Genomic DNA, 57,671 nt, shown 5'->3' with positions numbered 1-57,671 from the left:
TTGTAAAAAGAGGACTCGAAGAAGTAGAAGAAGCGAGGTCTTTTTTATTTGATCAAAAAGCCGAATTCCATGATCCATTTCTATTAAAAGGAATGAAAGAAGCAGTAGAGCGCATCAACAAAGCGATCGAAGAGCAGGAATCGATTGTGATCTTCGGAGACTATGATGCGGATGGTGTGACAAGTACGTCTGTGCTTTTACATACATTAAAAGAGTTGTCTGCGAAAGTAGACTTTTATATTCCAGATCGATTTAAAGAAGGCTACGGGCCTAATGAACAGGCTTTTCGATATATCAAAGAGCAAGGCGCATCGCTTGTCATCACGGTCGATACAGGCATTGCAGCTGTAAATGAAGCACGTATTGCAAAAGAAATAGGATTAGATCTGATCATTACAGATCACCATGAACCAAGTGAGGAGCTGCCTGAGGCACTTGCGATTGTCCATCCTAAGCAGCCAGGTTGTGAGTATCCTTTTAAAGAACTTGCCGGTGTAGGTGTGGCGTTTAAAGTGGCGCATGCACTTCTTGGAAAGCTGCCAACTCAGCTGTTAGATCTTGCAGCAATTGGGACAATTGCGGATCTTGTGCCGCTTCATGATGAAAATAGATGGCTTGCTAAAAAAGGGCTTATGCAGCTTCGGCAGTCGAATAGGCTAGGGCTGAAGGCGTTATTGAAAGAAGCGGGCGCTACTCTTGAAGAAGCAAATGAGGAAACGGTTGGCTTTCAAATTGCGCCAAGGCTAAATGCTGTTGGACGAATTGAACAGGCAGATCCAGCTGTCCATCTTCTCATGACAGAAGATAAGGATGAGGCAGAAGAACTCGCTCGTTTTGTACAAGAACTGAATAAAGAACGTCAAAAAATTGTGAGTACGATTACAGAAGAAGCCATTCAAATGGTGAAAGAGACAGGTGATAACCAGTCTGCGATTGTTGTAGCGAAAGCGGGCTGGAATCCGGGTGTTGTCGGAATTGTTGCTTCTAAATTGACGGATACATTTTCTCGTCCTGCGATTGTGCTTGGAATAGATGAGGAGACGCAAATGGCAAAAGGATCAGCGCGGAGTATTCCTGGCTTTGATCTATTTTTCCATTTAAGCAAATGCCGCGACATTCTGCCGCATTTCGGCGGGCACCCGATGGCTGCGGGTATGACACTTCGAGCGGATGATGTACCTTTACTAAGGGAAAGATTAAATCAATATGCGAATGAAACGTTGACAGAGGAAGATTTTATTCCGATTCAGCGGGTCGATGCCGTATGTAAGGTAGACGAATTGACGGTTGAAGCGATTGAAGAAGTGGGGATGCTGTCACCATTTGGCATGCAAAACCCAAAGCCGTTCATTATGATTGAAGATGCGAGACTTGAAGAAATCCGTACAATTGGAGCAAATCAGAATCATATTAAAATGTCTTTGAAAGATGAAGATAAGCTGCTTGACTGTGTCGGTTTTCATCAAGGTCAATTAAAAGAAGAAGTTGTCACAGGTAGCCGCATTTCCGTCATTGGTGAAATGTCCATTAATGAATGGAATAACCGGAAGAAACCTCAGCTCATGCTGAAAGATGCCCGAGTAGATGAATGGCAACTGTTTGATTTGCGCGGCAAAAATGATTGGGAAAAAACCATCTCCACGCTTGACCCAGAAAAATATGTGGTGGTCTGTTTTGACGAAGATACAAAACAGGAAGTCAATATCCCGATTCACCATGTCCATGCAGAAAATGTTTCAACATTCGATGTAGAAGGCAAGTATGTCGTTTTTGCAGATGTACCTGTAGATGAACACTTGCTAAGGCAGCTGTTAGAAAATCAAAAGCCAGCGAGAGTGTATACGGTTTTCCAAAGAAAAGAAGATCATTTCATGTCCTCTTTCCCTAGCCGTGATCAATTCAAATGGTTGTATGGATTCTTGTTGAAACGAGGAAGTTTCCCTCTCAAGGAACAAGGGATGGAGCTTGCGAAACATAGAGGCTGGACAAAAGATACAATGATTTTTATGACAAAGGTGTTTTTTGAACTCGGTTTTGTTAAAATAGAGAATGGTGTGCTGTCAATAATACGTGATGCCCCTAAAAAAGATTTAACGGCATCAGCATCCTATACAGCAAAACAACGATTGATGGAACTCGATCAAACACTAACATATTCCTCAGCCAAAGAGCTGAAGGAATGGCTGAATAGCATGATGAGCGAAGTCTCACCTGTGCTTTGACGTACGAGGAGGAAAAGGAAAAGATGGATTTAAAACAATATGTGACAGTTGTACCTGACTACCCAAAAGAAGGTGTACAATTTAAAGATATTACAACGTTAATGGATAAAGGCGAAGTGTACCGTTATGCAACGGATCAAATCGTTGAATACGCGAAGGAAAGAGACATTGATCTCATCGTTGGACCTGAAGCGCGTGGATTCATTATTGGCTGCCCTGTAGCATACGCACTTGGTGTAGGTTTTGCACCGGTTCGTAAAGAAGGAAAGCTTCCTCGTGAAGTCGTTAAAGTCGAATACGGCTTAGAATATGGGAAAGATGTATTAACGATTCATAAAGATGCGATTCGTCCTGGTCAGCGTGTATTGATCACAGATGACTTACTTGCGACTGGTGGAACAATTGAAGCGTCCATCAAGCTTGTAGAGGAATTGGGCGGCGTTGTGGCAGGGATTGCATTCTTGATTGAGCTGACGTATCTGGACGGCAGAAAGAAGCTTGACGGTTACGACATCTTGACGTTAATGCAATACTAATGGAGTTTTACGCAAAAAGCACTCGGTAAGAAGGGTGCTTTTTTCCTATCAAAAATCTTTTAGCGGACTTCTTCTCTTTACATCTATCGAATTTTTCTTGATAATAAACTACAATACAGTTTTCATTTAAAAAGGTGATTCCATGGCGAACGAACAAGTTTTAACGGCGCAGCAGGTCATTGACAAGGCAAGAGAATACCTGTCCGCTGAACATATTCAATTTATAGAGCGAGCATATGAATATGCTGAAAATGCACATAAGGAGCAATACCGGAAGTCTGGTGAGCCTTATATTATCCATCCAATTCAAGTAGCGGGGATTCTTGTTGACCTTGAAATGGACCCATCGACCATTGCAGGCGGTTTCCTGCACGATGTTGTCGAGGATACAGATGTGACATTACAGGATTTAAAAGAGCATTTTAACGAAGAAGTTGCGATGCTTGTTGATGGTGTAACAAAGCTCGGGAAGATTAAATATAAATCACAAGAAGAACAGCAGGCCGAAAACCATCGAAAAATGTTTGTAGCAATGGCGCAGGATATACGCGTCATCTTGATTAAACTGGCAGATCGTTTGCACAATATGAGAACGCTCAAACACCTTCCTCAGGAAAAGCAGCGTAGAATTTCAAATGAAACCCTTGAAATTTTTGCACCGCTTGCGCACAGATTAGGGATTTCAAAGATTAAGTGGGAGCTTGAAGATACAGCACTCCGTTACTTAAATCCGCAGCAATATTACCGGATTGTGAATCTCATGAAGCGCAAACGAGCGGAACGAGAGGAATACTTGGACGAGGTTGTCAATGAAGTAAAAGATCGTGTGTCAGAGGTAAACATCAAGGCTGAATTTTCCGGAAGACCAAAGCATATTTATAGTATTTATCGCAAAATGGTCTTGCAAAATAAGCAGTTTAATGAAATTTATGATCTGCTGGCGGTTCGTATTTTGGTTGACAGCATTAAAGACTGCTATGCCGTGCTTGGGATTATCCATACATGCTGGAAGCCGATGCCTGGCAGGTTTAAGGATTATATTGCCATGCCAAAGCCGAATATGTACCAATCGCTTCATACAACAGTGATTGGGCCAAAAGGAGACCCGCTTGAAGTTCAGATCCGTACAGTGGAAATGCATGAAATTGCAGAGTACGGAATTGCTGCGCACTGGGCATACAAAGAAGGAAAAGAGTCAGCAGAATCAACGGAGGAAGCGGTCTTCCAGAAGAAGCTCTCTTGGTTTAGAGAAATCCTTGAATTCCAAAATGAATCTACAGATGCAGAAGAATTTATGGAATCGTTAAAAATCGATCTCTTCTCTGATATGGTGTTTGTCTTTACACCAAAAGGAGACGTCATTGAACTGCCATCAGGTTCCGTTCCGATTGACTTTTCTTACCGCATTCACTCGGAAATTGGGAATAAAACGATCGGTGCGAAGGTCAACGGAAAGATGGTCACGCTCGATCATAAATTGAAGACAGGTGACATTATTGAAATTCTGACATCAAAGCACAGCTATGGGCCAAGTCAGGATTGGGTCAAACTTGCCCAAACCTCCCAAGCGAAGCACAAGATCAGACAGTTTTTCAAAAAACAGCGCCGTGAAGAAAATGTCGAAAAAGGCCGAGAGCTCGTGGAGAAAGAAATCAAAAACCTTGAGTTTGATGTCAAAGACATTCTGACAGCTGAAAACCTGCAAAAAGTGGCTGACAAATTTAATTTTTCAAACGAAGAGGACATGTATGCAGCGGTTGGTTATAACGGAATTACTGCACTCCAAGTCGCCAATCGTTTAACTGAAAAAGAAAGAAAACAAAGAGATCAAGAAGAACAAGAAAAAACGGTTCAAGAAGTGACTGTAGAGCCAAAGACATATCACGGGAAGAAACGAGAAGCAGGCGTAAGAGTCAAAGGGATAGATAACCTGCTTGTCCGCTTATCTAAGTGCTGTAACCCTGTTCCTGGTGATAGCATTGTTGGTTTTATTACGAAAGGCCGAGGCGTATCTGTTCACCGTGATGATTGTCCGAACGTGAAAACAGGAGAAGCGCAGGAACGGTTAATCCCGGTAGAGTGGGAGCATGAACAGCCTGCTCGAAACCGTAAAGAATACAATGTGGAAATTGAAATACTAGGATATGACAGACGCGGCTTACTCAATGAGGTGCTTCAAGCAGTCAACGAAACGAAAACGAACATCTCGTCAGTTTCTGGTAAGTCTGATCGTAACAAAGTGGCGACGATCCATATGGCGATCTTTATCCAAAACATTAACCATTTGCACAAAGTGGTAGAACGCATTAAACAAATCAAAGACATTTACTCTGTTCGCCGATTCATGAATTAGAAAGGAAGTATATCGTCTATGAGACTTGTTGTGCAGCGAGTGACAAGTGCATCTGTGAAGGTAGAAGAAGAGATCACAGGTGCCATCAATGAAGGATATATGGTACTCGTTGGTGTCACACACGAAGATACAGAAGAAGATGTGCATTACTTAGCTGATAAGCTTGCACATTTACGTATTTTTGAGGATGAAAACGGGAAAATGAATTATTCGTTATTGGATGTAAAAGGAAGCGTTTTGTCTGTATCCCAGTTTACCCTTTATGGTGATACGAGAAAGGGCAGAAGGCCGAATTTTATGAAAGCAGCCAAGCCAGATGCTGCGAACGCCCTTTACGAATGTTTCAATAAAGCCCTTAGAGAAAAAGGCATACATGTAGAAACTGGCCGCTTTGGCGCAATGATGGATGTGTCATTGACCAATTCAGGACCCGTCACCATCTGGATGGATAGCAAAGAATAGATTCACTTTAGACTGTAGATAAACTCCTGTAGGAGTTTATCTACAGTCTTTTTCTTTTGCGACAAAATAAAAAAGAGGCACAGTGGCCTCTTTCTTTTAGCGGAAATATTGTTTTAATCCTTCTGTCATTCCTTCTGTGACTCGTTCTTGGTAAGAGGCGCTATAAATGATGGCTTCCTCCTGAGGATTGCTTAAATAGCCGAGTTCATATAAAAGAGAAGGACGTTTGTTTTCTCTTAACACAAAATAATCTCCGAATTTGATACCCTTATCAGGGATTTGAGAGCGTTTAGCAACTTCTGTATGAACGTTTGTTGCTAATTGCTGATCTTTTGATGCTTGATAATAATACGCCGTACTACCTCTGACACTTGGGTCCATAAAACTATCATAATGAAGACTAATAAATGCATCTGCATTTCTGTAATGAGATGTCGCAACCCTCGATTGAAGGCTGATAAAAGTATCTTCACTTCTAGTTAAATAAACATTTGCTCCAGAAGCCCTTAATTTGCCTGCCAGTAAATTGGCTGTTTTGATGGTAATGTTTTTCTCAAAGGCACCATCTGCGCCAATTGTGCCGCTGTCTTTTCCGCCATGACCTGGATCAAGAACAATCGTTTTTCCTTTTAAAGAACCAGTTCCTGACGATGAATCCTGCTGTGGTCTTGGTGCCTCGCTGCTATTTTTATTCGTTTGAACGACCCAGCTTGCTACATAACCAGTTCCGCCGTTTGATAACGTCACCTCGTACCAGTCACCTTGCGTGCGAACAATTTGGTAGGCAGCGCCTTTTGTGGCTCTTTCTGCAATTTGAGCAGAAGTAGAAGCGCTTTTTCGAATGTTGGTGCCATCGTAGACAATGTATGCTTTCTTTTGGGAAGTCGAAGAAGATGAGTTCTTTTCACCCGCTGAACTCGCTCCATTGCTTGTGACGATGTAATAGCTTGCTGCCCAGCCTTTCACGCCTTTTGCCTCAATTTCATACCAGCCGTTCTGCTCGCGCAAAATAGTAACCTGTGTATTGCGGGCAAGTGAAGCGACGACTTGTGCATTTGGTGCTGCCGATTGCCTTACATTCAAGCTCGATACGCCAACTGTGCCTGTCTGTTTAGAGCGAGAGGACTCGCCAGAGCTTGATTGAGAGGCCTTTTGGCCGCCTGACACATAATCAGAGTGGACCCAGCCTACTGCTTGTTTATACGAAATTTTTGTCCATTCGCCGCTTGTCTGCAGCTTTTTAGCGGAAGCGCCTTGCGGGAAAGTTCCGACGACTTGATAGGAAGTCCCAGGGCCTGTCCGTATGCGAAGATCAGTGGCTGTCGATGTAATAGAACTGCTGCCAGATGAGCTTTGATTTTGCGTCTTTGACTTAGCAGCCTTTTGGCTGCCAGCTGATGTTGTAATCAGCCATGAGACGACCCAGCCTTTTTGACCATTCGATAGCCCGATCTGTACCCATTCTCCTTGTTTCGTGAGAATAGGATGGCTTTCTCCGCGCTTCACAACAGCTGCGATTCCATAGCTTAAGCCAGGACCTGTTCTCACATTGATTTCATCTGTAGCGACCACAGCTTGATCTGTTTGTGCTGTAGCATGTGCCATCGGCAAAGTACTTGCGATGAGAACAAAACAGGTAAGAAGCATCATGATTTGATTGTGTTTTTTAAAATTCAAAACGGTGTTTTCCCCTCCCTTGTAAAACCGATGAATGTAATTTCGTTATGTAATGGATGAATTCCTTGCAGTTTCCCTAATAAAAATGAATCAATCTGTTTATACTAAATAAAAACGTGATAAAAGGATGTACAAACATGAGATTAAGCAGAAAATTAGGACGAGTGCAATATAATGGACATCGTGATATCGATCGCTGGCAGCACGACGAAATGGATCAACCAGGCTTCCTTGAAGAAACCGCATCTGAATACGGATGTACGTCAAAAGAAGAGCTGGAAAAGAAAAAGAGGCACGGCAAGGGTTGACAGAGTGGCAGCACCGACCTTATTATAATATAAATCAACACACTTGAAAATTTAAAATGTGGAACTGATGATAGAGAATAGTAGGGTAAATTGCGTGAGCAGAGAGGAATCGCCTTAGGCTGTAAGCGAATCCGCATGGCATTTATCACGAAAGAACACTCTGTAGGTTTCCTGCTGAACGCTCTAAAAATGAGTCAATAGGCGGAGAACGTGAATCTGCGTTAAGGATTTGAGCGGGAACATGGCTAGATCATGTTCCAACTAGGGTGGCACCACGGGTATAACTCTCGTCCCTACTATACACATAGTAGAGGCGGGGGTTTTTTATATGTCCACATAAAAAATGAATGATGGTCGTAGGAGGACGAAAAATGAGTTTTAATATTCCAAGAGGCACACAGGATATTTTACCTGGAGAGTCAGAACGCTGGCAGTATGTTGAACAAATTGCAAGAGATACATGTGCAGCTTTTCAATACAAAGAAATCCGCACACCGATTTTTGAGCATACAGAGCTATTTGCACGGGGAGTAGGCGAATCAACCGATATCGTTCAAAAAGAGATGTATACATTTGAAGATAAAAAGGGACGCAGCATCACCCTTCGTCCAGAGGGAACAGCCTCAACTGTACGTTCTTATGTTGAAAATAAATTATTTGCACAGCCAGCGCAGCCAACAAAGCTGTATTACATCGGGCCAATGTTCCGCTATGAACGTCCGCAAACGGGAAGATATCGTCAATTTTATCAGTTTGGGATTGAAGCGATCGGTTCAAAGGATCCAGCCATTGATGCAGAAGTGATTTCCCTTGCGATGAGTGTTTATGAGAAAGCAGGTCTTTCTAACTTAAAGCTCGTCATTAACAGCCTTGGTGACAAAGAGAGCCGTGCAGACTACCGCGAGGCACTTGTTAAGCACTTTGAGCCAAGAATCGATGAATTCTGTCATGACTGTCAAACTCGTTTACATCAAAATCCGTTGCGAATTCTTGATTGTAAAAAGGATCGTGACCACGAATTGATGGCAACGGCTCCATCCATTCAAGATTACTTAAACGATGAATCACGGACTTATTTTGAAAAGGTCAAACAATACTTAACAGATATAGGCGTTGAATATGTCGTCGATCCGAACTTAGTGCGTGGTCTTGATTACTACAATCACACAGCATTTGAGATCATGAGCAATGCTGAAGGCTTTGGTGCGATTACCACATTAGCCGGCGGAGGCCGATATGATGGACTTGTTGAAGGAATTGGCGGTCCTGAATCACCAGGAATCGGCTTTGCTATGAGTATTGAGCGTTTCCTATCAGCAATCGATGCTGAAGGGATTGATCTTCCACTGCAAGATGGCATTGATCTATACATTGCTGCACTAGGTGATGATGCGAAAGATTACGCTGTTTCATTATTAAATCGTCTGAGAAAAGAAGGCATTTCAAGTGAAATGGACTATACAGGGAAGAAGTTAAAAGGACAATTTAAAGCGGCTGATCGATTAAAAGCCAAGTTTATTGCAGTCCTTGGTGAAGATGAGCTCGCGCAGCACATTGTGAATGTAAAAGATACGACAACGGGTGAACAAATTGAAGTGAAGCTTGATGAGCTGATTCAAATGATGAAGGCCCACAAGAAGGCGTAAAGAAGGAGTGGAATGTTTGTGTTTGGTAGAACTTTTTATTGTGGAGAAGTAACAGAAGACCAAATCGGTCAAACCGTTGTATTAAAAGGATGGGTTCAAAAAAGACGTGACCTTGGCGGATTAATCTTTATCGATCTGCGTGACCGTACAGGAATTGTACAAGCGGTTTTCAATCCAGACCTTTCAAAAGAGGCGCTTGAGACAGCAGAATCGATTCGTAATGAATATGTCCTTGATATTAAAGGAACGGTTGTGGCAAGAGAAGAAGCAACAATCAATCCAAATCTAAAAACAGGGAAAATTGAAATACAAGTCGAAACGGTCAGCGTGTTAAATGAAGCGAAGACTCCTCCTTTTGTGATTTCAGATCAAGCGGATGAGGTATCAGAAGATGTGCGCCTTAAATACCGTTACTTAGACCTTCGCCGTCCTGCTATGTTTGAAACGATGAAAATGCGACATGAAGTTACGAGAGCATTCCGACATTTCCTAGATGATAACGGCTTCCTAGATATTGAAACACCGATCTTAACAAAAAGTACGCCAGAGGGTGCACGTGACTATCTTGTTCCAAGCCGTGTACATGAAGGAGAATTCTATGCCTTGCCTCAGTCCCCGCAATTATTTAAACAATTGCTAATGGTCTCAGGTATGGATCGTTACTATCAAATTGCTCGCTGCTTTAGAGATGAAGACTTACGTGCTGACCGTCAGCCGGAATTCACACAAGTCGATATCGAAATGTCCTTTATGAGTCAAGAGGACATTATGACGCTTGCTGAAAAGATGATGGCAAAGGTGATGAAAGATGTCAAAGGTGTAGATCTGACATTGCCATTACCTCGTATGACATATGATGAAGCGATGAATTCTTATGGGTCTGATAAACCAGATACACGTTTTGAGATGAAGCTTGTCAACATTTCAGACACGGTAAAAGACTCTGACTTCAAAGTTTTTAGCGGAGCTGTGAAAAATGGTGGAGCTGTGAAAGCCATCAATGTCAAAGGAGCAGCAGCGAACTACTCAAGAAAAGACATTGATGCCCTTGGTGCATTTGCAGCGAACTACGGTGCAAAAGGTCTAGCTTGGCTTAAAGCAGAAGGGCCAGAATTAAAAGGGCCAATTGCTAAATTCTTTGACGAAGCAAAGCAAGGAGAATTAAAAGAGCAGCTGCAAGTCGAAGAAGGCGACCTTTTACTTTTTGTTGCAGATAAGACGTCTGTTGTCCATGATGCACTTGGCGCCCTTCGTCTAAAACTCGGCAAAGAGCTTGAACTCATCGATGAGTCTCGATTCAACTTCTTATGGGTTGTTGATTGGCCGCTGCTTGAAAAAGATGAAGAAGAAGGCCGTTTCTATGCTGCCCATCATCCATTCACAATGCCAGTACGCGACGATCTTGAATTAATTGAGACAAGCCCAGAAGACATGAAGGCACAGGCTTACGATCTTGTCCTGAATGGCTATGAGCTTGGCGGAGGTTCGATTCGTATTTTCGAAAAGGACATTCAAGAAAAAATGTTTAGCTTACTTGGGTTTTCAAAAGAAGAGGCTTATGAACAATTTGGCTTCCTTCTAGATGCTTTTGAGCACGGTGTTCCTCCGCACGGCGGAATCGCACTTGGTCTTGACCGATTAGTGATGCTGCTTGCTGGGCGCTCTAACCTAAGAGACACGATTGCGTTCCCGAAAACGGCAAGTGCGAGCTGCGTGCTAACAGATGCTCCAGGCCATGTGAGCGAGGCGCAGCTTGATGAGTTAAGCTTAGCCATTAAAACAAAAGTAAAACAGTAAAATAGACGCATAGATATAGGCATGTAAACGCTTGAAAAAGCGGCATGCCTATGATATGCTTTCTTCAATCAATAAATAAAGTCCTGATACGTACGGTGGTTACCTAGTTTTGACCGAACATTTTTTTATACGGGAGCTTGCCTTTCCTTTCTGCGTAAATGCCTCTTTAGAGGACTTATAAAGTCAGGAAGAAAGCACCCACCTGCATGGTGCGGGGTTCAAAACGAAGGAAAAGCTGGCGGCGTTGTCGGGACTTTTTTGTGTTTTTTTCGTTTACAGAAGGATGACGGAGAAGTCTGAATATGATATGATTCTTTCGATTCATTTTAAATAAAGGTGGAGTGAGGCACTTGTTACATCAGTTTTCAAGAAACGAGCTTGCCATTGGCAAGGAAGGCTTAAATATATTAAAAAACAGTACAGTTGCAGTGCTTGGTGTGGGCGGCGTTGGCTCATTTGCAGTCGAGGCACTCGCTCGTTCAGGCGTTGGTCGTATTGTTCTTGTTGATAAAGATGATATTGATATTACAAATGTAAACCGTCAGCTGCCAGCATTGCTTTCAACAGTTGGTCAGCCAAAGGTTGACTTAATGCAGGCGAGAATCGCTGATATTAATCCAGAATGTGAAGTGGTTGCGCTCAAGATGTTTTATACAGAGGAAACATATGAGCAATTTTTTGAATATCCGCTTGATTATGTCATCGATGCATCAGATACGATTCACTATAAAATTCATTTAATGAAAGAGTGTCTGAAACGAGGTGTGAACATCATTTCGAGTATGGGAGCTGCAAACAAAACAGATCCGACTCGCTTCAAAATTGATGACATTTCAAAAACCCATACCGACCCAATTGCAAAAGTCGTGAGAACGCGTCTACGAAAAGAAGGGATTCGTAAAGGAATTGAAGTCATTTTCTCTGATGAAAGTCCGATTGTGATTCGCGAAGATGTTAGAAAAGAAGTTGGAAATGATGAAGCGAAGATTCGCAAGGCACAAATGCCGCCATCTTCCAATGCATTCGTCCCATCTGTTGCAGGACTGATCATGGGTGGTCATGTGATTATGCAGCTTTTGAAAGATATTCCAATTACACGTGTGAAGGATAAATAAACAGCCACCTGCTAATTAGGCAGGGGGCTTTTTTATTTTTGGCGTTTTAAATTCTCATATACTTGTTTCAGTGCGCCTTCAAATTTGCCTGTTTGCTTCGGTTCATAGTATTGTTTGTTTTTCAGCGGATCAGGTAGGTACTGCTGCTTCACCCAGCCGTTTTCATAATCGTGTGGATATAAGTAGTCGACACCTCTACCGAGTGCTGTAGCTCCTTTGTAGTGAGCATCTTTTAAATGAACAGGGATTTCACCTATTTTCCCTGAACGAATGTCACCAAGTGCCGCATCGATTGCCTTATATGCTGAGTTGGACTTAGGAGAAAGACACAGTTCAATGACTGCATTAGCCAGCGGAATTCGTGCTTCCGGGAAACCGACTCTTTCTGCTGTCTGAACAGCGCTTAACACACGAGGTCCAGCTTGAGGACTAGCTAAGCCAATATCTTCGTAAGCCATCACGAGTAGCCTTCTTGAAATGCTTTCAAGGTCTCCTGCTTCAATCAGTCTGGCAAGGTAATGTAGTGCCGCATCTGCGTCAGATCCTCTAATGGATTTTTGAAAAGCCGAGAGGACATCATAATGAGCATCACCATTCTTATCATGTGAGAAGCTCTTTTTTTGTAAACATTCTTCTGCTGCGGCAAGAGTGATCATAATATGCCCAGCTTCATCTGCTTTTGTCGATAAGACAGCTAATTCTAACGCATTTAAAGCAGAGCGTACATCTCCGCCACATCCGTTGGCAAAATGATTCATCGCTTCATCGTCCACTCTCACCTCATAACCGCCAAGTCCGCGATGTTCATCCTGTAATGCTCTTGTTAACGCAGCTTTGATTTGCTCTGTTTCAAGCGGTTTTAGCTCAAATATTTGTGTCCGGCTCCGGATGGCAGGATTAATCGCATGATAAGGGTTAGCCGTCGTTGCACCAATTAAAATGATCATGCCATTTTCTAAATAAGGAAGAAGAAAATCTTGCTTTCCTTTATCAAGCCTGTGAACCTCGTCTAAAATGAGGATGACCTGGCCGCTCATTTTCGCTTCAGCGGCGACAGCTTCCATATCCTTTTTGTTATGAATGACCGCATTCAATGTCCGAAACGCAATGCTTGTACTGCCAGCGATCGCCGTCGCAATTGATGTTTTGCCGATGCCCGGCGGTCCATATAAAATCATCGAGGATAAATGTTTTGCCTCGACCATTCGTCTAATAATTTGACCTTCTCCAACGAGATGCTCCTGCCCAATGATGTCTTCAATATGACTTGGGCGCATCCGGTACGCTAAAGGTTTCATGATTATCTCTCCTAAAGCAATGTCTTGTTTGTATAGAGTACCGAAATTTCTTCAAATAGAAAAGGGATCCGTCCTGTTATAGCGCCTAGAAGCGGCAAATGAAAGTTGGCTAAAAGTATGATATAATTGCTTTTGGTCTATATATCAGCGTATATGAAATCAGAAAAAATAATTGATGACATAGAATAGAAAACGCAGAGGTGTTTAACTTGAAAATTTCAACTAAAGGCAGATATGGTCTAACGATCATGATCGAATTAGCCAAAAAACATGGCGAAGGCCCTACATCATTAAAATCAATCGCTCAAAACAATAATTTGTCTGAGCATTATTTAGAGCAGCTTGTATCACCACTTCGGAATGCCCGTCTTGTGAAAAGTATTCGTGGTGCATATGGCGGCTATGTTCTTGCACATGAACCGAACGAGATCACAGCCGGTGATATTATTCGTGTATTAGAAGGACCGATTAGTCCTGTCGAAGTCATCGAAAACGAAGAACCAGCAAAGCGTGAACTTTGGATTCGAATTCGTGATGCAGTAAAAGACGTACTAGACAATACAACTCTTGAAGACTTGGCAAGCTATACAGATGACGGAAATCAAGACGCGTATATGTTCTACATTTAGATCAGAGGTGTACCGGAAATGGAACGAATCTATTTAGATCATGCGGCAACAACGCCGATGGATCAGCGTATCGTCGACAAGATGATCCCTTACTTTACAGAGATATTTGGCAATCCTTCTAGCATTCATTCATATGGGCGCGAGGCAAGAAAGTGGCTTGATGAAGCAAGAGAAGTGATTGCAGGAGAATTACACTGTAAACCACAGGAAATCATCCTCACAAGTGGAGGAACAGAGGCGGACAACCTGGCGATTACAGGTGTGGCTATGGCAAGGCAGCATGAAGGAAAACATATCATCACAGCAAAAACAGAGCATCATGCGGTGCTGCACACATGTGAACGCCTAGAGAAGCTAGGATTTGACGTGACATATTTAGATGTGGATGAAACGGGATTGATTCATCTAGAACAACTAAAAGAGGCACTAAGAGATGATACGATTCTTGTGACCATCATGTACGGCAACAATGAAACAGGTGTAATTCAACCAATCAAAGACATTGGCGAACTCATGCACCATCACACTGCGCATTTTCATACAGACGCCGTGCAGGCGTTTGGAACAATGCCAATCGATGTAGCAGACCTTCATATTGATCTTTTATCTGCTTCTGGTCATAAGCTAAATGGTCCAATGGGAACTGGCTTTTTATATGTAAACGAAGGCGTAAAACTTTCTCCGCAATTGTTCGGTGGAGAACAAGAAAGAAAACGCCGTGCTGGCACAGAAAATGTGGCAGGGATCGTGGGACTTGCAGAGGCTGTTCAATTAACGAAGCAAAATAGAAGAGAAAAAGCCATGCATTATGGTAAGCTCAAAGAAATCATGCTGCAAGTATTCGATGAGGAATCACTTATTTTCTCTATCAATGGGCATCCGAAAGAGACATTGCCTCATATTTTAAATGTTCATTTCCCGGGTGTTTCCATCGAATCGTTACTTGTGAATTTAGATATGGAAGGAATTGCTGTTTCAAGTGGATCTGCATGTACGGCTGGATCCGTCCTTCCTTCGCACGTGTTAAGCGCCATGTATGGCGAAGAAGCAGACAAGCTGACATCCTCAGTCAGAATAAGCTTCGGTCTTGGGAATGAAGAGGATCACGTGAAGCAGGCAGCACTTAAGATAGCAGCTGTTGTCAAACGCTTAGCCAAATAAACGTTCCTCTTTTGTTCGTGTGTGAAAAATGAAACAGCCAAGCACCTGAAGAACGAAACGCACATGCTGTTTCATTGAAAATGGAGTTGATGAAGATGACAAAAAGACCAGAAGACACAAGAGTTGTGGTCGGTATGTCCGGAGGAGTCGACTCATCAGTTGCCGCTCTTATGCTAAAAGAGCAAGGCTATGATGTGATCGGCATATTTATGAAAAACTGGGATGACACAGATGAAAATGGTGTGTGTACAGCAACGGAGGATTATGAGGATGTCATCCGCGTCTGTAACCAAATTGGAATCCCTTATTATGCAGTGAATTTCGAAAAGCAATATTGGGACAAAGTGTTTCAATATTTCCTTGATGAATATAAAGCAGGCAGAACGCCAAACCCAGATGTCATGTGTAACAAAGAAATTAAGTTTAAAGCGTTTCTTGAGCATGCATTGTCGCTCGGTGCGGATTATTTAGCAACAGGTCACTATGCGCGCGTCGACAGAACTGGCGATGAAGTTAAAATGCTTAGAGGTCTTGATGCGAACAAAGACCAAACGTATTTCTTAAATCAGCTGACTCAGGAACAGCTTGATAAAGTCATGTTCCCAATCGGTGATTTAGAGAAGAAAAGGGTTCGTGAATTGGCAAAAGAAGCAGAGCTCGCAACCGCAACGAAAAAAGATTCAACGGGTATTTGCTTTATTGGGGAAAGAAACTTTAAAACGTTCCTCAGTCAATATTTACCTGCACAGCCTGGCGTGATGCAGACGATGGACGGAGAAGTCAAAGGGGAGCACGATGGACTGATGTATTACACGATCGGTCAGCGCCAAGGTCTTGGCATTGGCGGCAGCGGTGATCCTTGGTTTGTCGTTGGAAAAGACTTGGAACAAAATATTTTGTTTGTCGAACAAGGTTTCCACAATCCACTTTTATATTCTGAAAGCATTTCAGCCGTCAATATCAGCTGGACTCGTCCTCATATTGTCGGTGAAAACGGTGAATTAACATGCACAGCTAAATTCAGATACCGTCAAGAAGATCACCATGTGAAGGTCAAAATGACAGGTGAGCAAGAAGCGATGGTCATCTTTGATGAACCTGTTCGTGCTGTGACACCAGGACAGGCGGTTGTCTTTTATGATGGCGACGAATGTCTAGGTGGCGGAACTATTGACGATGTCTTTAAAGACGGCCAAAAGCTGTCGTACGTGTAACTTGTTTTCAAAACCTCAACGTCGCTGTTGAGGTTTTTTAATGAAAGGATGAGAGAGCGAATGAATCATAACGAAATTGGCATAGAAGCCTTAAATCAGGGGAACATCGAAAAAGCGGCGGAAGCTTTTACGAAAGCCATTGAAGAAAGCCCGAAAGACCCGGTTCCATATATTAACTTTGCGAACTTACTTTCAAGCATCAATGAATTTGAACGCGCGTTAAACTTCTTTCAAAAAGCCATTGAACTTGATCACGCCGCAGCTGCAGCCTATTACGGAGCAGGAAATGTATACACATTAAAAGAAGACTTTATGAAAGCAAAAGACTATTTTGAACAAGCACTAAAAGCGGGCATGGAAAATAGTGATTTGTTTTATATGCTGGGGCAGACGCTCATTAAATTAGAGCAGCCGAAGCTTGCGATGCCTTATCTTCAGCGTGCCATCGAACTGAATGAAGATGATAACGAAGCAAGATTCCAATTTGGCATGTGCTTAGCCAATGAACAATTGCTGGAAGAAGCGGTGACAACCTTTACCGAGGTGGTCACGCGTGATCCGCAGCATGCAGATGCCTTTTATAATTTAGGAGTTGCGTATGCATATTTAGAGAAAAAAGACGAAGCGCTTGAGATGCTTGGAAAAGCCATTGACGTGCAGCCTAATCATATGCTGGCACTACATGCGCAAAAGCTGATTCAAGAGGCAGAATAGACGGAAGGAGGGAAGACCTGTGCAGGAACATCCAGATCAAATGAAGCTTGAGGACGAACCGTTTTTAAAGGGGACAGTTCAAGCCGTTATTTTCCATAATGAAAGTAATTTATACTCGGTGTTAAAGGTGAAAGTCATTGAAACATCGGAAAACTTAGAGGAAAAAACAGCATCTGTCACAGGCTACTTCCCAGCACTTCATGAGGAGGAAACTTACACCTTCTATGGCAAAGTCACGAGCCATCCGAAGTTTGGTGAACAGTTTCAGGCGACTCATTTTCAAAAGGAAGTACCGACAACAAAACAAGGAATAATCCATTATCTTTCAAGTGATTTATTTGAGGGGATAGGCAAAAAGACAGCGGAAGAAATTGTAGGAAAGCTTGGCAGTGAGACGCTTCATAAAATTATGCGTGACCCAGCGGTTTTGTATGACGTTCCGCGCTTATCAAAAAAGAAGGCTGATAAGCTGGCCGCAGCGCTCCAGGAGCATCAAGGATTGGAACAAATCATGATCAGCTTGAATCAATACGGCTTTGGTCCGCAGCTCAGCATGAAGATTTATCAAGTGTACGAAAGTGAGACGCTGCAGAAGATTGAAGAAAACCCGTATCAGCTCGTCAAGGATGTTGAAGGGATCGGATTTATTAAGGCAGATGAACTTGGCGCTAGAACCGGCATCTCAGGAAGTGACCCAGAGCGAATCCGTGCAGCCTTGCTTTATACAGTGGAGACAGCCAGTCTTCAGGACGGTCATACGTACATACAAACAAAGGATTTGATCGTCGAAACCCGAAAACTGCTCAATCAAACAGGCAATGAGTACAAAGTGACGGAAATGGACGTCGCCGATCAGATCATTGCACTTGGCGAAGGGAAAGAGATGATCATTGAAGATGAGCGGTGCTATCATCCGTCCTTATTTTATGCCGAGCAAAGTGTCGCGAAACGTATACAAAAAATCGTCTCCCAAACGGAATATGCAGATCAATTTCCTGAATCAGAATTCCTTCTAGCCCTTGGTGAGCTAGAGGAACGGCTGGGCGTCCAATATGCGCCGACACAAAAGGAAGCGATTCAAAAGGCACTCATGTCCCCAATGCTGCTTTTAACAGGCGGACCTGGGACTGGGAAGACAACAGTCATTAAAGGGATTGTTGAGCTTTACAGCGATCTTCATGGTGTATCACTGGACCCAAGTGATTATAAAAAAGATGAATCCTTCCCATTTGTGCTTGCGGCACCAACTGGGCGAGCAGCTAAACGGATGACAGAATCAACAGGGCTTCCAGCTGTGACGATTCATCGGCTGCTTGGTTGGAACGGATCAGAGGGATTTTCTCATGATGATGAACAGCCGATTGAAGGAAAGCTTGTCATCATTGATGAATCAAGTATGCTAGATATTTGGCTTGCGAATCATTTGTTTAAAGCCATTCCTGACCATATACAAGTGATCATGGTGGGGGATGAACATCAACTTCCGTCTGTCGGACCAGGCCAAGTGTTAAGAGACTTGCTTGCATCACAAGCCGTGCCAGCGGTTACCCTAACCGATATTTACCGGCAGGCAGACGGCTCCAGCATTGTTGAACTTGCACATGATATGAAAAATGGTGTCCTGCCAAAGGATATTACCGCACGTTCAAAGGATCGATCTTTCATCAAATGCTCAGCAGATCAAATGAAAGAAGTGATTGAGAAAGTCGTCAGCAATGCTGCTCAAAAAGGCTATTCAGCTAAAGATATTCAAGTGCTTGCGCCCATGTACAAAGGAAAAGCAGGCATTAATGAGCTCAATAAAATGCTGCAGCACATTTTGAATCCTAAAAAACCAAAAGGTCGAGAAATTCCTTTTGGTGATGTGGTGTACCGGACTGGTGATAAAGTGCTTCAGCTTGTGAATCAGCCAGAGAACAATATTTTTAACGGTGATATTGGCGAAATTGTCTCCATTTTTTATGCGAAAGAAAACACAGAAAAAGAAGATATGGCTGTGATCTCCTTTGATGGGAATGAAATCACTTTTACTAAAAAGGATTTTCATCAATTTACACATGCCTATTGTTGCTCTATCCACAAATCACAAGGCAGTGAATTCCCTATCGTTGTACTACCAGTCGTGAGAAGTTATTACAGAATGCTTCGGCGAAATTTGCTGTACACAGCCATTACACGAAGTAAAAAGTTTTTAATCCTGTGCGGCGAGGAATCAGCACTGGAGTGGGGCGTGAAAAACAATGAGGATTCCCTCAGACAAACGTCCTTAACGATGCGGCTCGTGCAAACCGAAGAGATTATGGATGCGGAGCTTGCAGCACTTCAAAAAGAACTGCCGTTTAGCGTGCATGATGCAAATATCGGTATGGAGGGAATCACTCCATTTGATTTTATGCATGAATAAAAGGCTTCCAGATGGAAGTCTTTTTTAGCATGAAAAGAAATTCGCATAGTTCGTTCATGGAAGCCATTTCTTCGTATGAGTCTTGAAGCAAACGCACACGATAAGACTGTTCCGCAAAAGGTGGTTGAGCACATTTTGAGAACATGTCGAGAGCTTGAAGGAATGTCAATCTATACTGGTGAAACGTCTCATTCACTTGGTTCCATAAAAGATATTTGCTTATTAGCCGGAGGCAGCTGCGGAGGTTATGTATTAGATGGGAAAAAGAAAGACTGTGCCTTCATTCCATTCTCGGCTGGGGATCAGCTGACAGACAAAGGCTTATATGTGAGCTGCCAGGAGGGTGTAGGCATAGATTCCTCCGCCCCATCCCTCTTATTTTCGAAATTAAAAAAGAAAATGATGCAGTCGCCTGACGGTGAAAATTTAGGCATTTTGGAAGATGTATACTTTTGCACAAATTCGGGCACAATCGTAGCATATGAACTCTCGGACGGCTTCTTTACAGAGCTATCAGGGATTCGAAAACAGCTTCAGGCTGCCGGAACCTTGATCAACGTTCAAAAGGAAGCACTTGTTCTAAACCGAACGTAAAGAGGTGCTGATTATGCTCATTTGCCCAAATTGCAAATGTAAAGACATCGGAAAAATTGGGGTCAATCAATATTATTGCTGGGGCTGTTTTATTGAATTGACACTGTCAAAAGGCAAAATATCTACACACCAAGTGGAAGAAGACGGAACACTAAGCAGCTTAGATGATCTGTTTAGTGATGATGAACGTTCAATTCAACTATAAGTGTTAAGGGGGAATTTCGAATGGGCAAAATGACTTCTTCACTATTAACGCTTGGTGCAGGTGCACTCGCATATCACTTTGCAAGCCGATATGATATGCCATCAAAGCGGGATATGAAAAAGCTAAGAAAACGTGTGATGAGAATGATGTAAAAAAAGGCATCCGCTAAGAGCGGATGTCCCAGATTGTTGACAAAGGGCTAAAATGATCTTTATTTTAGCCCTTTGTCTTCTTTTCAGCGTGATAGAAAACCTTTGAAGTCTAGGAAGGGCGAGCACTGGCCCGGAGCGAATTTGACATTCGTGAGCACCGGAGCGCAGACCTGACACGAAATGCGAGGGTTTGTCTACACACTGAGGCATCCGCTAAAAGCGGATGTCCTTTTTTATGCCTGCCTATATTCTAATCGGCGGGCGAGTAATGATAAGCTGAAATTGACGACAAAATACATCATCGCCGCTAATAGGAAAATGGGCAGTAAGTAAGATTGGCTCTGACCGTTTAATATTTGAGCGTGATGCAATAGTTCTGGAAGTGCAATGACAACAGCTAGTGACGTATCTTTTAAAAGAGAGATGAATTGACTAACAATTGGCGGCACCATTCGGCGTAAAGCCTGCGGCATAATAATCATTTTTAACGTTTGGATATAGGTTAAACCAGAGGACCTGGCGGCTTCGATTTGCCCCTTATCAATTGATTTTAAACCACTTCGAATAATTTCTGACAGCATTGCTGATTCAAATACGGTTAAAGCTGCTATAGCCGAGGCTGTAATGCTCAGCTTAATGCCGATTTCGGGCAATGCAAAATATGTGAAAAAAATGATCAATAAGAGCGGCAAGTTTCGAATGGTTTCGACGACGACTGCAAGTATCTTTGATAAAATCGGAATTTGAGCGAACCGCAATGTGCCAATGACTAATCCAATGAGAAAGCTCAAAATGATGGAGATAAAAGCCACTTTTAAGGTGACAGCAAATCCTTCAAGTAAAAAGGCGAGATGATCAGGCTGGTAGGCACCTAGAAAATCCATGATATGTCCTCCTTTCTAGTGGCTTCTTGCTAACCTTTTTTCTAAATAACCAACGCCTAAACTGAGCGGAATCGTTAATATCAGATAGAACATGGCAACAAAAATGTAGACATCAAATGTCACAAATGTTCTAGAAGCGATAAGGTCTCCTTGATACATGAGATCAAACCCTGCGATGACACCTAAAATAGATGAGTTTTTAACAAGGTTAATAAATTGATTCCCAAGAGGGGGAATGACAATTTTAATCGCTTGCGGCAGAATGATATACCGCATCGTCCCGACATAGGATAGACCTGAAGCACGGGCGGCTTCCATTTGTCCAAGCGGTACAGCTTGTATCCCTGCGCGAATGGCTTCAGCAATAAAGGCTGAGGTATAAATGGCAAGGGCAATTGTGCCGGCGGTGAAGCCATCTGCTACAATACCAAGCACGGGTAATCCAAAGAAGAAGACAAATGTAATCAATAATAACGGAATATTCCGAATAAATTCCACGTAAGCCGTCCCTAACCAGTTGAGTGGTCTGAGTGGCGCAATTCTCATAATGGCAATGAGTGTACCGATTAAAAAGCTTCCAATCAAAGCAATGACACTTGCACCAATTGTATATTTAAACCCTTCTACATAAAGATTGAAGTTTTCAGTGAGAATGGAAAACCGCAGCAATCAGTTCACTTCCTTCCTGATCAATAGGGGAGCCAATGAGCGGCTCACCCCTAAACAAGTCAAACGATTATTTTTTGATCCATTTTTGATGAATCTTGTCATACTCCCCATTGTCTTTTAATGTCTTTAAGGCTTTATTAATGGCCGTTGTTAGTTCCTTATCGCCTTTCTTGACAGCAATGCCATAAGGCTCATCTGTAAAGGTGCCGCCGACGACTTCGTAATTTGAATCCTCATCTGCCATACCAAATAAGATCGCATTATCAGTTGTCAGCACTTGCCCTTGATTTGATTTTAAAGCTGTAAAAGCTTCCTGATAGTTCTCAAATTCTAATATAGACGCCTCAGGTGCTTTTTCGCGGATATTTTGAGAAGAAGTAGATCCTTTTACTGCAAGCACTTTCGTTCCTTTCTTCAAATCATCAATTGATTGAATGTCGCTTCCTTTTTTCACAAGCAGTGATTGTCCTGCTTCAAAGTAAACATCTGAGAAATTGACTTCTTTTTTACGCTCTTCGGTAATCGTCATGGTTGCGACGATTGCATGAATATCTCCTTTTTGCAGTAAAGGAATTCTCGTTTTGGATGTCACTTCTTTGAATTCTGCTTTTCCTTCATCACCGAGTATTTCCTGTGCGATGGCTTTTGCAATATCGATATCAAACCCTTCAATATCTCCACTGCTAGGATTTTTTAGACCGAAGAGACGTGTATCATTCTTGACCCCGAAAATCATTTTTTTGTCTTTCTGAATGGTTTCTAAAGAACTTCTTTGTTTTGCATCAGTCGAGCCTTTTTCAGCAGATCCGCAAGCTGTTAATGCGGCAATACAGCAAGTCATAAAGAGTAGTAGGCCAAAGTGTTTCATTTTTTTCATCAAATCATTCCCCCTAGTGATTTAAAATACGGCTTAAAAAGAGCTGTGCGCGTTTCTCACGCGGTTTCTCATAAAATGCAGCCGGTGTTGATTCTTCAAGAACTCTGCCTTCATCAATAAAGACAATACGATCGGCCACTTCTCTGGCAAATCCCATCTCATGTGTGACGACAACCATGGTCATTCCTTCTCGGGCGAGCTGTTTCATCACATCTAGTACCTCTCCAATCATCTCTGGGTCAAGAGCTGATGTCGGTTCGTCGAACAGCATGACCTCTGGTTTCATCGCAAGCCCTCTAGCAATGGCAACACGCTGCTGCTGTCCGCCTGATAGTCTTGAAGGGTAGGCGTTAGCTTTATCAGGAATACCGACTTTATGTAAATAAAATTCGGCTGTTTCCCTCGCTTCTTCTTTGCTCACCTTTTTCACCTTCATTGGCGCAAGCATAATGTTTTCAAGCACCGTCTTATGCGGATAGAGGTGAAAGTGCTGAAATACCATCCCGATATTTTGCCTGACAAGATTGATATTGGTTTTCGGATGCTGAACAGGCACTTCGTTGACAAGGACCTTACCCTCATCAATGCTTTCAAGACGATTGATGCATCTGAGCATCGTGCTTTTACCTGATCCTGAAGGACCGATGATCACGACGACCTCACCTTTTTGAATATGTAGGTTAATGTCTTTCAGTACATGGAACTGGCCATAATGTTTATTGACTTCTTCGAATGTGATCATGAAGAACCTCCTCTTGTACATGGTAATAGTCAGTGGAGACATTTTAGTAACTTTGGATGGTGCTGTATGTTTCATGTGTATTCATTTTTAACAAAGTTAGGACAAATTTTATTTACATGGATAATTGCAGAAGATGGTTAAACAATAAGAAAAGAGGTGAAAAAGGTGAAGAAACGTCCGATCCAATTTCTGATATATGCCGCAGGGGTCCTGCTTGTCCTTGCATCTTTGCTCATTTTATTGCAGCTCGACGAGTTATGGATGCCTATTTTTTTGTTGTTAAAGGCGGTTCTCATTCCGCTACTCATTGCTATTTTTATTTCTTATCTGCTTTATCCGATAGTGGAAAGATTGCATGCAGGGGGCTTACCAAGGACTGTGAGTCTCTTATTGATTTATGTCCTGTTTTTTGGCGGGATTGGGCTTGCGGTTTATAAAGGGGCGCCTGTCATGATCAAGCAGCTAAATGAGCTGTCAGAACAAATTCCTGTGCTTGCAGAAACGTATAATGGCGCCTTATCACATATTCATCATCATACAAGCCATTGGCCTGACGGACTTCACGACCGCTTGGATCGCTTAATTGTTCAATCGGAGACATATGCAGCTAACGGCGCGGAGCGGATGATTCTTAGCTGTAAAGTCTTACTTGATTATGCACTAGTTGCAGCGCTCATCCCTTTTCTTGTTTTTTATATGGTGAAGGATATGAATACAATGAAGCGAGCCGCATGGTATTTGACGCCGCCCTCATTTCGGAAGAGGGGGCATGCGTTTGTAAAGGCAGTTGATGAATCACTTGGTAATTATATTAGAGGGCAGCTGCTTGTCTGTTCATTCATTGGGGGGGCAGCCGCCATTGTGCTCTGGCTGTTTCATATTCCGTACCCGCTTGTCCTTGGTATGCTGATTGGCGCAACGAATGTCATTCCGTATTTTGGACCGATTATTGGCGCGATTCCCGCTGTCTTTATTGCGTTTACCATCTCGGTGAAATCAGTTATTATTGTGCTGATTACAGTCGCCGTACTGCAATTTTTAGAAAGCAACGTCCTCAGCCCGATTATCGTAGGGAGAAGTCTTCATATGCATCCTGTCGTCATTATGCTTGTCTTGCTTGCTGGTGGAGAGTTATTTGGTTTAATAGGCATGATTTTAGCCGTACCAACTGCCGCTATCATCAGGGTGATCATTGTGCAATATATCCTTATGAGGCGAAGCGTTCATTGACAAGAGGAGCCGAGTTGTCTATAATAATTTCGATTCATACTACATACTGAATTCAATGACGGACCCGAGTACGTTAAAAAGCTGTTTCAGAGAGAGGCTTTATTTTGCTGAGAAAAGCCTTATCAGACCTTTAACGGAAGCTAGTCCCGAGTGCAGATAAACACTGCCGCTCTCTTCCGGCGTTATCGGATGTGAAGGTGATAGACGAATTTGTCTATAATCAGGGTGGTACCGCGAGAACATCTCGTCCCTGTGTAAGTCGTTTTGTGCTTGCATAGGGCGGGGTGTTTTTTCGTTTGTGTGGAGATTGATGAATGAAAAGGGAGGAATTTTTGAATGAAAACTTTAACTTCAGCTCAAGTACGCCAAATGTTTTTAGACTTTTTTAAAGAAAAAGGACATGCTGTAGAACCGAGTGCCTCACTCGTACCGCATGATGATCCGACACTTTTGTGGATCAACAGCGGGGTGGCAACATTAAAGAAATACTTTGATGGCCGCGTCGTACCTGACAATCCGCGTATTTGCAACGCGCAAAAATCAATTCGTACAAATGATATTGAAAACGTAGGGAAAACAGCACGTCATCATACATTCTTTGAAATGCTTGGAAACTTCTCTATTGGTGATTATTTTAAAGAAGAAGCGATTGAATGGGCGTGGGAATTCCTCACAAGTGACGAATGGATTGGCTTTGACCCGAATTTGTTATCTGTCACTGTTCATCCAGAGGACGAAGAAGCGTATGTTCTATGGAGAGATAAAATCGGTGTACCTGAGGAACGTATTATTCGCCTTGAAGGGAACTTCTGGGATATTGGAGAGGGCCCAAGTGGACCGAATACAGAAATTTTCTATGACCGCGGTGAATCATACGGTCACGATATGAACGATCCAGAATTATATCCTGGCGGAGAAAATGAGCGTTATCTAGAAGTGTGGAACCTAGTGTTCTCTGAATTTAACCATAATCCAGATGGGTCATACACGCCGCTGCCGAAGAAAAATATTGATACAGGGATGGGTCTTGAACGAATGGTATCTGTCATTCAAAACGTGCCTACGAACTTTGATACAGATCTATTCATGCCAATTATTCGTGCAGTTGAGACCATATCTGGAGAAAGCTATGGCGAAACAAAGGAAAAGGATACAGCATTCAAAGTCATTGCTGACCACATCCGGACGGTTGCCTTTGCTGTAAGTGATGGAGCGCTTCCTTCCAATGAAGGCCGCGGGTATGTGTTAAGACGTTTGCTTCGCCGTGCTGTGCGTTATGCAAAAACCATTCACATCCATCGCCCGTTTATGTTTGATCTAGTTCCAGTTGTGGCGGAAATCATGAAGGATTTCTACCCAGATGTACAAGCGAAAGAAGAATTTATTGCAAAAGTCATCAAGAATGAAGAAGAACGCTTCCATGAAACATTGAACGAAGGTTTAGCGATTTTGTCAGAAGTCATCAAAAAAGAAAGAGACAAAGGCAGCTCACAGATTTCAGGTGAAGATGTATTTAAGCTGTATGACACGTATGGATTCCCTGTCGAGCTCACAGAAGAATACGCAGAAGATGAGCACATGACAGTGGATCGTGAAGGCTTCCAGGCTGAGATGGAAAAGCAGCGTGAACGTGCAAGAAATGCGCGACAAGATGTCGGCAGTATGCAGGTTCAAGGCGGTGCTTTAGGAGATATTAAAGTAGAAAGCACATTTGTCGGCTACGAAAATCTAATGGCAGATGCTCATATGATTGAATTGCTTCAAAATGGCGAAATTGTCTCAGAAGCACATGAAGGCGATACAGTACAAATTTTATTAGATGAAACACCTTTTTATGCAGAAAGCGGCGGACAAGTGGCTGATAAAGGGACATTGAAAAGCGCTGAAGTGATCATTGACATCAAAGATGTGAAAAAGGCACCAAACGGTCAACATGTTCATGAAGGAGTAGTCGTAAGCGGTACAGCCAAAAAAGGACTTGAAGTCACTGCGGAAGTGGAATCAGCTCTTCGAAAAGGCATTGTGAAAAACCACACAGCGACACATCTATTGCATCAGGCGTTAAAAGACGTTTTGGGCAGCCATGTGAACCAAGCAGGATCACTGGTGAATGAAAATAGACTTCGCTTTGACTTCTCTCATTTTGGACAAGTTACAAAAGAAGAGTTGTCTCAGATTGAAAAAATCGTGAACGAAAAGATCTGGGAAGGCATCTCTGTTGCTATTGACTTGAAGCCGATTGCTGAAGCAAAAGAAATGGGTGCGATGGCGCTCTTTGGCGAAAAGTATGGCGATATTGTCCGAGTTGTCCAAGTAGGCGATTACAGCATCGAACTATGCGGCGGCTGTCACGTGCAAAATACTGCGGAAATTGGGTTGTTTAAAATTGCATCTGAATCGGGTATTGGTGCTGGAACACGCCGGATTGAAGCAGTGACTGGTAAAGGGGCATACGAAGAATTAAATGACCAGCTGGGGATTTTAGAGCAGGCAGCGAGTGAGCTGAAGTCAAATACGAAGGATGTACCAAAACGTATCGCTTCATTGCAGGCAGATTTAAAAGAAGTTCAAAGAGAAAACGAATCTCTTCTTGCAAAATTAAGCCAAGCTGAAGCAGGCTCTATTTTAGAGAAAGTGAAAGAAATCGGCGGAGTGAAAGTGTTAACTGAAAAAGTAAACGCGAAAGACATGAACCATTTAAGAACAATGGTTGATGATTTAAAAGCTAAATTAGGCTCAGCTGTCATTGTGCTCGGAGCCGTTCAAAACGGAAAAGTAAACATTTCGGCAGGAGTGACAAAAGACGTCATCGAAAAGGGTCTGCATGCAGGGAAACTTGTGAAACAGGCAGCTGAAATCTGCGGCGGAGGCGGGGGCGGACGCCCAGACATGGCACAAGCAGGCGGAAAACAACCAGAAAAGCTTGAAGAAGCACTGGCAACTGTCGAAGAATCTGTCAAATCCGTTTTATAATCAGGCGATGTAGTGTAGAATAATGGTATTAGATGAGCGGTTAGAAAAAAGCTTGCTAGTAGAATGTTGGAAGAGAGGTGCAAGAAGCAGTGAGTTCATTTGATAAGACAATGAAGTTTAACTTCTCTGATGATTCAGCTGAAACCAATGTGAATGAAGTGCTCATTACAGTTCATGACGCACTCCAAGAAAAAGGATACAACCCGATCAATCAAATTGTCGGATACTTGCTGTCAGGCGACCCTGCTTATATTCCAAGACATCAGGATGCACGCAACCTAATTCGTAAACTAGAACGAGACGAATTAATTGAGGAATTGGTTAAATCGTACTTAGAGACACATAAAGAGGCGTAAAACATGAGAATTTTAGGCTTAGATTTAGGCACGAAAACCCTTGGTGTTGCAATCAGTGATGAAATGGGCTGGACGGCGCAGGGGATTGAAACAATTAAAATTGATGAAGCAGGCGGAGACTTCGGTCTCAGCCGCCTGTCTGAGATTGTCTCGCAATATGGAACGGATAAAATTGTACTTGGTTTTCCAAAAAATATGAACGGTACGGTCGGTCCTAGAGGCGAAGCCAGCCAATCATTTGCGAAAGTGTTAGAAAACACGTACAATGTTCCTGTTGTGCTTTGGGACGAGCGTCTGTCGACAATGGCAGCGGAAAAAATGCTCATCTCTGCAGATGTGAGCAGACAAAAGCGTAAAAAAGTCATTGATAAAATGGCGGCTGTTATGATCCTGCAAGGGTACTTAGACAGCTTAAATTAAAATGAGGTGAATCAAAATGGAACACGGAGAAAAGCAAATTACAATCGTTGATGATAATGGAAATGAACAGCTTTGCGAAGTACTATTTACTTTTGAAAGCGACCATTTTAACAAATCATATGTTCTTTACTACCCAATTTCTGAGCAAGACAATGAAGAAATTGAAATTCATGCATCAAGCTTCACGCCAAACGAAAACGGTGAAGATGGCGAACTAGAGCCTATTGAAACGGATGAAGAGTGGGACATGATTGAAGAAACGTTAAATACGTTCTTAGATCAAGAAGAAGACGAAGAATAGAACGAATAAAAGGCCTGTGAGCGGATCTTAGTGATCTTTCTTCACAGGTCTTTTTTTATGGTTATTATGTTAACTTTATTTTATTTTATGTTGACATATAAAACTGTACCTTTTACTCTATTTTTAATAATGAATGGAGTGAGGGGGATGGAAATTGAGAATTCAAGATATGATGCAAATGGCGTTAATGACTGCGGTTATTGGGATGTTAGGGTTGATCCCACCGATTTTACTTACGTTTACACCTGTTCCCATCACGTTGCAAACGGCAGGTCTTTTGCTTGCTGGTGGGCTATTAAAGCCAAAACAGGCACTGATCAGTTTACTTCTGTTTCTCTTGGTTGTAGCAGCAGGCGCACCTCTTTTGTCAGGTGGCAGAGGCGGAATAGGGGTCTTTTTTGGACCAAGCGGTGGATTTTTACTTGCTTATCCAGCGGCTGCCCTCATGATTAGTTTGTGGATCAACCGACTACAAAAAGTGACCACCTTGCGTCTTTTTGTGATCTTTGCGATATGCAGTATCGGAATTTTGTATCTATGCGGCATTCCTTTTCAAGCGATGATCATGAATATCAAGGTCACTCAGGCAGCTCTTCTTAGTCTGATTTATATTCCAGGTGATCTCATCAAGGCAGGCATATGTGCCGTTCTCACGGTGAAAATCATTGCGGCTATGTCATATCGAAAAAGGGATGTGAATAAAGGGAGGCGTGCAGTTTGAGAAGAATAACGGAAAGTTATACATTACATGCAGAAATGAATCCAGATCATATCGCCATCATTGATGGAGAAGAACGAATCACTTACGAAGATTGGTATAAGCGTGTCCAGCTATCAGCACAATGGTTACAACAAACGGCTCATGAGCAAAAAAGAGTCGCTTTTTTATTATCGAATGGTGCTTCTTTTCTTCAAATATTTGCTGGCGCTGCTTCTGCAGGGTGGACAGCAGTCCCGCTTGATCCGAGATGGAGCCGTGAGGAATGTGTTGAAAAGCTTTTGTTAAGTGAGGCAGCTCTCGTCATTATCGAGGACCGATATTTAAATAGATTCGACAAGTACAGCGTAGACATGCAGGTTCTTTCTTTATCTGAATGGAAGGGGAAAATGAGCCGTAACACACAAGTTCTATCTAACAAATGTGACATCGAAAATGACCCTATCTTTTATATGGGATTTACGTCAGGATCAACGGGTTCACCCAAAGCCTTTATCAGACGTCAGCAGTCATGGATTGAAAGCTTTCGAACAACAGCTGATACATTTGGAATCACTCATCAAGATCATGTTCTGATAGCAGGTACACTCTTGTCCTCTCACTTTTTATATGGTGCCATCAGTACATTATACTTTGGCGGCACAGTGACGTTATTAGAAAAATTCACACCAGTGAAAGCAAAGAAAGCCTTACAGACAGGAGATATGACTGTGATGTATACTGTTCCGACAATGACAGAATCGTTGCTAGAAATAGACGCCTTTGAGAGAGAGCATTCGCTACTTGTCATATCATCTGGAGCAGATTGGGGCATTCCTTCAAAAAAACAACTTGTGACGAACAATCCGCATGTGACATTTTTTGATTTTTACGGTACATCAGAATTAAGCTTTGTATCCTATTTATCTTCAAATGACTTTCTGCAAAAGCCTTCTTCTGTCGGACGGCCATTCTCTCCAATTCAAATTGAAGTGAGGCGAGCTGATCAAACTGTCTGCCAGCCAAATGAGACAGGAAGAATTTATGTGAAGAGTCCAATGTCTTTTTCAGGGTACTTACATGAGGTGAAACCGCCGGAGGAGTGGCTGACAGTTTATGATATGGGTTGGCTGGATGAAGACGGCTATTTATATATGAGTGGCCGTGAAAATGGCATGATCGTCTATGGAGGACTGAATATTTTTCCAGAGGAAATTGAGCGTGTGCTAAATGAACAGCCAGAGGTGAAGCGATCGGTTGTAGTTGGCGTTCCTGACCCATATTGGGGTGAAATACCTGTTGCCATTATTGAACAAAGGCAGCACTCAAAAACAGTTCGGCAAGCTGTCAAAAAAAAACTGGCAGCTTACAAGGTACCTAAAAAATGGCTAGTCATTGATCAAATCATTGAAACATCCAGCGGGAAAATAGCACGTGCCAGTATGAAACAGTGGGCAGAGGAACAATTGTCATGCAAGCAGTAATTGTACAAGCAAAAAGGACACCCTTCGGTGATAAATATGGGATGCTGAAAAATTATCGTCCAGAGCAATTAGCCGCGCCTCTTATTCGGTATTTGTCTAAAGGGATGACGCCGGACGATATTATATTAGGAAATGTTGTAGGAGGCGGCGGGAATATGGCCCGTCTGTCCTCATTAGAAGCAGGGCTTTCTTTAGGGGTACCCGGTATGACGGTTGATAGGCAGTGTGCTTCAGGTCTAGAAGCCATCCGAACAGCTTGCGTCATGGTTCAATCAGGGGAAGGCTCAATGTATATCGCTGGCGGGACTGAAAGCATTTCGAGATCACCAATGAAAGAAAAAGCCCGTTTTTCACCGGAATGGATAGGAGATCCGGATATGGGAGAAGCAGCAGAGCTGACCGCTTCTAGATTTTCTGTGACAAGAAAAGAACAAGATGACTATGCGCAATTAAGCTGGGAAAGAAGTATAGACGCAATCAAACGTGGTACATATTCTGAAGAAATCGTTTCGATTGATGGACTGAGCATTGATGAAGCGGCGGTGAAAATAAGACCAATGGCAAAGCTGATTCAGCGGGCAAAGCCTGTATTTTCACCCGGAAAAGGATCTGTTACTGCCGCCAATAGCTGTAAAGAAGCAGATGGTGCAGCCGCAGTTGTTGTGATGGAAAGGGCATTAGCAGAGGCAAATGGGTTTCAGCCAATGCTGCGATATGCCGGAAGTGCTGTGACGGCGATGCATCCCAATTTTCCAGCTGCTGCGCCGATTGATGCGATGAAGAAACTTCTAGATCAAGAGAAAATCAAGGCAGAGGATGTTGCACTGTTTGAAATCAATGAAGCCTTTGCTCTGAAAATAGCGCTGATTGCTCGGACGCTAGATATTCCTTATGACAGGATCAATAAGAGAGGTGGTGCACTTTGTCTTGGTCATCCATATAGCGCATCAGGAGCTGCGATGATGGTGAGACTGTTTTACGAAGCGCGCACCTTACCGAATGGAAGCTATGTCATGGCCGCAATTGGGAGTGGTGGCGGCGTTGGTTTAGCCGTATTATGTCAAGTTCTGTCATGACAAGCATGAGCAAGTAATTGCCGAACTCCGTCGAATCATGTACTATAAAAGCTAGATGTGAGGAGGGCCATGCATGTTTTCAGAACAAAAGAAACGACCATTTTTCAAAAGGAAAATGGGGATCGTCCTGTTATCTGTTCTTGCTGTCATCATCATTGCAGCATTATCAGGCTTTTTATATGTTAAATCAGCACTTGGACCGGTCGATCAAAAAAGCAAACAAACGATTAATATTCATATTCCTAATGGGACATCTGTCCGTGAGATTGCGGGCATTTTAAAAGAAAATGGGCTCATTTCGAATGACACTATTTTCACTTATTATGCAAAATACAAAAATGCGTCCGGCTTTAAAGCGGGATACTTTCATTTGAAACAAACGATGGACGCAGACACGCTGATTCAAAAGCTGACATCTGGAGGGACAGACTATGCCTTTCAGCTTGTGATTCCAGAAGGAAAACAGCTGTCTGATATTGCGGCAGTGATTGCAAACCAGACGAATTTTTCAGCAAAAGAAGTGGAAGCGAAGCTGGATGATCCTGCGTTTATCAAAACATTAATGAAAAAATATCCGAAAACGGTGACATCACAGGTAAATGGCAAACAGGTGAAACATCCGTTAGAAGGTTATTTATTCCCTGCGACGTATCCATTTTATCGTGAGGATGAATCACTCGAAACGATCATTGAAACGATGATTAAACAAACAGATCAATACGTGAAAACGTATGAAAAAGACATGAAAAAGAGAAACATGTCCATACATGATGTGTTAACGGTGGCATCACTGATTGAAATGGAAGCAACGGAAAAGACGGATCGCGCAAAAATCTCCAGTGTTTTTTATAACCGGTTGAAAAAGGACATGCCGCTTCAAACCGATCCAACGGTTCTTTATGCACTAGGTGAGCATAAATCCCGAGTTTATTACAAAGACCTTAAGGTGAAATCTCCTTATAATACGTATAACAACAAGGGACTGCCGCCTGGACCTATTGCAAATGCTGGCGAATCTTCATGGAAAGCCGCACTGCATCCAGAGAAAACGGATTATGTATACTTCCTTGCGAAGAAAAACGGAGAAGTCGTCTTTACAAAAACGTTAAATGAGCACAACAAAGCGAAAGCCAAATACATCACAGGCAGCAATTAATGTACATGTGAATCGAAAAAGACTGTAGACAATACAAGATTGCCTGCAGTTTTTTTCGTTGGAATATCCATTTTATAGGTTCGCAATTACCACTTCTTTGTGGTAAAATATATCGGGTTGTTTTACTTAGATGAACGAAAGATTGACGAGAAAGAGAGCTGCAACAGGCAGGACTCTTCTTTTTCAGGTCATGAAGGAGCTAGACAAATAATGACTATCGAAGATGATCAAATGAATGATTATATTGAACATTTAATTCACCCAAGTCCTGATGCAATCGCTCAATTAGAGGCATATGCAAAAGAGCATCATGTGCCCATTATGGAAAAGGTGAGCATTGAACTTTTACTGCAGCTACTGTCGATGAAAAAGCCGAAGAAAATTCTTGAGGTTGGGACAGCGATAGGCTACTCCGCCATTCGAATGGCGACAGCTCTACCAGATGCTGAAATTTTTACGATTGAGCGAAACGCAAAACGCTATGAAGAAGCGACACGGAACATTGAGGAATTAAAGTTAAAAGAAAGAATACACGTGTTCTTTGGTGATGCCATGGAATCGGCTAAAACAGTCCAAACAATGGCGCCCTATGATGTGATCTTTATTGATGCCGCAAAAGGGCAGTACAAACGTTTTTTTGAGCTGTTTGAACCGATGCTTGCTCATGACGGAATGATTATTACAGACAACGTATTATTTAAAGGTTTAGTGGCAACGAACTATGAAGAAGAAATAGAAGATAAAAGAAAAAAACAATTAATTGGTAAAATTGATCGATACAATCAATGGCTTATGTCAAACCCCGATTTCCAAACGTGCATTATTCCAGTTGGAGACGGGATCGCCATTAGTACAAAAAGAGGTGACCAATCATGAAAAAACCAGAATTGCTTGTGACGCCAAGCAAGGTGTCAGATGTACTGCCATTAATCGAGGCGGGAGCTGATGCACTCTTAATAGGCGAACAAACATACGGTATTCGTCTTGCAGGCGAGTTTTCAAGAGAAGATGTGAAACAGACGGTTGAGCTTGCACATAAGCATGACAAAAAAGTGTATGTGGCGATGAATGCAATTTTTCATAATGATCGTGTGCAGCTGCTTGGAGATTACTTAACCTTTCTCGATGCATTAAACGTAGATGGCGTCGTCTTTGGAGACCCAGCTGTGATCATGGCCGCTAAAGAAACAGGGGTAAGCCTGAATCTCCACTGGAGTACAGAAACGACTGGGACAAACTATTACACTTGTAACTACTGGGGCAGAAAAGGCGCAACGCGTGCTGTTCTTGCGAAAGAACTGAACATGGACAGTGTCATCGACATCAAAGAAAATGCCGAGGTGGAAATCGAAATTCAAGTCCATGGCATGACATGTATGTTCCAATCAAAGCGTACGCTTATTGGCAACTACTTTGAATATCAGGGCAAACAAATGGACGTCGAAGGCAGAAATATGGAGGAAGGGCTATTCCTTCATGACCAGGAGCGTCAAAACAAATATCCTATTTTCGAGGATGCAAACGGTACTCATATTATGAGTCCAAATGATGTGTGTATGATTGACGAATTAGAAGAATTTGTTGATGCAGGCATCGACTCATTTAAAATTGACGGAATTTTAAAGTCACTTTCTTATATGACAGAAGTGACGTCTCTATATAGAAAAGCAATTGATTTATTAGCAACTGACAAAGACGCGTATGAAGATCAGAAAGAGGACTGGGTGAAGCGGATTGAAGAGATTCAGCCAGTGAATCGTTCGATTGATACAGGGTTCTTCTTTAAAGAAACGGTTTATTAATATAAGAGGAGGCAGAAGAAATGGCACTATTGAAAGATGGTATTTCTGAAATGATTGACGGGAAACGTGTCATTACAAAAAAACCAGAACTGCTTGCACCAGCAGGAAACTTGGAAAAGCTGAAAATTGCTGTACATTACGGAGCAGACGCCGTCTTTATTGGTGGAAAAGAATTTGGACTTCGTTCAAATGCCGATAACTTTTCAATTGAAGAAATGGCTGAAGGTGTCGCATTTGCAAATAGATACGGTGCACGCATCTATGTGACAACGAATATCTTTGCCCACAACGAAAACATGGACGGGCTGGAGGAATACCTTCAAGGGATTGAAGGTGCTGGAGTAGCAGGCATTATCGTGGCTGACCCACTGATCATTGAAACGTGTAAACGTGTCGCACCGAAGCTTGAAGTCCATTTAAGCACCCAGCAATCTCTTTCGAACTGGAAAGCTGTTCAGTTTTGGAAAGAAGAAGGGCTTGAGCGAGTGGTGCTGGCTCGCGAGACTAGTGCGCTAGAAATTAGAGAAATGAAAGAAAAGGTTGATATTGAAATTGAGACGTTCATTCACGGTGCGATGTGTATTGCTTACTCTGGCCGCTGCGTGCTCAGTAACCATATGACGGCAAGAGATTCTAACCGCGGTGGCTGCTGTCAGTCTTGCCGCTGGGATTATGATCTTTATAAACTAGAAGGTTCTGAGGAAGCGCCATTATTTGGAGAGGAAGACGCACCATTTGCGATGAGTCCAAAAGATTTAAAACTGATCGAATCCATTCCTCAAATGATTGAAATGGGAATTGACAGCTTGAAAATCGAAGGGCGTATGAAATCCATTCATTATGTGGCAACGGTCGTGAGTGTGTATCGCAAAGTCATCGACGCCTATTGTGCGGACCCGGACAACTTTGTCATTGAGCAGGAATGGTTAGATGAATTAGATAAATGTGCAAACCGTGACACAGCACCAGCCTTTTTCGAAGGTGTACCAGGAACGGATGAGCAAATGTTTGGCATTCATGGGAAGAAAACGACTTTTGATTTTGCAGGTCTCGTTCTTCATTATGATGAAAAAGAACAAATTGTCACATTGCAGCAGCGTAACTTCTTTAAAGCTGGTGACGAAGTTGAATTTTTCGGCCCAGAAATTGAGAATTTCACATGCAACATTGAGACGATTTGGGATGAAAAAGGAAATGAACTTGATGCCGCTCGTCATCCGCTTCAAATCGTCAAATTCAAGCTCGATCAAAAAGTATACCCTAGCAACATGATGAGAAAGGGGAAATAACAGGCACATGAGGAGTAAACCAGTGGTCATTGGAATTGCTGGCGGCTCGGGTTCAGGTAAAACGAGCGTCACCAATTCAATCTATGAAAAATTTAAAGGACATTCCATCCTCATGCTACAGCAAGATTTATATTACAAAAATCAAAGTCATATGCCATTTGAAGAGCGTCTGCTTACGAACTATGATCATCCGCTCGCATTCGACAATGACCTGATGTTTGAGCATTTGGAACAGCTCTTAAGGTACGAATCCATTGAAAAACCAATATATGATTTCAAGCTCAACACACGTTCAGAAGAAACTGTCCATGTTGAACCAAAGGATGTAATCATCGTTGAAGGCATCTTTGCATTAGAAGACGAACGCCTAAGAGACTTAATGGATATTAAACTGTATGTCGATACAGATGCAGATCTACGCATCATTCGCCGCATTTTACGCGATACGAAAGAAAGAGGCCGTTCAATCGATTCTGTGATTGAACAGTATGTATCTGTTGTCCGACCGATGCATAATCAATTCATTGAACCGACTAAGCGATACGCCGATATCATCATCCCAGAAGGCGGTCAAAACCATGTGGCGATTGACCTCATGGTGACAAAAATTCAAACGATTCTTCAAAGCCGAGCAGAGTAATCGGGGGAGAAGAAAAAGACCTTTACAGTGTAAAGGTCTTTTCAACATCACAATAAAGAGAATAAATACTAATATTTCTCTTGTTTCTAAAAGAAGAAGCTGCTTAAATATGTTAAGTAGTAACACTTTGAATGAAAGATTTGGTATGATAGGAAAACAATGATGTGAAATAGATATAGAAAAATGCCGTTTTCAAGCTGAATATTGAGGTGGTTTCGTTTTTGTAAAAGTATATTAAAAAAACGACAAACAAATCATCACAAATTTTCAAACAATTCTTGATCAAAAAGCAATTTTGTAATAATATAGCATAGACATATCGTACACTGACCATATTATGTATTGGAAGATGGAGAATGGATAAGCTATTCTTCTACATATGATCGAAATGGCGAACGAGGTACAGGAGCTTCCTGTGCCTTTCCACAGTTTGTGCGATGGAGATAGATCATCTTTGGACCACTGATAATGGTTCTGTCTGAAAAAAAGGCATAATAGTTGCATCTAAAAGGGACGCCATGTAAGATGGACTTTTACAAATATGGGACAGAAGGAATGAGGGCCTGAAAAAGTCCTCATTCTTGTATATTTCAGTCGTCACTCACGTGCAGAAAGTATGTATGATGAGGATTAATAGAAGGAGTGAATGATTCATGGCACAAGAGAAAGTATTTCCAATGACAGAAGAAGGAAAACTTAAGTTAGAAGAAGAGCTTGAATATTTGAAAACGGTTAAACGTAAAGAGGTTGTAGAGCGTATTAAAATTGCGAGAAGCTTTGGAGACCTCTCAGAGAACTCGGAATATGATTCTGCTAAAGAAGAGCAAGCGTTTGTAGAAGGGCGTATCACTACGCTTGATAATATGATTCGCAATGCCAAAATTATCGAAGATGAAGGAAACTCAAATATTGTCTCACTTGGTAAAACAGTCACTTTCGTTGAATTACCAGACGGAGAAGAAGAGTCTTACACCATCGTTGGAAGTGCAGAAGCTGATCCGTTTGAAGGAAAAATTTCAAACGATTCACCAATTGCAAAAAGCTTATTAGGCAAACAAGTAGACGACAAAGTAACCGTTCAAACACCAGGCGGAGAAATGTTCGTCCAAATTGTAAAAATTTCGTAATCACGTTTATACGATAACCACCTCGTCCACAATAGGGACGAGGTGTTTTTATGCTAAAAAAACGTAGAATAGTGTGGACCGGTGCTATTATTTTTATGCTGCTGATCGGTCTTCTCATCAGACTGGCAGAAATTCAACTATTTTTCACAGAATCTTTTTCAAAGCTTGATATCAACTTAATACAAGAAAGTGTCAAACAGCGTACAGAAGAAGTGGTCATTTCAGATGGCCGCGGTGAATTTTTAGATCGAAACAGCGAGGCGCTTCTCACAAAAGAACAGCCTGCGGTGATCTTATTTCCTTTCTTGCAATACGATCTTCCTCATTTAAAACAAACTGCCTCTATTCTTGAGATGGAAGAAGATGAACTCAAAAAACAACTGACAGAAAACAAAAAACCTCTCATTCTCAAAGATGACATCACGAAAAAAAAGCTGAAAGACATCAATGATATGAAATATTCAGGTGTGTACGGCGTATATATGAAAGAGAAGGACAAAAAAAGACTTGCCCTCCACACATTAGGTTTCACGAGTGAGAATCCAGAATTGCTCAGAGAGCGTTATCCTGACAAAAAAGAGCTTTCCATCCGTACAGAAATCGGTACTTTTGGGCTGGAAAGTACCTTTGACGAATTTCTATTACCCGAGCAAGACACAAAATTGTTATATCATGTGGACGGAAGGGGAAACCCTTTGTTTGGGATGGACGTCAAATATACAGCAGAGGCTCATTCATTTTATCCTCTTCAAGTTCAAACAACAATTGATGAAAGCATGCAAGCTGAAATGGAGAAGGTACTAAAAGACCAAGGCGTCGCAAAGGGCGGGGCCGTTCTGCTCGACATTGAAAGCAGTAGTGTGCTGGCGATGGCTAGTACACCAAACATCACAAGCAAAAACCGGCATGAAGCAAGAAATTATATGCTGACTGCCATGGCACCAGGCTCGGTCTTTAAAACCGCTGTACTTGCCGCAGCAATCGAAAAAAACCTTGACCAGCCACAAACGATGTATGACTGTCGAAAGAATTTATATGGAGAGCCAGAAGGAACGCAGGAAGTCCTGAATCTGTCTGAGAGCTTTTCACAGAGCTGTAATTATACCTTTGCAACACTTGCTGACAAGCTGATCCAAACAGATGATCAAATCATCGAAAAGACGGCTGCAAAGCTTGGGCTCATTGATCGAGCTGGCTGGGAAGGGGATGTCTATCATAAGAAGCATTTCAAACAGTTTGATCGTGAAGAAACCGGCAATGTGTGGGGAGATAAAAGAGACAAGCATGTCAAAAAAGCCATTGCCCAAACCGCAATAGGACAAAAAAATGTCAAAACAACTCCTTTACAAATGGCCAATATGATGGCGTCGATTGCAAGAGGCGGGGAACGAAAAGAAGTGAAAATCGCTGAAAAAGTGCTGTATCAAAACGGAACAACAATGCTAACCTTTCAAAACAAACGACCAGAAGGAGGCAGTATTGACCGCTATACAGCTCAAAAGCTGCAAAAGTACTTAAGACAGGTGGTGACGTCTGACAAAGGAACAGGAAGAAGGTTTCAAGACCTTCCGTTCGATGTGGCGGGGAAATCAGGCACTGCCCAAACCGGCAGTAAAGATCACAAGGGGAATCCGCTTTATCATAAGTGGTTTGCTGGATATTTTCCGGTGGAAAAACCAAAATACGCTCTAGTCGTTGTTCACCTTGATGAGGCAAGTGGACGGGCTAAGACAAATGATGCGTTTTATGATATTGTAAAAAAGGTCAACGAAATTGAAAAGAAACAGACATAGAACATCCCTTCATGTCATGTTAGAATAGTAACGACTTAGGGAACAGAGGCAAAGGAGTGCAGAGATTTTGAGTAGAAATTCTCGATTTGAACATCGTGATAAGCGCAGAAAGGCGAATATGGTCCTTAACATATTAATTGGTATCGTTGTGGTGCTTATTTTGGTTGTCGCAACGAGTTTATTAATTTTTAATAAACCGAAAGACACAGATGTAGCGGATCCACCTTCTAAAACGGCGCCTGCAACAAGTGAAAATAAACAAAAATCAGATGAAGATGTGAAAGATCAAAAGAAAGACACATCCGATGATTCAGATGCTAAAAAAGATGACTCATCTGATCAAGACGACGATACGAAGAAGTCAGATGATGAAAAAGAGCCTAATAAAGATGCGTTAAAAGGTGCCAAAGAAACAGATGGTGGCAAAACGAGTGACGTAGACAAAACATACGAAAGCGATGACTGGGAGCCTGTAGGAACAGAGCAATCCGGTTCACATACAGCAACCTATGATTCTAATTCAAAAGACTGGAAAGAAATGATGAAAGCCATGTCCTATGCGACGGGAATTTCAGAAGATCAAATGACCGTTATTTGGTTAGGGAATAACGGAGGCCCTCAAGATGCAAAGGGAACCATCCGTGACAAATCAACAGGCGAACGATACCGCGTGGAAATCACATGGGTAGATGAAAAAGGCTGGAAACCTGTAAAGGTGGAGAAATTAAAATAAACAAGAAAAAAAGATAGCAGTCATGCTATCTTTTTTTAGATATTCGCCTTAAAATGAACAACCGCTGTATACAAAATTCGGTCATCGATCACAGTCGTTTGATGACTGACAGAATGAACGGTCAGCAGAATGGCCTGATTATGTTCAATTTGTTTTTGGATCTTTTGTTCAAGTTCTTTTAAAGACGATGCTTCAAAGAATTCAATTTTATCCTTTAGAAAATCCAACTGAAAATCCATTTGATTCACCTCTCCATACTCTTCATTCATCTTAATCTCTCTCCTCTAAAAGAGCAAATATTTTTCTACCCCTCCCAGTATTTTTTAGTAGGAAAGAAACTGAAGATGTGGTAGGATAGGAACTGTTCGACGGATTAAAACATACTATACGCATAGGAATAAATAGATAAAGTGGAGGGAAAGAAAATGGGACGTGAGTTTCTTTCTTTATTTGATCATTGGGCTGACTCTTATGACGACACGGTAAGTGGTCATGATGAGCAGTATGAAGAAGTATTTCGCCGGTATTCGGTGATTTTAAAAGAAATTGTTCACCACTCAGGTCAACATGTTCTTGAATTTGGAAGCGGCACGGGGAATCTAACAGCGGCACTGCTCGCAGCTGATAAGAACGTATTTGGTGTTGAGCCATCAGACGCCATGAAGAAAGCAGCTCTTCAAAAGGGAATACCTGATGTGTTTCATGATGGGGATTTTTTATCATTTCCAGCACCGACATTTGAGCCGGATACGATCGTCAGTTCATATGCTTTCCACCATTTAACGGACGAAGAAAAAAAACAAGCCATTCACACCTATAGCAACATCCTTCACTCAGATGGTAAAATAGTCTTTGCTGATACAATGTTTCAAAATCAATCAGCACATCAAGCTGAAATTGACAAAGCGAAAGCGGCAGGATTTGATCAGCTTGCTGAAGATTTAGAAACGGAATATTATCCATCCATCGATGTGCTAAAGCAAATCTTTGAAGAAGAAGGTTTTAGTACGTCCTTTCATCAAATGAATGATTTTGTTTGGATCGTAGAAGCGAAGAAAAGGGAATGAAAGGATGTTTTTGATTTGAAAATCGCTGTCATAGGTGCAATGGAAGAAGAAGTGACGATATTAAGAGATCAACTAAAGAATGCTACACAAGAAAACATCGCTGGGTGTGAATTCACAACAGGTGTATATGAAGATAAAGAAGTGATTTTATTAAAATCAGGAATTGGAAAAGTGAATGCAGCGGTCAGCACAACACTTCTGCTTGACCGCTTTCAGCCAGATTATGTGATCAATACAGGATCAGCTGGCGGTTTCCATCACACATTAAATGTAGGGGATATTGTGATCTCTACTGACGTTAGACATCATGATGTGGATGTCACGATCTTTAATTACGAATACGGACAAGTACCAGGATTGCCCGCTGCTTTTGTTGCAGACGAAAAGCTTGTGAAGCTGGCAGAGGAATCGGCTTTAGAGATCGATCATATTCAAGTGGCAAAAGGAACGATTGCAACCGGAGATTCATTTATGAATGATCCGAATCGTGTAGCGTTTGTGAGAGAGAAGTTTCCAGAGCTATATGCGGTAGAAATGGAAGCTGCAGCTGTTGCACAAGTTTGCCAGCTCTTTGGAACGCCATTTGTTGTCGTTCGAGCGCTATCTGATATTGCAGGGAAAGAATCCAATGTCTCATTTGATCAATTTCTTGAGCAAGCAGCGATTCACTCAACCGACCTTGTCTTGCGTATGATAAAGCAAACTCAATAAAAGAAGGGGATTCCCCCTTCTTTTCCATACAAAGGAAGGGAATCATATGGCTGTCATAAAGGATATTACAGAATTAATTGGCCGCACACCGCTTTTAAAACTGTCAGGAATCGGCATCCCGGAAGGTGTAGAGGTATATGCGAAGCTTGAAATGATGAATCCGGGTGGAAGTATTAAAGATCGTTTAGGTGATATGCTCATAAGAGAAGCATTGGCATCTGGCAAATTGCGCCCTGGCGGAACCATCATAGAAGCAACTGCTGGAAACACAGGCATTGGGCTTGCTCTCAGTGCAAGAAAACATCAATTGCGTACCATTTTTTGCGTACCAGAACATTTTAGTCAAGAAAAACAACAGCTCATGAAGGCGCTCGGTGCAGAGATCATTCATACACCAAGAAAAGAGGGCATGAAGGGTGCGATTGATCGAGCCCTTGAACTAGAGGCAAGCCTTGACAATGCCTATTGCGTTTTGCAATTCAAAAACCAAGTAAATCCATTGACTTACTATAAAACGCTTGGTCCAGAGTTATGGTCCGACCTGCAAGGAAACATCGATGTATTCGTGGCAGGAGCGGGATCTGGGGGAACTTTTCAAGGGTGTGCTGCCTATTTAAAAGAGCAGCATCCGGCGCTAAAAACAGTTGTTGTCGAACCTGAAGGATCGATTTTAAATGGAGGAGATCCAGGTCCGCATAAAACGGAAGGAATCGGCCTTGAATTTATCCCAGATTATATGGAATCTGCTTTATTCGATGAGATATATACCGTCAGTGATCATGATGCTTTCCACATGGTGAAAGAAGCTGCTGAAAAAGAAGGCGTTCTCATCGGGAGTTCTTCGGGTGCAGCGTTATTTGCCGCTTTAGAAGAAGCGAGGAAGGCAGCACCTGGGACCGTCATCGTCACCATTTTTCCTGATAGCAGTGAAAGGTATTTAAGTAAAGGCATTTATGAGGGAGGAAAATAAAATGAAACGAAAAACAATGATGATACACAGCGGAACAACTGGTGATGAAAAAACGGGCGCTGTGTCTGTACCTATATACCAAGTGAGCACCTATAAGCAGCCGAAAGCAGGCGAACATACAGGGTATGAATATTCAAGAACAGCGAACCCAACAAGAACGGCACTAGAAACCGTTATTCGTGACCTTGAAGGAGGAGCAAACGGCTACGCATTTGGTTCAGGAATGGCTGCCATTACGGCAGTGATGATGCTGTTTAACAGCGGAGATCATATTGTCCTTACAGATGACGTATACGGCGGAACGTACCGCGTCATCACAAAGGTACTCAATCGTATTGGCATTCAAGCGACCTTTGTTGATACAAGTGATCCTGAAGCAGTGAAAAAGGCGATTTTACCTGAAACAAAAGCGGTTTACATTGAATCGCCAACCAATCCTTTACTCAAAATGACTGATCTCAAAGCGATCGGCCAATTGACAAAAGAAGCGAACATCTTAATGATTGTTGATAATACATTTTTCACACCTTATTTCCAAAGACCGATTGAATATGGAGCGGACATTGTTCTGCATAGTGCCACTAAATATTTAGGCGGTCACAGTGATGTCGTAGGTGGGCTTGTTGTAACAGCCAGGGAAGAGCTTGGAGAAGAACTGCATTTTGTTCAAAATTCTACAGGTGGAATTCTTGGACCGCAGGATTCATGGCTTCTCATGAGAGGAATCAAAACACTTGGACTAAGAATGGAAGCACATCAGCAAAATGCGCAGAAAATCGCTGAGTTTTTAGAACAACATCCAGCAGTCACACGTGTTTATTACCCAGGTCTTGATGCTCATCCCGGACATGAACTTGCAAAAACGCAAGCATCAGGCTACGGCGGTATGATCTCTTTTGATATTGGAAAAGAAGAACATGTCGATGTGTTTTTAAGTCAGCTTAAGCTGTTTACGATTGCAGAAAGCCTTGGAGCGGTTGAAAGCTTAATTTCTGTTCCTGCTCGAATGACTCATGCGTCCATTCCAAAAGACCGTCGCGAGGAGCTTGGCATCACTGATGGGTTAATTCGTATATCTGTCGGGATTGAAGATGTGGATGATTTACTGAATGATATGAAGCAGGGACTAAACGCACTAGTGAATGGATAGATTTACATGCCACTACCTTTCTTTTACTATGTTAAGCTATCAATAGACATGTGAAACAGGAAGGTGATTCAAGTGAAGAAAAAGTGGAGTGGTTTAGTGACAGATTACAAGCAGTACGCTTTTATTTTGCTTGCTGTCAGCACCTTTTTATATATTGGTACGATCATACCAAACCAACACATCGAAGCATCTCCGAAAATGCTGATGATGGGAATTGATTGTGTTTTCTTATTAGCAGCTTTTCTTTGTGTGAGACGCGCGATCTTTTTTCAAAAGAAACTGCAAGAACTAGATGAAGATTAATTCGAAAAGTCTCCTCATAACCGTGAGGGGGCTTTTTTGATTGTATTGGACAATTGGACAAGAATTGCTGTAGAAATTTAGTCAAACACACAAAAATCATCTATTTTACTAAAAATAGGTTTACAAAATGGTGCTTGCTGGATATACTAACAAAGTAATTAAAAACGTAAAGGAGGCTGAAGAATATGTTATTCGTATCTACTTGTGAACAATTCAACCACAATTTCATCATGTCATCAGCCTGTGGAAGAGCTCGTGTCCTTCCTTTACCTTATACGGTGCACACGCTTCAAAACTGTTAAAGTAAACGAGGATTTTACGTATCATCCATTGCAGGTTGGAAGACACTGTCTTTTGATCTGCATTTTTGTGTGCCCACAGGTCAACTGACAAAGAAGATCTGCGGGCTATTTCGCGTGCTGCGAACTGAAGGGAGGTGAGCGTATATGACAATCCATTTATTTTTTATCACATTAACGATCCGACGAAAATACAAAGACATTGAAACGGTTCTTTATGAACAACAAGTCGAAACAATTTATGAAGAAATGAAGCAGAAACAACTAAAGTATATGAACTAAAACACGAAAAGAAAAATTGAAAAAGGAGGAGATTGACATGTTTATGATGCTTGCAATGCTTGATTGTTATACGATGGAGAAGGACCAGGTTTAGACACGCTCCACATTGATCATCTGCACATATGATATCCATAAAAGGAGATTGTGAGGTGATCAACGAATGTCGATGTCACCATATATGAGGTTTCCGTCAGTGGGGCACGGATATACATCCATTCCGCATTCTTTAAAGCATGGATACGGTAATCCGTACCGAATGCAACGAGAGCAAGAGGAAATGCTCAGACAATATATGTATCAGTACCGACCTTATTGGTATTAAAGAAAAGGAGCAGGAAACGTTATCGTTTCCTGCTCCTTTTACATTAGCAAATCCAGCTTGCACCGATGATGATCAACAAAATGAACAGTACAACAAGCAATGCGAATCCGCCCGCAAAACCGCCACCGTAACCACCGCAGCCTCCAGCATAACCTCCACCAAAGCCCATAATCTAGCACCACCTTTATCTAATCAAGATACATTCATAAAATATGCAGCTCATGCAGAAAACGAAATCAATCTGAGCACAATTAATGAAAACGCCTATTCAGATTAAAATTTTTTAAAGTTCTGCGAAACATTTTCTGAAAAGGTGCCGTCTAATCAATAACAAATAATTAGGACTAGGTCTTAAAATTTGTTAGGTGAGAGCCGATATGAAAAGTAAGAAAATTCGTAAATAGTTTTATTTACTGGTGCAAAGCAGGTGTTAACATTGATTCAAAGCTGGATTGGAAAACAAATGAGGGAACCAAAAGGCTTGTTCTCAAAATGGGTTGCCCGCTATATGGAAAAAAATCATCATAATATCAATGAATGGACGATTCAACTCTTAAATATACAAGAAAATGACCGGATTTTAGAAATCGGTACTGGAAGAGGCATGACATTATCAAAAGTAGCAGAGAAACTTGATCGTGGTAAAGTATATGGAGTCGATGCCTCTCGTCATATGATCAAATATGCAAAAAGAAAACATAAAAAGCTTGTGGAACAGGATAAAGCCGTCGTGACTCTTGGTAAAGCTGAGCATTTACCTTTTGAAGACAGATCATTCAATAAATTATTTACGGTGCAGACCATTTATTACTTGAAGGATATTGAGCAAGTCATGAAGGAAGTGTACCGCGTTCTTCAAGTGGATGGAGAAGTATACTTATCTTTCCAACAGCAGGAACTGATGAAGGAACAAAAGCGGTCACAATCTTTTTCATCGTATAGTGAACAAGAGATTAGCCGCCTATTTTCAGCGTATCACTTTAGAGAAGTTTCGGTTTATCACTATGATACATACATCTGTATCAAAGCATTAAAATGATGAAAATATTTCCCAGGTAATGAACAAGCATTCAAAAGAGGCTCTTCGTGAGAGGAGCTTCTTTGCGTGTCATTAAATCATGTTTGAACGAATTAAAAAAGTCTCTTCATCAGAAGAGACTTTTCAGCGTGTAGACAAACCCTCGCATTCGTTGTCTGTCCTGCGCTTCGGTGCTCACGAATGTCTAATTCGCTCCGCTCCGATGCTCGTACTTCCTAGACTTCAAAGGTTTTCTATCACGCTGAAAAGAAGACAAAGAGCTAAAATAAAGATCATTTTAGCCCTTTGTCAACAATCTGAAAAGTCTCTTCATCAGAAGAGACTTTTGCATGTCATATAGGCGCCAGCCAGGTGTGTAAGGAATGATAGTATATATAAGGAATTTGTTTGTCGATTAAGGATACCTGTCTGGCTTATTTCTTATATCGACACCGTTCTTCAAAAGTTTAGCTTTTTTTTCAATATTTTCTTTTTTATTTAACTAAAAGAGACATTTTTCGCTTTTTTTAATCAATTGTGCCATTTGAAGCAGGGAATTGCCTCATAAATAGAGAAAATTGTAGAGACTTCATTTTTAAACAAAAAGGGAGGAATGAAAACATGTCGGGAAACAAAGGTGTCGTTTATAAAGGAGCAGGAAATGTAGCAGTTGAGGATATTGGATACCCTGATTTGATTTTAAGAGATGGCCCGGGTGTACCGAAAGCCAATGTGGGGCGCAAATGTGAGCATGGCGTCATTTTAAAAGTAGTGACGACGAATATTTGCGGAAGTGACCAGCACATGGTGAGAGGTCGTACGACTGCGCCGGCAGGACTCGTCCTTGGTCATGAAATTACAGGTGAAGTCGTTGAGGTAGGACGAGATGTGGAGTTTATTCAAAAAGGAGACCTTGTGTCTGTTCCATTTAATATTGCTTGCGGACGATGCGTCATGTGTAAGGAACAAAAAACCCATGTGTGCTTAAATGTAAACCCGGACCGTCCAGGCTCTGCCTATGGATATGTCGATATGGGCGGATGGGTTGGCGGCCAATCCGAGTACGTCATGGTACCATATGCAGATTTCCAGTTGCTGAAATTCCCAGACAAAGATCAAGCGATGGAAAAAATACTTGATCTGACAATGCTTTCCGATATTTTCCCGACAGGTTTTCACGGTGCGTATACGGCTGGAGTAAAACCTGGTTCAACCGTATATATTGCCGGTGCAGGGCCAGTAGGCCTTGCCGCAGCGCATTCCGCTCAGCTCCTTGGCGCTTCTACAGTCATTGTAGGAGATTTGAATGAACAAAGGCTGGAGCAGGCCAGAAGCTTTGGCTGTGAGACGATCAATTTACGAAAACATGATCGAATCGGTGAACAAATCACCAACATCTTAGGAGAGCCAGAAGTAGACTGTGCCGTCGATTGTGTTGGCTTTGAAGCTTCAGGTCATGGAGATCAAGGAGAAGCACCTGCAACCGTTTTAAATACAATTATGGATATTACCAAAGTTGGCGGTAAACTCGGAATCCCAGGACTTTACGTCACAGAAGACCCTGGTGCAGTGGATGCTGATGCAAAAGTTGGATCACTGAAAGTGCGAATTGGACTCGGCTGGGCAAAAGCCCATACCTTTGTGACAGGTCAAACCCCTGTCATGCAATATCACCGCAGTCTAATGAAATCTATTTTAAGCGGACGAGCACAAATCGCCAAAGCAGTGAATGCAACCGTCATTAATCTTGATCAAGCCCCTCAAGGATACAGTGACTTTGATTCAGGTGTAGCGAAGAAATTTGTCATTGACCCGCATGGGATGATTTCTAAATAATGATTCAATGAGAATAACCAAAAAACTTACAGGAATCCTCCTGTAAGTTTTTTGTGTAAATAGACTTTTAAGATTCAGAGGTTTCCTTTCTAAATATAAGAAACAGAACATACACCGCCACTGATTAACATTGTTTAGCTATTTAGAATGGTCAAAATTTTTTCGGAAAGTGTTATAGACGACAAGAAATTTAGTCTAGAACTGATATCTCTGCTACCCGTTTAAAAGGATATAATCCTCTGTTAAATCCACAAATGCCTTTAAAGCAGGGGACATCCATTTGTTTTTATGCCAAAATAGTTGAATCTTCGTTGAGAAACAGGGTTCCATCCAGTTGATTTTGATGATAGTGCCTTCTGCTATTTCCTTTTTTACAGAAATTTCAGGAAGTACAGCGATTCCTAAGCCTGTCATTACACATTTTTTTATGGCTTCTACATCTGCTAATTCTAGTTTACTTCTTGGTTTTGCACCTGCCTGTGTTAATGAGTGTTCGAAAGCGTAGCGATAATCACATTCTTCAGTTAACAACAATCGTTGCTCGTTTAAATCAATGGGATATACTTTTTGTTTTTTGCTCAAAGGATTTGTTGGGCAGCATACAATGGTCATCGGTTCATCTTTTAATTCTTTTACAAGTAAATGTGAGGATACTACAGGATTCATGGATAATAAGGCGACATCAATTTGTCCTTCAAGTAATAGAGTTAAAACATCCTTTTCCGCTATTCCTGGGCGGAAGATCAGTTCCACTTTTGGATACTTCGTTTGAAAGTCCATTAAAATATGAGGAAGCCGGTAGGTACATTGTGTTTCAGATGCACATATTCTCAAAATGCCGCTTGGCTCATTCATCCCACCAACAGCCTCTAATGCTTCCCCTGTTAAGCCTAAAATTTTATCTGTATAATGTTGAAATTGTCTGCCAGCTTCTGTTAAGATCACCCTTTTTCCAAGCCTTTCAAATAGAGGCGTTCCTAGCTCTTCTTCCAATGCTACAATATTTGCTGTGATGCTAGATTGAGCATAACCAAGCATTTGTGCAGTTTTTGTAAAGTTTAATACTTTTGATGCTGTTTGGAACATCATCAGTTGTTTGATCTCCAACTTCAAACCTCCCTAAATCGGATGAGCCGATTGATACAATCAGAAAACTTCTATAGATAGATCATAACATTTTCACTATCATAAAAGTAAGCGCTTGCAATATTTTGTTATTTCAAATATTCAGATGTACAAAGGGGAGATGGCTTTGTTTGAAGTGATGGTCAATTCAGTGAATGATTTTTTATGGACATATATTTTAGTATTCATGTTAATAGGCATAGGAATCTACTTTACAGTGAGAATGAAATTGATGCAAATTATCTTACTAAAAGAGATTTTCCGTTCTATTTTTGAAAAAGCACCCAAAACCAAAAAGGGAAGTCATGAAATTTCATCTATGCAAGCTTTTTTTATTGGAGCTGCTACAAGAATTGGTACTGGAAATATGGCAGGTGTTGCGATTGCTATTACTGTTGGTGGTCCTGGAGCTATTTTCTGGATGTGGTTTGCAGCCGTTTTAGGAGGAGCCTCTGCATTTGTCGAAAGTACACTGGCACAAATTTATAAGGTGAGAACAAATGACGGATTTAAAGGAGGCCCTGGTTACTATATTCAAAAGCAATTCGGATTGAAATGGCCAAGTAGGATTTTTGCCTTTTCTGTTATTCTTAGTTTCGGCTTAATTTTTAACGCTGTACAAACGAATACAATTACAAATGCCTTTCAGTATTCATTTGGGATCAGTCCGATTGCCATGGGGTTATTTGTCACAATTTTTACAGCTTGCATTATTTTTGGTGGTGTGAAGCGAATTGCTAATTTTACACAAATCATTGTGCCAATTATGTCGGCATTTTATATCATTTTAGCACTTTATGTGATTGTCACAAATATCGGTGCTGTACCCGCAGCATTAGCAAGTATTATGAAAAGTGCATTTGGATTAGAGCAAATCGTTGGCGGCGGGATTGGTGCTGCGATAATGAACGGTGTAAAACGGGGGCTCTTTTCAAATGAAGCAGGAATGGGTAGTGCACCAAACGCTGCTGCTGCCGCCAATGTTTCGCATCCAGTAAAACAAGGATTTGTTCAATTGTTAGGTGTGTTTTTTGACACATTAGTGGTTTGTAGCTGTACAGCCTTTATTATTATGCTATCGACAGTAGAAACAGCAGGTGAATTATCTGGTATTGAAATTACACAAGCCGCAATGGCACAGCATTTTGGATCTTGGGCTAGTATTTTCTTAGCATTTGCTATATTTACTTTTGCTTTTAGTTCTATTGTAGGAGGCTACTATTATGGTGAAGCCAATATCGGTTTTATCCATAACAGTGTAACAGCGTTATTGACGTATCGAATCTTGGTATTATTGATGATCATGTTTGGAGCTGTGGCCAACTTACAAATCGTTTGGACGTTGGCGGACTTGTCGATGGCCATTATGGCAATCGTCAATTTGATTGCAATTGCTATCCTAGGAAAATATGCTTTTGCCGCTTTAGAAGATTATATTCAACAAAGGCTGTTAGGTAAAAATCCAGTCTTTTATGCATCTAGCATACCAGGTTTAAAAGAAATAGAGTGGTGGGGAGCAGAAAAACAAACGGCTCACTCAATAAACTTAAATGAAGGAGTAGAAAAATCATGAGGAATTTTGAATATCATTGCCAAACAAACATAATGATGGGGACTGGTCAGTCAAAAGAAATTGGATCTATAGTAGAGGATCTTGTATTGCCAGGTGCCAAAGTGATAATTGTGACAGATTCTGGTGTGAGAAACGCAGGGCTCGTTCAGCCTATTGAAGCGTATTTGCAGGAAGCAGGTTATTCAGTATTTGTATTTGATCAAGTATCTCCAAACCCTAGAGATAATGAATGTCTAGCTGGTGCAGAGCTTTTTAGAAAAGAACAAGCATCAGCGGTTATTGCGATTGGTGGCGGAAGTCCAATGGATACGGCGAAAGCAATTGCTTTATTAGGTCCAAATGGCGGCATTCCTGAAGATTATATATCAGGGAAGAAAGCATATGCTAATCTATCTCCACTAATTTGTATTCCAACAACGGCTGGTACTGGCTCTGAGGTAACACGTTCATCTGTCATCACGTTAGCTGCTTCACATAAAAAAATCACATTAAAACATGCCTTGCTTCGGCCAACCATTGCGATTTTAGACCCAGCTCTTACATTAACGGTGCCAAAAAGCATAACAGCTGCAACAGGCGTTGATGCATTGGTACATGCTATTGAAGGCTATTCTTGTAAAGTAACAAATCCTATTTCAAAAGCAATGGGTGCAAGTGCAATGGAGACCATTGTAAAATACTTACCGGCAGCATTTGAAGATGGCTCTGATCTAGAAGCAAGATATAAAATGCAAGAAGGTAGTTTACTAGCCGGCTTATGCTTCGGTTCAGCTGATGTCGCGGCCGTTCATTGCTTAGCAGAAGCCCTTGGCAGTCTTTATGATACACCTCATGGTATCGCAAACGCGGTATTTTTGCCTTATGTCATGCAATTCAATGCAGCTGAAAATAAGGTGTTACACGCAGAGCTTGCCAAAATCATGAGCTTTGCAGATAAAACGGATTCAGATGATGTGGCGATTCAAAAATTAATTGATGGCATGTATACTTTTACAAAAAAATTAGGTATTCCAGCACTAAAAGATTTATCTCATGTAAAAGAAGAAGATTTTGAAAAAATGGCTGAATTAGCAGAACAAAACGGCTCTACATCAAGCAATGTTCGTACCGTTACGAAAGCCGACTACTTAGACATTTTAAAAGCTGCTTTTGATCAATGAATTCCAAAGAAACACCCTCCTATGACACGACCACTTGGAGGGTGTTCTTTTATGTTTCATGTGGCTATGTCTCGTCTATATAAGAGTGGTATGATGACAACATCTGATGGAGAAAGGATGGGATAAACGATGAACTTTCACAATAAAACAGTCGTCATCACAGGTGCAGCCAATGGAATTGGTGAAATGATCGCTTGGGGCTATGCAAAAGAAGGAGCGCGAGTGGTGCTTGCAGATATAGATGAAGAGAAGGGGAAGCGATTGGAGGAAGAGCTAAAAAAAGGATCGTTAGAAGCTTATTTTAAGAAAACAGATGTGACGCAAGAAACGGATATTCAGCACTTAATGTCGTTTGCGGTGGAGCGCTGTAAAACGATTGATATTCTCATTAATAATGCTGGTGTCATGTGTACTGTATCGCCTTATGAATTAACGGTCGATGAGTGGGATCGTGTGTTACAAACGAACCTAAGAGGGACTTTTTTATGTGCAAGAGAAGCAGCACGTTATATAAAAGAAAATCCAAAAGGCGGTTCTATTGTGAACATTTCATCTACCCGCGCGACCATGTCAGAGCCAAATACAGAAGCATATGCTGCATCAAAAGGTGGAATATCTGCGCTGACTCATGCCTTAGCGACTTCTTTTAGTCCGGATCATATCACGGTGAATAGCATTTCCCCTGGATGGATTGAAACGAAGGATGAGAAGAATCTTCGAGAGATCGACCATCAGCAGCATCTTTCCAATCGAGTCGGCACGCCAAAGGATATTGTGAAGGCCTGCTTTTATTTAACCGATGAGGACAATCAATTTGTGACTGGCACAGATTTAATTGTTGATGGTGGCATGACCAGAAAAATGATCTATGCTGATTAGCTTGAAAAAAACGTTGACGCTTTGATCAAGGCGCAGTACAATATGTAACAATTCAGCTGAAGATCGTGATGAAATAAAGACATAGCGCTAATAGAGAAGAGTACATCATGAACCGTCCCGCACAGAGAACTCCGTAAAGCTGAGAAGGAGCCGGGCAGCATGTTGGAACCAAGCCTCTTAGCTCTGCACCGGATTCCTTCGGATGGTGGTGCGGCGACATTCTCCCGTTACAGAGATGGGTTCATGATGACCTGCTAAGGTTCATTTGGCAACAGATGAATAAACTGAGGTGGCAACGCGGAGTAAATCCCGTCCTCAAGACAGAAATGTCTTGGGGGCGGGATTTTTTATGGCAAATAGGGGGAAAAGTGATGAAAAAACATTGGCGGGATATGAGTTTGCTACTTGGAGCCATCGGAATTGCGAACATAGGAGAATGGATTTATATGATTGCGCTCCATCTACTCATTTTTCAAGAAACAGGCTCTGTGCTTGCTGTAACGGCTATCTATATGATGAGACCAGTTGCTTCTCTTTTGACAAACAGCTGGTCTGGCAGTTTGATTGACAGGCTGAATCAGCGGAAAGTGATGATCAGCTTAGATATCAGCCGGGCAATCTTGATCGCATGTATACCCTTTGCGTTATTTTCAGGGTATCTGCTTACCTTGTATGTAATCGTATTTCTTATTCAAATGGCACAAGCGATGTTTCATCCGGCTTCGATGGTCTATATGACGGGATTGATCCCGGCGGATAATCGAAAAAGATTTAATGCCATTCGTTCATTATTACAATCGGGTGGGTTTTTACTTGGTCCCGCTGTAGCAGGTCTGCTTTTTTTAATCGGAACTCCTGTTTTTTCAATTTATATCAATGCAATTTGTCTATTAGTATCTGCTCTGTTCACGACGTGTTTACCGAATTTGCTCAAACAAGATGCTAACCAAAAGGGCTTTACCCTTTCAATGTTAAAAGAGGATGCGAAGCTTGTTCTCCGGTTTAGTTTGACATCACGCCAGATTATGACGGTGTATTTGTTATTTAGTGCTGCTATCACGGTACTTCCTACTGCGATTGATTCTCTTGAAACAGCCTTTGCAAAAGAAGTGCTACTGCTGACTGATACACAATATGGTCTTCTTGTTAGTATAGCTGGGGCAGGTATTATCGCAGGCGCAGGTCTTAATTCGGTGATTGTGGAAAAGCTGCCTGTTTCGATCATGCTCGGGGTTGGTAGTTTGTTTGTGGCATGTGGCTATCTCATTTATGCTTTTTCCAGCACATTGTTTGCGGCCGCTGTTGGATTTTTTATATTAGCATTCTTTTTAGCTTTTGCGAACACAGGTTTTATGACTTTCTATCAAACGAATATCCCGGTAGAGGTGATGGGGCGGGTAGCGAGTTTTTACGCTTTGGTGGAAGCCATTCTGACGATCATGATGACAGGGTTCTCTGGTGGACTTGCACATGTTTTATCAATCAGAACCTCCGTTGTCATCGGTAGTCTATGTATGCTTCTTGTCTGTTTATTGCTATGTTTTGTCATCTTTCGTCCATTGACTGGCAAAAAGATAGTGCATCCTACTTAGAAAATTAAAAAAATTATGTTATAATTATTTAAGTAAGTTAAATGAAATTGATGAGAAAAGGAGTCTTACACATGAAAGCACTACGCTGGCACGATCAAAAGGACATTCGACTAGAGGAAATTGATGAACCAAAAGTTGCTCCAGGAAAAGTGAAACTTAAAGTGAAATGGTGCGGCATTTGTGGTAGTGATTTACATGAATATCTAGGAGGACCTATCTTCATTCCAGTGAATGAACCTCATCCACTGACAAAAGAAAAAGCACCTATTACACTGGGGCATGAATTTTCTGGTGAGGTTGTTGAAGTAGGAGAAGACGTGAGCAATTACAAAGTAGGCGACCGAGTGGTTGTTGAGCCTATTTTTGCAACTCACGGACATCAAGGCGCTTACAACTTAGATGAAAACATGGGCTTTTTAGGACTTGCCGGAGGCGGCGGTGGATTCTCTGAATATGTATCTGTCGATGAAGAATTACTTCATTTATTACCAGACGAAATTTCATATGAGCAAGGGGCACTTGTAGAGCCTTCAGCAGTTGCTCTATATGCAGTTCGTTCTAGTAAAGTACAAGCTGGCGATACAGCGGCTGTATTTGGATGCGGACCAATTGGCTTACTTGTTATTGAAGCATTAAAAGCAGCTGGTGCTACTGATATTTACGCAGTAGAATTATCTAAAGAACGCCAAGAAAAAGCGAAAGAGCTTGGAGCGATCATTGTTGATCCTTCTCAATATGAAGATGTTGTTCAAGAAATTGCACGCCGTACAAATGGTGGCGTCGATGTTTCTTTTGAAGTGACAGGTGTACCTGTTGTATTGAAGCAAGCAATCCAATCAACTAGAATTTCAGGTGAAACAGTCATTGTGAGTATTTGGGAAAAAGGCGCAGAAATTTTGCCAAATGACATTGTCATTAAAGAACGTACAGTCAAAGGAATTATCGGCTACAGAGACGTATTCCCATCTGTATTAAACTTAATGAGAAAAGGCTATTTCTCTGCAGATACGCTCGTCACGAAGAAAATCAAGTTGGACGATGTAATCGAAGATGGTTTCCATGCTTTAATCAATGAAAAAGATCAAGTGAAAATTTTAGTTAGTGCTGAATAAGTAAGATAACAAAGGGAATGGCAGAAGCCATTCCCTTTTTTTATGCACATGACAGCTCCTTTTCATAAAAAAGCCTGCGATTGAATAGTGATAATTGAAAAGATGTTTTTGATAAGGGAGATGACATCATGTTTTATCACATCAAAGAATTGCAATATGAAGCAAAGCCCTCAAAGCCTGATCCACTTTACGCGAAGAAGCTACAAGAAGTATTAGGCGGACAGTATGGAGAAATTAGTGTCATGATGCAATATTTATTTCAAGGCTTTAATTGTCGAGCAGATCAAAAATACAGAGATTTATTGTTTGACATAGGGACAGAGGAAATTGGTCATGTGGAAATGCTGGCGACGATGATCGCACGTTTACTAGATAAAGCACCAGTTAAAGAACAAGAACAGGCGTACGAAAGTGATCCAGCACTTGCAGCTGTTATGGGTGGTATGAATCCTCAGCATGCAATTGTTGCCGGTTTAGGAGCCATGGCAGCGGATAGTCAAGGATATCCGTGGAATGCAAAGTATATCATTGCAAGCGGAAATTTAATGGCTGACTTTAGAGCCAATTTAAATGCAGAATCACAAGGGAGACTTCAGGTCACAAGGCTCTACGAAATGACCGATGATCGAGGCGTGAAAGATATGCTCTCTTTCCTTATTGCTCGTGATACATATCATCAAAATATGTGGATTGCGGCGATTAAAGAATTAGAAGAACGAGAGGGGGATGTCGTCGTACCAACCACCTTCCCGCGCTCACTAGAAAAACAGCAAGTGTCCTATGATCTGTTTAATTTCTCAAGAGGGGAAGCAAGTAAGGAAGGCAGATGGGCACATGGCCGAAGCATGGATGGGAAAGGGGAGTTTAGATATATTTCTGCACCCGTCGTGTTTGGTTCTGCACCAAAACTAAAACCCGCACCAAAGGAACTGTTTAACACACCGAAAAAAGGCGAATAAAAAAAGTCGATCAGGATTTGAGCCTGATCGGCTTTTTTAACGTCCGAGAGATCTTCCATATACGCTGACACGTTTCTCTAATAAGGCAAAAGCGAGTTCAAAGAAAATGCTGAGCAGCCAATAGATCAAAGCAGAGACGAGATACGTTTCTAAAAATTGATAGCCGTCGTTCGCAATGATTCGGGAAATCCCCATGATTTCAAGTACTCCAATCGTAAACGAAAGAGAGGTGGCTTTTAATAGCTGAATGAGCTGATTGCCTAAGTTCGGCAAGGCGACCACAAATGCCTGCGGCAAAATAATGCGCATCATCGCTTGTCGTGTTGTCATTCCCACAATTTTTGCCGCTTCAAGCTGTCCTTTGTCTACCGCAAGAAGTGCACTCCGAACAACCTCTGTTAAATGGGCAGCTGAATGGAGGCTGAATGTCATAAGAGCAACAGCTAATGGGGAGACCATATCTGGATGAAAGGTCAGCCCGAATGTATCGCTCACTTTGGTTAGAATAAAAGGAAGTCCATAAAAGAAAGCGAACAACTGAACAATCAGAGGCGTTCCTCTAAAAAAGGAGACATAG

The 57,671-nt window shown here is 41.8% G+C and carries 56 protein-coding genes, 1 other RNA gene, 1 pseudogene and 2 other annotated features (2 of these 60 cut by a window edge); of the genes and pseudogenes, 48 read left to right on the top strand and 10 right to left on the bottom strand.

Annotated elements, in window-relative coordinates; translation table 11 throughout:
* The 4 genes from recJ to dtd form a co-directional block, all read left to right on the top strand.
* Positions 1 to 2,222 carry the 3' portion of a single-stranded-DNA-specific exonuclease RecJ gene (recJ, locus tag MKX52_RS12065; protein WP_342490768.1) on the top strand. 103 nt of this gene lie to the left of the window's left edge, so only the last 2,222 of its 2,325 coding nucleotides appear in the window; the start codon falls outside the window, past its left edge; its stop codon occupies positions 2,220 to 2,222.
* 23 nt (positions 2,223 to 2,245) lie between these two features.
* Entirely contained in the window at positions 2,246 to 2,758 is a 513-nt protein-coding gene (locus MKX52_RS12060) for an adenine phosphoribosyltransferase (protein ID WP_003216770.1), read from the top strand.
* Between the two features lie 142 nt (positions 2,759 to 2,900).
* The gene (locus MKX52_RS12055) at positions 2,901 to 5,111 is read left to right on the top strand and encodes a bifunctional (p)ppGpp synthetase/guanosine-3',5'-bis(diphosphate) 3'-pyrophosphohydrolase (RefSeq protein ID WP_012010732.1); all 2,211 of its coding nucleotides are present in this window, start codon (positions 2,901 to 2,903) and stop codon (positions 5,109 to 5,111) included.
* An 18-nt stretch (positions 5,112 to 5,129) separates the two neighbouring features.
* On the top strand, positions 5,130 to 5,573 hold the full coding sequence (gene dtd, locus MKX52_RS12050) for a D-aminoacyl-tRNA deacylase (RefSeq protein ID WP_144504324.1): 444 nt from the start codon (positions 5,130 to 5,132) through the stop codon (positions 5,571 to 5,573).
* Between the two features lie 96 nt (positions 5,574 to 5,669).
* On the opposite strand, the gene MKX52_RS12045 is transcribed toward dtd, so the two are convergent.
* Positions 5,670 to 7,250, bottom strand: a complete 1,581-nt coding sequence (locus MKX52_RS12045) for an SH3 domain-containing protein (protein WP_342490767.1) — start codon at positions 7,248 to 7,250, stop codon at positions 5,670 to 5,672.
* Between the two features lie 137 nt (positions 7,251 to 7,387).
* Between MKX52_RS12045 and MKX52_RS12040 the strand changes: the two genes are divergently transcribed.
* From MKX52_RS12040 to MKX52_RS12020, 5 genes are all read left to right on the top strand, one after another.
* Positions 7,388 to 7,558: a YrzK family protein gene (locus MKX52_RS12040; RefSeq protein ID WP_003216250.1), complete on the top strand. Its 171-nt coding sequence runs from the start codon at positions 7,388 to 7,390 to the stop codon at positions 7,556 to 7,558.
* Between the two features lie 58 nt (positions 7,559 to 7,616).
* Positions 7,617 to 7,856: a binding site (T-box leader), on the top strand.
* A gap of 73 nt (positions 7,857 to 7,929) precedes the next feature.
* On the top strand, positions 7,930 to 9,204 hold the full coding sequence (gene hisS, locus MKX52_RS12035) for a histidine--tRNA ligase (protein ID WP_060930053.1): 1,275 nt from the start codon (positions 7,930 to 7,932) through the stop codon (positions 9,202 to 9,204).
* An 18-nt stretch (positions 9,205 to 9,222) separates the two neighbouring features.
* Positions 9,223 to 11,001, top strand: coding sequence for an aspartate--tRNA ligase (aspS, locus tag MKX52_RS12030; RefSeq protein WP_088003854.1), 1,779 nt, complete (start codon positions 9,223 to 9,225; stop codon positions 10,999 to 11,001).
* A 77-nt stretch (positions 11,002 to 11,078) separates the two neighbouring features.
* A non-coding RNA gene (gene ssrS, locus MKX52_RS12025) (6S RNA) lies at positions 11,079 to 11,259 on the top strand.
* 92 nt (positions 11,260 to 11,351) lie between these two features.
* Entirely contained in the window at positions 11,352 to 12,116 is a 765-nt protein-coding gene (locus MKX52_RS12020) for a tRNA threonylcarbamoyladenosine dehydratase (RefSeq protein WP_012010728.1), read from the top strand.
* Positions 12,117 to 12,148: 32 nt separating this feature from the next.
* On the opposite strand, the gene MKX52_RS12015 is transcribed toward MKX52_RS12020, so the two are convergent.
* A complete protein-coding gene (locus MKX52_RS12015) occupies positions 12,149 to 13,414 on the bottom strand; it encodes a replication-associated recombination protein A (RefSeq protein WP_342490766.1) in 1,266 nt (421 codons plus the stop codon).
* A 209-nt stretch (positions 13,415 to 13,623) separates the two neighbouring features.
* Between MKX52_RS12015 and MKX52_RS12010 the strand changes: the two genes are divergently transcribed.
* The 8 genes from MKX52_RS12010 (at position 13,624) to MKX52_RS11975 (ending at position 20,487) form a co-directional block, all read left to right on the top strand.
* Positions 13,624 to 14,043 carry an Rrf2 family transcriptional regulator gene (locus tag MKX52_RS12010; RefSeq protein WP_012010726.1) on the top strand — a complete coding sequence of 140 codons (420 nt, stop codon included), beginning with the start codon at positions 13,624 to 13,626 and terminating at the stop codon, positions 14,041 to 14,043.
* 18 nt (positions 14,044 to 14,061) lie between these two features.
* A complete protein-coding gene (locus MKX52_RS12005; RefSeq protein ID WP_342490765.1) occupies positions 14,062 to 15,204 on the top strand; it encodes a cysteine desulfurase family protein in 1,143 nt (380 codons plus the stop codon).
* 95 nt (positions 15,205 to 15,299) lie between these two features.
* Complete coding sequence (gene mnmA / locus MKX52_RS12000) at positions 15,300 to 16,418, top strand: tRNA 2-thiouridine(34) synthase MnmA (RefSeq protein WP_003216305.1); 1,119 nt, start codon at positions 15,300 to 15,302, stop codon at positions 16,416 to 16,418.
* A gap of 60 nt (positions 16,419 to 16,478) precedes the next feature.
* On the top strand, positions 16,479 to 17,132 hold the full coding sequence (locus MKX52_RS11995) for a tetratricopeptide repeat protein (protein ID WP_012010724.1): 654 nt from the start codon (positions 16,479 to 16,481) through the stop codon (positions 17,130 to 17,132).
* 19 nt (positions 17,133 to 17,151) lie between these two features.
* Positions 17,152 to 19,536, top strand: coding sequence for an ATP-dependent RecD-like DNA helicase (locus MKX52_RS11990; protein WP_012010723.1), 2,385 nt, complete (start codon positions 17,152 to 17,154; stop codon positions 19,534 to 19,536).
* A gap of 135 nt (positions 19,537 to 19,671) precedes the next feature.
* On the top strand, positions 19,672 to 20,130 hold the full coding sequence (locus tag MKX52_RS11985; RefSeq protein WP_342490764.1) for a prc-barrel domain-containing protein: 459 nt from the start codon (positions 19,672 to 19,674) through the stop codon (positions 20,128 to 20,130).
* A 13-nt stretch (positions 20,131 to 20,143) separates the two neighbouring features.
* Positions 20,144 to 20,335: a hypothetical protein gene (locus tag MKX52_RS11980; protein ID WP_003216308.1), complete on the top strand. Its 192-nt coding sequence runs from the start codon at positions 20,144 to 20,146 to the stop codon at positions 20,333 to 20,335.
* Positions 20,336 to 20,355: 20 nt separating this feature from the next.
* A complete protein-coding gene (locus tag MKX52_RS11975; protein WP_003216198.1) occupies positions 20,356 to 20,487 on the top strand; it encodes a YrzQ family protein in 132 nt (43 codons plus the stop codon).
* 233 nt (positions 20,488 to 20,720) lie between these two features.
* Here MKX52_RS11975 and MKX52_RS11970 read toward each other — a convergent pair whose 3' ends face one another.
* The 4 genes from MKX52_RS11970 to MKX52_RS11955 all read right to left on the bottom strand — a co-directional run bounded on the left by MKX52_RS11970 (position 20,721) and on the right by MKX52_RS11955 (position 23,659).
* Entirely contained in the window at positions 20,721 to 21,371 is a 651-nt protein-coding gene (locus MKX52_RS11970) for an amino acid ABC transporter permease (RefSeq protein WP_119125179.1), read from the bottom strand.
* A gap of 15 nt (positions 21,372 to 21,386) precedes the next feature.
* Positions 21,387 to 22,040 carry an amino acid ABC transporter permease gene (locus MKX52_RS11965; protein WP_342490763.1) on the bottom strand — a complete coding sequence of 218 codons (654 nt, stop codon included), beginning with the start codon at positions 22,038 to 22,040 and terminating at the stop codon, positions 21,387 to 21,389.
* A gap of 67 nt (positions 22,041 to 22,107) precedes the next feature.
* Positions 22,108 to 22,881, bottom strand: a complete 774-nt coding sequence (locus MKX52_RS11960) for a transporter substrate-binding domain-containing protein (RefSeq protein ID WP_342491891.1) — start codon at positions 22,879 to 22,881, stop codon at positions 22,108 to 22,110.
* A 49-nt stretch (positions 22,882 to 22,930) separates the two neighbouring features.
* Positions 22,931 to 23,659 (bottom strand): amino acid ABC transporter ATP-binding protein, encoded by a 729-nt coding sequence (locus tag MKX52_RS11955; protein ID WP_144468802.1) that lies wholly within the window; start codon positions 23,657 to 23,659, stop codon positions 22,931 to 22,933.
* Positions 23,660 to 23,824: 165 nt separating this feature from the next.
* Here MKX52_RS11955 and MKX52_RS11950 point away from each other — a divergent pair, with 165 nt between their 5' ends.
* The 16 genes from MKX52_RS11950 (at position 23,825) to MKX52_RS11875 (ending at position 40,736) form a co-directional block, all read left to right on the top strand.
* Complete coding sequence (locus tag MKX52_RS11950) at positions 23,825 to 24,889, top strand: AI-2E family transporter (RefSeq protein ID WP_088000516.1); 1,065 nt, start codon at positions 23,825 to 23,827, stop codon at positions 24,887 to 24,889.
* 46 nt (positions 24,890 to 24,935) lie between these two features.
* Positions 24,936 to 25,144, top strand: a binding site (T-box leader).
* Positions 25,145 to 25,225: 81 nt separating this feature from the next.
* A complete protein-coding gene (gene alaS, locus MKX52_RS11945) occupies positions 25,226 to 27,862 on the top strand; it encodes an alanine--tRNA ligase (protein WP_342490762.1) in 2,637 nt (878 codons plus the stop codon).
* An 89-nt stretch (positions 27,863 to 27,951) separates the two neighbouring features.
* Entirely contained in the window at positions 27,952 to 28,218 is a 267-nt protein-coding gene (locus MKX52_RS11940) for an IreB family regulatory phosphoprotein (RefSeq protein WP_008358522.1), read from the top strand.
* A 3-nt stretch (positions 28,219 to 28,221) separates the two neighbouring features.
* Positions 28,222 to 28,638 carry a Holliday junction resolvase RuvX gene (gene ruvX, locus MKX52_RS11935; RefSeq protein ID WP_003216519.1) on the top strand — a complete coding sequence of 139 codons (417 nt, stop codon included), beginning with the start codon at positions 28,222 to 28,224 and terminating at the stop codon, positions 28,636 to 28,638.
* Between the two features lie 16 nt (positions 28,639 to 28,654).
* Positions 28,655 to 28,939: a DUF1292 domain-containing protein gene (locus MKX52_RS11930; protein WP_003216483.1), complete on the top strand. Its 285-nt coding sequence runs from the start codon at positions 28,655 to 28,657 to the stop codon at positions 28,937 to 28,939.
* Positions 28,940 to 29,093: 154 nt separating this feature from the next.
* Positions 29,094 to 29,660 (top strand): biotin transporter BioY, encoded by a 567-nt coding sequence (locus MKX52_RS11925; protein ID WP_088000512.1) that lies wholly within the window; start codon positions 29,094 to 29,096, stop codon positions 29,658 to 29,660.
* On the top strand, positions 29,657 to 31,120 hold the full coding sequence (locus MKX52_RS11920) for an acyl-CoA synthetase (protein ID WP_342490761.1): 1,464 nt from the start codon (positions 29,657 to 29,659) through the stop codon (positions 31,118 to 31,120). Before MKX52_RS11925 ends, MKX52_RS11920 begins: the two co-directional genes overlap by 4 nt.
* Positions 31,108 to 32,196: an acetyl-CoA C-acyltransferase gene (locus tag MKX52_RS11915; protein WP_342490760.1), complete on the top strand. Its 1,089-nt coding sequence runs from the start codon at positions 31,108 to 31,110 to the stop codon at positions 32,194 to 32,196. Before MKX52_RS11920 ends, MKX52_RS11915 begins: the two co-directional genes overlap by 13 nt.
* A gap of 73 nt (positions 32,197 to 32,269) precedes the next feature.
* Entirely contained in the window at positions 32,270 to 33,352 is a 1,083-nt protein-coding gene (gene mltG, locus MKX52_RS11910; RefSeq protein ID WP_342490759.1) for an endolytic transglycosylase MltG, read from the top strand.
* 210 nt (positions 33,353 to 33,562) lie between these two features.
* The gene (locus MKX52_RS11905; protein ID WP_012010710.1) at positions 33,563 to 34,228 is read left to right on the top strand and encodes an O-methyltransferase; all 666 of its coding nucleotides are present in this window, start codon (positions 33,563 to 33,565) and stop codon (positions 34,226 to 34,228) included.
* The gene (locus tag MKX52_RS11900) at positions 34,225 to 35,154 is read left to right on the top strand and encodes a peptidase U32 family protein (protein WP_144455784.1); all 930 of its coding nucleotides are present in this window, start codon (positions 34,225 to 34,227) and stop codon (positions 35,152 to 35,154) included. Before MKX52_RS11905 ends, MKX52_RS11900 begins: the two co-directional genes overlap by 4 nt.
* 20 nt (positions 35,155 to 35,174) lie before the next feature.
* Positions 35,175 to 36,443, top strand: a complete 1,269-nt coding sequence (locus tag MKX52_RS11895) for a U32 family peptidase (protein WP_012010708.1) — start codon at positions 35,175 to 35,177, stop codon at positions 36,441 to 36,443.
* A 7-nt stretch (positions 36,444 to 36,450) separates the two neighbouring features.
* On the top strand, positions 36,451 to 37,083 hold the full coding sequence (gene udk / locus MKX52_RS11890; protein WP_065098502.1) for a uridine kinase: 633 nt from the start codon (positions 36,451 to 36,453) through the stop codon (positions 37,081 to 37,083).
* Between the two features lie 653 nt (positions 37,084 to 37,736).
* Complete coding sequence (greA, locus tag MKX52_RS11885) at positions 37,737 to 38,210, top strand: transcription elongation factor GreA (protein WP_012010706.1); 474 nt, start codon at positions 37,737 to 37,739, stop codon at positions 38,208 to 38,210.
* A 50-nt stretch (positions 38,211 to 38,260) separates the two neighbouring features.
* Positions 38,261 to 40,003 (top strand): penicillin-binding protein 2, encoded by a 1,743-nt coding sequence (locus MKX52_RS11880; RefSeq protein WP_342490758.1) that lies wholly within the window; start codon positions 38,261 to 38,263, stop codon positions 40,001 to 40,003.
* Between the two features lie 67 nt (positions 40,004 to 40,070).
* A complete protein-coding gene (locus MKX52_RS11875) occupies positions 40,071 to 40,736 on the top strand; it encodes a YrrS family protein (protein WP_342490757.1) in 666 nt (221 codons plus the stop codon).
* A gap of 35 nt (positions 40,737 to 40,771) precedes the next feature.
* Here the strand turns inward: MKX52_RS11875 and MKX52_RS11870 are convergent, their stop codons facing one another.
* The gene (locus MKX52_RS11870) at positions 40,772 to 40,975 is read right to left on the bottom strand and encodes a YrzA family protein (RefSeq protein ID WP_034620637.1); all 204 of its coding nucleotides are present in this window, start codon (positions 40,973 to 40,975) and stop codon (positions 40,772 to 40,774) included.
* Between the two features lie 186 nt (positions 40,976 to 41,161).
* On the opposite strand from MKX52_RS11870, the gene MKX52_RS11865 reads away from it, so the two are divergent.
* The 7 genes from MKX52_RS11865 (at position 41,162) to MKX52_RS11835 (ending at position 45,840) form a co-directional block, all read left to right on the top strand.
* Entirely contained in the window at positions 41,162 to 41,803 is a 642-nt protein-coding gene (locus MKX52_RS11865; protein ID WP_342490756.1) for a methyltransferase domain-containing protein, read from the top strand.
* 15 nt (positions 41,804 to 41,818) lie between these two features.
* Positions 41,819 to 42,514 (top strand): 5'-methylthioadenosine/S-adenosylhomocysteine nucleosidase, encoded by a 696-nt coding sequence (mtnN, locus tag MKX52_RS11860; protein WP_012010702.1) that lies wholly within the window; start codon positions 41,819 to 41,821, stop codon positions 42,512 to 42,514.
* Between the two features lie 46 nt (positions 42,515 to 42,560).
* Complete coding sequence (locus MKX52_RS11855; RefSeq protein WP_342490755.1) at positions 42,561 to 43,484, top strand: cysteine synthase family protein; 924 nt, start codon at positions 42,561 to 42,563, stop codon at positions 43,482 to 43,484.
* Position 43,485: 1 nt separating this feature from the next.
* Positions 43,486 to 44,634, top strand: coding sequence for a bifunctional cystathionine gamma-lyase/homocysteine desulfhydrase (locus MKX52_RS11850; protein ID WP_342490754.1), 1,149 nt, complete (start codon positions 43,486 to 43,488; stop codon positions 44,632 to 44,634).
* Positions 44,635 to 44,706: 72 nt separating this feature from the next.
* A complete protein-coding gene (locus MKX52_RS11845; RefSeq protein WP_041815772.1) occupies positions 44,707 to 44,937 on the top strand; it encodes a YrhC family protein in 231 nt (76 codons plus the stop codon).
* 446 nt (positions 44,938 to 45,383) lie between these two features.
* Complete coding sequence (locus MKX52_RS11840) at positions 45,384 to 45,518, top strand: YrzI family small protein (RefSeq protein ID WP_342490753.1); 135 nt, start codon at positions 45,384 to 45,386, stop codon at positions 45,516 to 45,518.
* A 166-nt stretch (positions 45,519 to 45,684) separates the two neighbouring features.
* Positions 45,685 to 45,840, top strand: a complete 156-nt coding sequence (locus MKX52_RS11835) for a hypothetical protein (RefSeq protein WP_224925978.1) — start codon at positions 45,685 to 45,687, stop codon at positions 45,838 to 45,840.
* A gap of 43 nt (positions 45,841 to 45,883) precedes the next feature.
* Here the strand turns inward: MKX52_RS11835 and MKX52_RS11830 are convergent.
* A pseudogene (locus MKX52_RS11830) lies at positions 45,884 to 45,958 on the bottom strand (YjcZ family sporulation protein); the annotation flags it as partial.
* 318 nt (positions 45,959 to 46,276) lie between these two features.
* Here MKX52_RS11830 and MKX52_RS11825 point away from each other — a divergent pair.
* A complete protein-coding gene (locus MKX52_RS11825; protein WP_012010697.1) occupies positions 46,277 to 46,879 on the top strand; it encodes a class I SAM-dependent methyltransferase in 603 nt (200 codons plus the stop codon).
* A 600-nt stretch (positions 46,880 to 47,479) separates the two neighbouring features.
* On the top strand, positions 47,480 to 48,694 hold the full coding sequence (gene fdhA / locus MKX52_RS11820) for a formaldehyde dehydrogenase, glutathione-independent (RefSeq protein WP_050943691.1): 1,215 nt from the start codon (positions 47,480 to 47,482) through the stop codon (positions 48,692 to 48,694).
* 213 nt (positions 48,695 to 48,907) lie between these two features.
* Here the strand turns inward: fdhA and MKX52_RS11815 are convergent, their stop codons facing one another.
* Positions 48,908 to 49,801 carry a LysR family transcriptional regulator gene (locus MKX52_RS11815; RefSeq protein ID WP_342490752.1) on the bottom strand — a complete coding sequence of 298 codons (894 nt, stop codon included), beginning with the start codon at positions 49,799 to 49,801 and terminating at the stop codon, positions 48,908 to 48,910.
* 139 nt (positions 49,802 to 49,940) lie between these two features.
* On the opposite strand from MKX52_RS11815, the gene MKX52_RS11810 reads away from it, so the two are divergent.
* The 6 genes from MKX52_RS11810 to MKX52_RS11785 all read left to right on the top strand — a co-directional run bounded on the left by MKX52_RS11810 (position 49,941) and on the right by MKX52_RS11785 (position 57,094).
* Entirely contained in the window at positions 49,941 to 51,392 is a 1,452-nt protein-coding gene (locus MKX52_RS11810; RefSeq protein WP_342490751.1) for an alanine/glycine:cation symporter family protein, read from the top strand.
* Positions 51,389 to 52,552 (top strand): iron-containing alcohol dehydrogenase, encoded by a 1,164-nt coding sequence (locus MKX52_RS11805; protein ID WP_342490750.1) that lies wholly within the window; start codon positions 51,389 to 51,391, stop codon positions 52,550 to 52,552. The genes MKX52_RS11810 and MKX52_RS11805 overlap by 4 nt, the downstream gene beginning before the upstream one ends.
* A gap of 129 nt (positions 52,553 to 52,681) precedes the next feature.
* Positions 52,682 to 53,431, top strand: coding sequence for an SDR family oxidoreductase (locus tag MKX52_RS11800; protein ID WP_342490749.1), 750 nt, complete (start codon positions 52,682 to 52,684; stop codon positions 53,429 to 53,431).
* 371 nt (positions 53,432 to 53,802) lie between these two features.
* Complete coding sequence (locus tag MKX52_RS11795; protein WP_342490748.1) at positions 53,803 to 55,023, top strand: MFS transporter; 1,221 nt, start codon at positions 53,803 to 53,805, stop codon at positions 55,021 to 55,023.
* 71 nt (positions 55,024 to 55,094) lie between these two features.
* Positions 55,095 to 56,135 carry a 2,3-butanediol dehydrogenase gene (locus MKX52_RS11790; protein ID WP_012010688.1) on the top strand — a complete coding sequence of 347 codons (1,041 nt, stop codon included), beginning with the start codon at positions 55,095 to 55,097 and terminating at the stop codon, positions 56,133 to 56,135.
* 128 nt (positions 56,136 to 56,263) lie between these two features.
* Positions 56,264 to 57,094 (top strand): manganese catalase family protein, encoded by an 831-nt coding sequence (locus tag MKX52_RS11785; protein WP_012010687.1) that lies wholly within the window; start codon positions 56,264 to 56,266, stop codon positions 57,092 to 57,094.
* Positions 57,095 to 57,130: 36 nt separating this feature from the next.
* Here MKX52_RS11785 and MKX52_RS11780 read toward each other — a convergent pair whose 3' ends face one another.
* Positions 57,131 to 57,671, bottom strand: partial view of an amino acid ABC transporter permease gene (locus MKX52_RS11780; RefSeq protein WP_342490747.1) — the 3' portion only. 173 nt of this gene lie beyond the right edge of the window; 541 of the gene's 714 nt are visible here — the last part of the coding sequence; its start codon lies beyond the right edge, outside the window; its stop codon occupies positions 57,131 to 57,133.

The organism is Bacillus sp. FSL R5-0422 (assembly GCF_038610765.1).
Taxonomy (GTDB): Bacteria; Bacillota; Bacilli; order Bacillales; family Bacillaceae; genus Bacillus; species Bacillus pumilus_O.
Note: the sequence above shows the minus strand (reverse complement) of the source record. Positions and strands in the feature narration are given on the sequence as shown.

What these genes read in the sequence shown, in the direction of transcription:
- MKX52_RS12060 (WP_003216770.1), top strand. Translation starts at nt 2,246, where the DNA reads ATGGATTTAAAACAATATGTGACAGTTGTACCTGACTACCCAAAAGAA.
- MKX52_RS12055 (WP_012010732.1), top strand. Translation starts at nt 2,901, where the DNA reads ATGGCGAACGAACAAGTTTTAACGGCGCAGCAGGTCATTGACAAGGCA.
- dtd (WP_144504324.1), top strand. Translation starts at nt 5,130, where the DNA reads ATGAGACTTGTTGTGCAGCGAGTGACAAGTGCATCTGTGAAGGTAGAA.
- MKX52_RS12040 (WP_003216250.1), top strand. Translation starts at nt 7,388, where the DNA reads ATGAGATTAAGCAGAAAATTAGGACGAGTGCAATATAATGGACATCGT.
- hisS (WP_060930053.1), top strand. Translation starts at nt 7,930, where the DNA reads ATGAGTTTTAATATTCCAAGAGGCACACAGGATATTTTACCTGGAGAG.
- MKX52_RS12015 (WP_342490766.1), bottom strand. Translation starts at nt 13,414, where the DNA reads ATGAAACCTTTAGCGTACCGGATGCGCCCAAGTCATATTGAAGACATC.
- MKX52_RS12005 (WP_342490765.1), top strand. Translation starts at nt 14,062, where the DNA reads ATGGAACGAATCTATTTAGATCATGCGGCAACAACGCCGATGGATCAG.
- mnmA (WP_003216305.1), top strand. Translation starts at nt 15,300, where the DNA reads ATGACAAAAAGACCAGAAGACACAAGAGTTGTGGTCGGTATGTCCGGA.
- MKX52_RS11995 (WP_012010724.1), top strand. Translation starts at nt 16,479, where the DNA reads ATGAATCATAACGAAATTGGCATAGAAGCCTTAAATCAGGGGAACATC.
- MKX52_RS11980 (WP_003216308.1), top strand. Translation starts at nt 20,144, where the DNA reads ATGCTCATTTGCCCAAATTGCAAATGTAAAGACATCGGAAAAATTGGG.
- MKX52_RS11975 (WP_003216198.1), top strand. Translation starts at nt 20,356, where the DNA reads ATGGGCAAAATGACTTCTTCACTATTAACGCTTGGTGCAGGTGCACTC.
- MKX52_RS11970 (WP_119125179.1), bottom strand. Translation starts at nt 21,371, where the DNA reads ATGGATTTTCTAGGTGCCTACCAGCCTGATCATCTCGCCTTTTTACTT.
- MKX52_RS11960 (WP_342491891.1), bottom strand. Translation starts at nt 22,881, where the DNA reads ATGACTTGCTGTATTGCCGCATTAACAGCTTGCGGATCTGCTGAAAAA.
- MKX52_RS11955 (WP_144468802.1), bottom strand. Translation starts at nt 23,659, where the DNA reads ATGATCACATTCGAAGAAGTCAATAAACATTATGGCCAGTTCCATGTA.
- alaS (WP_342490762.1), top strand. Translation starts at nt 25,226, where the DNA reads ATGAAAACTTTAACTTCAGCTCAAGTACGCCAAATGTTTTTAGACTTT.
- ruvX (WP_003216519.1), top strand. Translation starts at nt 28,222, where the DNA reads ATGAGAATTTTAGGCTTAGATTTAGGCACGAAAACCCTTGGTGTTGCA.
- MKX52_RS11930 (WP_003216483.1), top strand. Translation starts at nt 28,655, where the DNA reads ATGGAACACGGAGAAAAGCAAATTACAATCGTTGATGATAATGGAAAT.
- MKX52_RS11915 (WP_342490760.1), top strand. Translation starts at nt 31,108, where the DNA reads ATGCAAGCAGTAATTGTACAAGCAAAAAGGACACCCTTCGGTGATAAA.
- mltG (WP_342490759.1), top strand. Translation starts at nt 32,270, where the DNA reads ATGTTTTCAGAACAAAAGAAACGACCATTTTTCAAAAGGAAAATGGGG.
- MKX52_RS11905 (WP_012010710.1), top strand. Translation starts at nt 33,563, where the DNA reads ATGACTATCGAAGATGATCAAATGAATGATTATATTGAACATTTAATT.
- MKX52_RS11900 (WP_144455784.1), top strand. Translation starts at nt 34,225, where the DNA reads ATGAAAAAACCAGAATTGCTTGTGACGCCAAGCAAGGTGTCAGATGTA.
- MKX52_RS11895 (WP_012010708.1), top strand. Translation starts at nt 35,175, where the DNA reads ATGGCACTATTGAAAGATGGTATTTCTGAAATGATTGACGGGAAACGT.
- udk (WP_065098502.1), top strand. Translation starts at nt 36,451, where the DNA reads ATGAGGAGTAAACCAGTGGTCATTGGAATTGCTGGCGGCTCGGGTTCA.
- greA (WP_012010706.1), top strand. Translation starts at nt 37,737, where the DNA reads ATGGCACAAGAGAAAGTATTTCCAATGACAGAAGAAGGAAAACTTAAG.
- MKX52_RS11880 (WP_342490758.1), top strand. Translation starts at nt 38,261, where the DNA reads ATGCTAAAAAAACGTAGAATAGTGTGGACCGGTGCTATTATTTTTATG.
- MKX52_RS11870 (WP_034620637.1), bottom strand. Translation starts at nt 40,975, where the DNA reads ATGGATTTTCAGTTGGATTTTCTAAAGGATAAAATTGAATTCTTTGAA.
- MKX52_RS11865 (WP_342490756.1), top strand. Translation starts at nt 41,162, where the DNA reads ATGGGACGTGAGTTTCTTTCTTTATTTGATCATTGGGCTGACTCTTAT.
- MKX52_RS11855 (WP_342490755.1), top strand. Translation starts at nt 42,561, where the DNA reads ATGGCTGTCATAAAGGATATTACAGAATTAATTGGCCGCACACCGCTT.
- MKX52_RS11850 (WP_342490754.1), top strand. Translation starts at nt 43,486, where the DNA reads ATGAAACGAAAAACAATGATGATACACAGCGGAACAACTGGTGATGAA.
- MKX52_RS11840 (WP_342490753.1), top strand. Translation starts at nt 45,384, where the DNA reads ATGACAATCCATTTATTTTTTATCACATTAACGATCCGACGAAAATAC.
- MKX52_RS11835 (WP_224925978.1), top strand. Translation starts at nt 45,685, where the DNA reads ATGTCACCATATATGAGGTTTCCGTCAGTGGGGCACGGATATACATCC.
- fdhA (WP_050943691.1), top strand. Translation starts at nt 47,480, where the DNA reads ATGTCGGGAAACAAAGGTGTCGTTTATAAAGGAGCAGGAAATGTAGCA.
- MKX52_RS11810 (WP_342490751.1), top strand. Translation starts at nt 49,941, where the DNA reads ATGGCTTTGTTTGAAGTGATGGTCAATTCAGTGAATGATTTTTTATGG.
- MKX52_RS11805 (WP_342490750.1), top strand. Translation starts at nt 51,389, where the DNA reads ATGAGGAATTTTGAATATCATTGCCAAACAAACATAATGATGGGGACT.
- MKX52_RS11800 (WP_342490749.1), top strand. Translation starts at nt 52,682, where the DNA reads ATGAACTTTCACAATAAAACAGTCGTCATCACAGGTGCAGCCAATGGA.
- MKX52_RS11795 (WP_342490748.1), top strand. Translation starts at nt 53,803, where the DNA reads ATGAAAAAACATTGGCGGGATATGAGTTTGCTACTTGGAGCCATCGGA.
- MKX52_RS11790 (WP_012010688.1), top strand. Translation starts at nt 55,095, where the DNA reads ATGAAAGCACTACGCTGGCACGATCAAAAGGACATTCGACTAGAGGAA.
- MKX52_RS11785 (WP_012010687.1), top strand. Translation starts at nt 56,264, where the DNA reads ATGTTTTATCACATCAAAGAATTGCAATATGAAGCAAAGCCCTCAAAG.